We start from the raw sequence: 54,802 nt of genomic DNA on the forward strand, positions 1-54,802 counted from the left end.
GCCGCGCGTGATGATGGGCGCCGACCCCCTGGATGTCCCGGCCGCTCTCTGGACCAAGCGCGTGGTTGATCCGGCCGCTACACGATCCTCCTGGCGCGACTTCGCCCGGGAGTTCCGATCGATCGGCGCGTCCGCGGCTCGGAACACGAACGCCTCAGCTGGGCTCCTCGTACCTGATGTGGTACCTGGAGGCGATGGGATTGATCTTCACCGGATCCAGCTCGCCACCGGTGAGTATCGACGGACCGGCCTCGAAAAGATCTTCCAAGTAGCACTCCCAGCCACCGGGCGAGGAGACCTGCAGAACTCGCGGCGGCGGGTCGGACGCGGGGTGCAGCGCGTGCGGCACTCCGTGCGGCAACAACACGAACGTACCCTCCGGCGCGGTGAACGCGCGGTCGTCGAACTCGACGCCGAGGTCGCCGGTCAGGACGTAGATGCCCTCGTCCGCGATGTCGTGCGTGTGCCGGGGGATGGCACGAGCCACCGTCGTCTCCAGCAGGGAAAACCGGCCCTCGGTGTCCGCGGTCATCGCCTTCACCGCGAATGCCGGTGGCAACGGGACTCGACCGGGCCGTGCGGCGCCCGGTTCGAGCAGGAGGAAACGGTCGTCGGTCATGGGTGTCCTTCGCTCGAGGGGAACCGGATTCGTTCCGGTCCTGGTTGGTCGTCAGCCGTTGACCTCGCCTGCCACCGCGAGCTGGTGCTGTTTGTGCTCCTGTTCGTGGCGCAGATCGGTGGTGTGCTGCCGGACCAGCACGTCCTGCACGGCCCGCTCGACCCCGACGCAGGTCTTGACCCAATCGACCTTCTCCTTGCACCGCACGTCCTGGGTGGCGACGGTGATCTCGTGCGGAGAAGGGCGGCCGGCGGCGAACGCGGGGTCGTTGATCGCGGCGTCCGGCCCGGCGTAGTGGAAACCCGCTGCCGTCATGCACCGCGACCACGCCTCGCCCGCCGCGGTCACCGGTGGTGCGGTCCGGGTGATCTCGTGGCTGCGGCCGCTCAGTGCGAAGCTCACCGGTTCCTGGCCGGGCTTCGCGTCGGTCGCGAGTGTCCGGTCCGCCTCGCCCGCGCACCCCCCGGTAGGCACGTCGTGCCCACCGGCCTTGCCGGCGTGCACGCCGGTGATCACCGAAACGACGTCCGGCGGCGGCTGATCAGCGGGGGTGCCGGCGCCGTGTGCGGCGAAGACCGCCGGGTCACGGTAGCCGTAGGCCGAAGCCTCGCCCGCGTCGACGAGGCCGTACCGCCGCGGCTTGGCCGCGTCCCGCACGGGATCGACCGCGGGGAAGGTGAACGCGAGTCCGTGGTCGGCAAGACAGTGCTCGATCAAGGTGTTGCGCGCCTTGACGACCTCCAGCTCTTCGATCGGTGTCAGCAGCGACCGGTCCAGCGGAAGGTCGAGGCCCTGCACCGCCGACGGGTCGGCGGGCACTTTCCCCAGCGCGGCGTCGAGATCGGCCGTGTCCGAGCCGGAGGGGACAACGGGTGCCGTCGAGCAGCCGGCGAGCGCGGCCATCGTCACGGCTGCGATGACGAACCCGGCCGCTCGGCGGGGCAAACGGTCGGATGTGACCACGGCTGGACCTCCGATGGGCGGTCGGGGTCGCGCCGCGTCGACGCGGCCCCGACCTGTCCGGCTAGAACTGGTCGCGGTTGGCGCAGTCGGAGTAGGCGCCGAAGCTCGCCGGCCACTTGAAGCTCGCGTTGTTGTTCTTCATGGTCGCGTTGAAGTTGCCCGAGGCGTAGGCGCCGAACGTCTGCGACGCGAAGCTGCCGTTGCAACCGCTGTTGTAGTAGACCGTTGCGTAGTAGGCCCAGTTGTTGACGGCCGAGGCGGCGTTGTTCTTCACCTGGACGCCGCGGCCGTTGCTGCCGCCCTCGTTGAACGTCTCGTTGTCGAGGTTGCCGTCGGAATCCACGTAGTCGGCGCGGGCGCCGGCGTAATTGCTGTTGAAGTAGAAGCAGAAGTAGCCGGCATCGCATCCGTGGATCACCGTTGCCGGCTGCGCGGGAGCTGCCTCGGCGCCTGGGGCCGCGGCGGCCATCAGGGTGGTGGCCGCGGCCACACCGATCGCCATTTTCCGGACTTTCGACATCATGTGCCTTCTCCTCAGTGTGTTTGTGCTGTGTCGGGTCGAACCGCTCGAGAGGGATCGAGCAGGTGGCGGTGCAGGAAGGACAACTCGGCCTCGACGGCCTGCTCATGACCGTCCAGGAAGGGTTCGTAGTGGCCGCCGGGCATCCGGACGAGTTCGCCGCGGGGTGCGCGGCGGGCCGCGCGAACGCCTGGTCCGGCGAACACCGACTGATCCTGGTCGCAGACGAGGACCAGCAGCGGGCACCGTACGCGGGCAGTGTCGCGGCCTGGCCGATAGAAGCCGAACCAAAGCGGTGTCCGGGCGGCGATCGCCTGCTGCCACTCCGGGTATCGGTTACCCGGATTGAGTGCCCGGTTGCCGTCGAGGCCGTCCGGCGTGGTCAGGAACGCGGCGGTGCCCGGCTCCCCGGCGAGCGGCACGAGCAGGGGCTGCCTGCCGAGCAGGCTGCCCGCGGCGTCGAGGAGACCTCGGCCGATGAAACGGAGCATCGGGAGTGGTTTCCGGTGACGCATCGTCTTGGGCGCGGCCACTCGGCCGTCGGCCAGCGGCGTCTGCGCGATCGCCGCGGCCAGCCGGGGGTTGCGCGCCGCGACGCGGAAGGCGTGGCCGCCGGAGAGGGAGAAGCCCCAGATCGCCAGCTTCGCGGGGTCGACGTTCGGCAAGGTGGGCGCGAAGTCGATCGCCGCCTGCCAGTCGGCTAGTTGCTCCTTGACGCGGATGACCTGGCGCGGCCGGCCCCCGCTTTCCCCGAGGTGCCGGTAGTCGAGGGCGAGGACGGTGAAGCCCGCCTCGTGGAATCGCGTGGCGAACGGGTCGGTGCCCGGTTCCTTGGTCACCCCGCCGCCCGCCGTCATGATCACGCAGGCGCCGTTGGTTCCCGGATAGTGCCAGGCGACGCACTCGGCGTCATCGCTGACGAAGCGGACCTTTTCACGACCTTCGGACACGCGCACAACGGCCTCCCGGTTGATGCGACTCGGTGGTGGCAAAGTCTTTTCGCGGAACCGTCCGCGACGGACCGTTTCCGGTGTCACCCGGCCGCTTCGAAGTCGGCGACGTGGTCGGTGGCCCATTCGGCGAAGGTGCGCGGTGGGCGGCCCAGCAGCTTCTCGAGTTCCGGCGTCGGCGGGAACTGCGGACGTGTTCGGTGCGCGGCGTAGCGAGTCATCATCGCGGCGACGAACGGCTCCGGCAGCCCGCCGGCCACCATGCCGCGCGCGGCGGGTTCGGCCGGAACTTCGTGGAACCGAAGCGGTCTCCGGAGTGCGACGCCGATTTGCCGGACCATCTCCCTATGGGACAGCGACTCCGGGCCGGTGAGGTCGATGCGCCGGCCGAGCAGTTCGTCGCGGGTGAGGGACTCCGCCAGTGCCGCGGCGAGGTCGCGTTCGTCCAGGGGCGACTCCTCGAAGCCGGCGTACACGTAGCGGACGTCGTTGCCCGCGCGGATTTGGCCGCCCCACGCGGTCAGCGCGTTGCCCGCGAATGAGCTGGGCCGCAGGCTGACCCAGTCGAGACCGCTGGTCGCGACCGCGTCGTCGGCCTCTTTGTTGCGGTCGCCGCGCAAGCGCGACGGCTGTGCGTCGAGCGGGTCGTCCACATTGGCCGCGGCGAGCGCCACGACCCGGCAGACGCCGAGGTCCCGAGCCAGCGCGACGACGTCATGGGCGGCGTCGCCGACGGCGCGTGAGTGGAGGAACAACGCGTCCGCGCCGCGCAACGCGTCCACGAGGGTGCCCGGCCGTTGCGGGTCGCCCTCGACGACCTCGACTCCGGCGGGCAGCCCCGCAGTTCGCGGCGAGCGCGTGACGACGCGAACCTCATGGCTTCCGACGAGTTCGGCGGCCAGGAGGCGTCCGATGAGTCCGGTGGCCCCGGTGAGCACGATCATGGCAAGCCCCTCCCCCGAGCGGGCGGGCCCGTTCAGGGGCACCCGCGTATATGAAACTCATATGATATGAGAAGCGTATCATATGAAGGGAGTGCCAGGCGCGTCGATGCCGGCTGTTGGGCACGCCACCGGCAGTGCGCAGTTCGATCGGGCTGATGGGCGAGGCGCTCAGGCGACAGCCCTCGAACAAGCCGCCGTCAGGTAACCCCGCGATCGCAGTTCGACCCACTTGTCCAACGTGTCGATGACGTTCGGGCCGTGTCGCAGCGTGAGCAGGCACCGGTCGACGCCGGCCTGCGCGAACGCACCCAGCATCCTGACCTCGGGGATCGCGCTGAACAGCGTGACCGGAACGGTTGCCCGTCCCAGATCAGCAGCCAACTTTCACCGCGCTTCGGCCACGAGCACAATGGATCGAACGCGACGTACCTGCCGCGATAGCTCGCCTCGTCCGTCGGCCAGATCTCCCGCATCGCACCAACCCGCTCCGCGAGCACTGCCATCCGTTGACGCGCATCCGTGCCGTGATCGGCCAGTTCCTCACGATTCCACCCGGACCCACACCGAACTCGAAACGCCCGGCCGGCATCCGGTCCATACCGGCCACTTCCTTCGCCGTCACGATCCGGTCCCGGTCGGGCACCAGGCACACCGCGGTGCCGAGCTTCAGGGTGGTGGTTATCGCCGCGAGCGCGACGAATGGATCGTACGTTTCGGCATAGTCCCGGGTCGGGATGTCGTCAGCACGGCGGCTCGCCTCCGGAACATGCGTGTGCTCGGCGTAGAACAGCGATTCGAACCGGGCGTTCCTCGGTGGCCCGGCCGAGTTCGGCGAGGGCCGGTCCGTCGCAGCCGCCGATCACCGCGATCCCGATATCCATGCCGGGCAGGCTATCGGCGTCCTGTGGAGTCTGCCACGCATTTGCCCTGCAGGTGACCTTCGCGGCGCCACCGGTCCCCACCCGGCCGGCACCGTGTCGCTGCACCTGCTGCAGGCCGGACGCGTGGGTGCCCGGCCGGGCCCGGGAGCTGATGGTGGACCTGTGGTAGCCCGCCCACAACGTCGACCGCTGTCCGATCGCGCCGTAGCTGCCGGCTTCGCACTCGTGAGAAGGCCTCCGGCACCATTATCGGACTTACCAAACTCAGTGGCCCGGGCCGACGCCGTCTGCTTGGCCGCGTGGCGCGCGGTTTCGCGCGCCCAGCGCCGTCTACGCCGCCCGCTACCGGCACCTGGCCAGTCGTGCCGACACAAGCTCACCCTGCCCCAGGCGCAAGCTGCGCTCGCCGCAGGCACCCTGCATGCCGTGGTCACCACGGGCTGCCGGTGGGATCCTCAGACCGCAACACACGGCGCCCGGACCACGACACCATCGGCCGTCGCCGCCTGAGCGAGGCAGTCGTCGAACCGCTGACACTCGCCATCGGCATGACCGCACGTTCGCACTGCACTATCGTGCCGCTCGCCGGAGTCCGCTTCGACGTGCTGCGTGCGGCGGCCGGGCACCTGAGGCCCGAACAGCGGCTGGATCGCTACGCCCGCAACGCCTCCAGGTCACGCGCTGCCGTCGCGATCGCGCGCAGATCACCGATCGGATCCGCACCCATTGCGTGCAGGCCCACGTGGTTCGCTCCCGCCGCGATCTCCGCGCGGATGCCTGCCACGATGGCTGTTGCGTCGCCGTGGAGCACGAGCGCGTCGATCAGCCGGTCGCTGAACGGCTCGGTGAGGTCGTGGTCGGTGTAGCCGATTCGCCGGAGGTTGCCGGCGTAGTTGGCGATCCCGAGCATGGGGCGGAGGCCGGCCCGGCCGGTCTCCCGGGCGCGGGGGACGTCGGTGTCCAGCAGCACGCCGTGGCCGGGCACCACCAGCTTGGCCGGTCCCAGCGCCTCCCGGGCGCGGCGGGTGTGTTCGGGTGTCACCTGGAGCGTGAGCGTGCCCGCGGCGCGCTCGGCGGCCAGCCGGAGCATCCTGGGGCCGAGCGCGGCCAGCAGCACGCGCTCGGCGGGGACGCCGGCGGTGGTCAGGGTGTCCAGGTAGCCGGCGATCTTCGCCACCGGCGACGTGTACCCGGTATCGACTTCCCGGTGGCCGGCGCCGATGCCGATGAGCAGCCGATCGGCGTGCTTGGCCGCGATCCGGTGGTAGGAGTCCGCGACGGTTCCCGCGTCGGCTTGCCACACGTTGAGCACGCTGGTGCCCACCACGATCCGGCTGGTGGCGTCGAGCAGGCGCTCCGCCCGGAGGAGATCGGCGGCCGGCGACGCCGCCAGCCAGATCGCGCCGTAGCCGGCTTCCTCCAGCGCGACGGCGTCCGTCGCGGTCGCCTCGGCAGCGGTCAGGTAGGCGCCGAGCGGCCCGAGTTCGATGGTCATGATCACGACTACAGCACCGGACGGTGACGCGAACCAGCGCCAACCGTCACGTGCTGCGATAAGCTGATCTTATCGTCGATTCGGTCCAGGGCGGGGAAGCATGGAGTTGCGGGCGCTGCGTTACTTCGTCGCCGTCGCCGATGAGCTGCACTTCGGGCGGGCCGCCGAGCGGCTGCACGTCGCCCAGCCCGCGGTCAGCCAGCAGATCGCCCGGCTGGAGCGGGAACTCGGGGTCCGGCTGCTCGACCGGTCGCCCCGCCGGGTCCGGCTCACCGCGGCCGGGCAGCGGGTGCTCGACGCGGCGCGCACCACGCTCGCCGCGGCCGGCCAAGTGCGGATAGCGGCGATGCAGGTCCCGACGACGGTGCGCATCGGTACCGCCGCCGGCCTGACCGCCCGTCTGGAACGCGGTATCGACGCGCTGCGCGAGCGGGCGCCGGAGTTCGACGTGGTGCTGGTCGACCTGCCGGTCGAGGCCCGGCTCAACGCTCTCCGGCAGGGTGACCTCGACTTGGCGCTGACGCGCGGCGTGGGCACCGTACCCGGCCTGACGGTGCTGCCGGCCTGGGAGGAGAACTTGCTGGCGGTGGTGTCCAAGCGTCACCCGGCCGCGGACGGCAGTGCCGTCGGCCTGGCCGAGCTGGCCGGCGACACGCTGCGCTTGCCCGCCCGGGAACACGACCCGGCGTTGCACGACGCCGTGGTCCTGGCGCTGCGCGACACCGGCCTGTGCCCGCCGGCAGGCCGGCCGACCGGCACGCTCCAGGACACGATCGTCGAAGTCGGCTCGGACGCCCGAAGCTGGACGGTGCTGCCCGCCGACCAGGTCGCCGAGATCCACTCGACCCGCGTCCGGGCGGTCCCGCTCGACCCGGCGATCACGATCGCCGGTGGTGTCGTCGTCGCCGAAGACGCGGGTGGTGCAGCCGAATGCGCGGTAGCGGCCTTCCGGGACGAGGGGAGCCGGCACCGTCCATAAGGGACCTTCGCAGCGCGGTGGTCGAGCCCAGCCGGGACCAGGGAACCCTGTTGCGGACTGGGTTTGTGTCGTAAGGGGGCTATTTCCGGTTCAGTAGCTCACGGGCGAGCGCGAGCGCTGCCGTAGCCCGCTGCTCCGCTGTCCCGCCGAGTTGCGCGCCGCGCGCTTCGGCCATCACCAGAGCGCTCAGGGCGAGCCGGGCGCGCATGCGGCCGTCGATGTCGGTGGCCGGGGCGAGTGCCCGTGTCAGGGCGTCGAGGTGGTGGAGCAGCTCGGCCGCCGCCGGGCGGCCGGCGAGCGCGTGCTCGTTCACCCGGGCGCAGACGAGCAGGGCACCGTGCTTGCCTCGGAGGAGCGCGGCGAACCGGTCCAGGGCCTCGCTGCGCCGGTGCCACGGCGCCGGCTCCGGTTGCAGGGACTCCGCGAGCTCGGCCAGCTCGGGCAGCACCTCGCCGTACGAGCTCGCCAGCACGTCTTCCTTGCTGCGGAAGTGGTGGTAGACCGCCGGGCGGGTGATGGCGAGCCGGTCCGCGACCTCGGCCAGCGTGGTCCGCTCGTACCCCTGCGTCGTGAACATCTCCAACGCGGTGGCGCGGATGCGCTCGCGGGTGTCGGTACGCCGGCCGTCGGCGCGTTCGCTCATGCCGCCAGCATTCCACCCAGCAAACTGACTTACACGTAAGTCAGGTATCTTCGGTGGCATGGCATCAGATAACGACGTCGTCTCCGAAGGGCTGTCCGGCCGCCGGGTGCTCGTAACCGGCGGCAGCCGGGGACTGGGAGCGGCGATCGTCCGGCGCTTCGCGGCCGCCGGCGCCACCGTCCTGGCCTCCGCCCGCACACCGCCGGAGCCGGGTGAACTGCCCGCGACGTTCTTCGCGGCCGACCTCGCCACCGCCGGAGGAGCCGCGGACCTGGCCCGCCGGGTGCTCGACACCGCGGGCGGCGTCGACGTCCTGGTCGACAACGCCGGAAGCGCCACACCGCCGGCGGACACCCTGGTCCGCAGCGACGAAAGCTGGGAGACCGACCTGGCGCTCAACCTGCTGGGCGCGGTCCGGCTCGACCGGCACCTCGTGCCGGGGATGGTCGAACGCGGGCGCGGCGTGGTCGTGCACGTCTCGTCGATCGCGAGCCGGTTGCCGCAGCCGGGCCAGGTCGCCTACGCGTCGGCGAAAGCCGCGCTCAACACCTACAGCCGCGCCCTGGCCGCCGAACTCGGCCCCCGTGGCGTGCGGGTGGTGAGCGTGCTGCCCGGCTTCATTCCCACGCCGGGGGCGATCGCCCATCATCGCGAGATCGCCGAGAGCCGCGGCGTCAGCCTCGAGCAAGCGCAGCGGGACCTCGCCACCAGCCTCAACGTTCCCATGGCCCGGCCCGGTTCACCCGAAGACGCGGCCGAACTCGTCGTGTTCCTCGCCTCGGACCGCGCCCGCTGGCTGACCGGCGCGCAGTACCGGGTGGACGGCGGGATCGTGCCCGTCGTCTGAGCAGTGCGAGGGCCGGACGGGCCCACGGCCTGCGTCAGCGTGGTGCGGCGCGCCAGCCGTGTTCGAGGATGGCGAACGCGGCTTCGACGGTGCGGGCCGGATCTTCGGCGCGGATCGCGAGTGCCGAGGTTTCCAGCGCGAAGTGGGCCAGTGCGGCGCATCCGGGATCCGTTTCGGGGGCGCCGGTTTCGGCGGCGAGGACGTGACTGAGCGACTTCTCGTGCCGCATCCACATCCGATGCCAGTACTCGCTCAGTGCCGGCGTGCCGCGCACGAGGGTCATGAACTCCGATGCTCCGCCGGCGGCGGCGCCGCGCTCGACGCGGGCCAGCGTGTGGTCCCGCAGCGCGGCGAGCACCGAAGTGCCCCGCGCGCGGTCGCGCACGGCGGCGATCAGGGCCTCCTCGATGTCGGCGTCCCGGTCGAAGACGAGGGATTCCTTGCTGGGGAAGTGTTTCTGCAGGGTCGTGGTGGACACGTCGGCGGCGTCGGCGATCTCGCGGACGCCCACGTTGTCGTAGCCGCGTTCGAGGAACAGCCGCAGGGCCGCGTCGGCCAGCGCCTGGCGGGTGGCCGCCTTCTTGCGCTCCCGCCTGCCCATCCCGGTCGTCATGCCTTGACGATACCACTAGTTGTACGGTGTAGTAAGTTGTACCGTATCACTTTTGGGATCGAGGAGTTCCGATGACGGTTCGTGTTCCTGTTCTGATCAGCGGTGGCGGGATCGCCGGGCTGACCGCCGCCCTGCTGTTGCGGCGCGAAGGGGTGTATCCCGTGCTGGTCGAGAAGCACGCCGGTGTGTCGCCGCAGCCGAAGGCGCGCCGGTTCAACCCGCGCAGCACCGAGGTGTTCCGCCTGCTGGGCCTCGCGGCCGAGGTCGCCGAGGCGAGTGCGCCGCTGGCGTCGTTCACCGAGGTCCTGGCCGGTCCGACCCTGGCCGCGGCCCAGGTACGGGAAATGACCGGCACCATGCGGCAACGGCGGCTGCAGCAGGCGAGGCTCCCCGAGCTGAGCCCGGGACCGAACGTCTTGTGCCCGCAGGTCGTGCTGGAGCCGATCCTGCGCCGGGCCGCCGAAGAACGGGGCGTGTCCGTGCGGCTCGGCACCGAACTGGTGTCCTTCACCCAAGACGACGACGGGGTGACCGCGCTGCTGAAGCCGGCGGACGGCGAGCCGTACGAGCTGAGCGCGGACTACCTGATCGCCGCCGACGGCGCCCGCAGTCCCCTCCGCACGGCACTGGGCATCCCGCGCAGCGGCCACGGTCACCTCGCCGACAACCTCGACCTCTACTTCCGCGCCGATCTCACCGAGCTCGCGCGGGAAAAGCCGTTCAACCTGTGCGAGATCGACAACCCGGTGGCCTCGGGCGCCTTCCTCTCGGTCAACGGCACGGACCGCTGGCTGTTCTCGACGGCCGGCTTCCCCGAGGCGCACACACTCGGCGACGGCGACTGGCACGACCTCCTGCGCATCGTGACCGGCATCCCGGATCTCCAAGTCGAACTGCTCAGCCGGTCGCCGTGGGAGTCGGCGATGCGCGTGGCCGACCGGTTCCGCGACGGCCGCGTGTTCCTCGTGGGCGACGCCGCGCACATGATGCCCCCGATGGCCGCGGCCGGCGCCAACACCGCCATCGCCGACGCGGCCAACCTCGCCTGGAAGCTCGCGGCCGTCCTGGCCGGACAGGCGGCGCCCGCCCTCCTCGACACCTACGACGCCGAACGCCGTCCGGCCGGCTACGCGATCGCCGAAGCCTCCAGCACGGTCCGCGGGCACGTCGGCGACATGCTGGCCGCCTTCACCAAGCCCGACAGCCGGCACGACGACCTGCCGGCCACGATGTTCGGCACCCAGTACACCGAAGGCGCGTTCGTGCCCGACGGCCGCGATCCCGCGCCCGTCGACCACTACGCCCCGGCGGGCCGCCCCGGCACGCGCGTGCCCCACGCCTGGCTCGACGCCCAGACGTCCACTGTGGACCTAGCCGGGCCCGGTTTGACCCTGCTCGCCGGCCCGGACAACGGACGCTGGATCGCCGAAGCGGATCGTCTCGGGTTGCGCTTGGCCACGGTGTCGCACCCGGACTGGCTCGCCGAGGTCTGCCTGCCCGCCGACGGCGCTCTGCTGCTGCGCCCGGACGTCATCGTCGCCTGGCACTCGGCCTGCGGCACGCCACTCGCCGAGGCGGTGACCCGAGTGCTCGGCACCGCGGCCGTCCCCGCATAACGGGCAAATCGGCTCCAGCGGTCAGAAGCTCGGCCCTCAGGGGAGCGGAGAGAGTCAAGGCGAAATCACCCGTCTGCCAAGCCGGAATGGGTGACTAGCCTCTCCGCCTGGCCGCCCGGCGCACCCCGGACTTCAGTCTGCGCCCGAGGAACAACGCCGGCCAAGCCCCCGCGATCCCGGCACCGAGCGGAATCCCGCTCTGCCACGCCGGCGCCCCGAGCGCGACCGGCTGCGGATTGTGGTCGGTGATCCCGCCCCACCGGCTCGGCGGCAGGACGATGATCCGCGCCTTGCCGATGATGTTGTCCACCGGGACCGCACCGTTCACGCCGCCGCCGCCCTGGAACCGGGAGTCCTGGGAGTTGTTGCGGTTGTCGCCCATGACCCACACCGTCCCGGCCGGGACCTTGACCGGCTCGAAGGGCTTCTCCGCCTGGTCGGACGGGTCTTCCCAGTGGACGTACGGCTCGTCGAGCGGCTTGCCGTCCACGACCACGCGGTTCTGGTCGCAGCACTGGACGGTCTGGCCCCCGACGGCGATCACGCGCTTGACGAAGTCCCGCTCGTCCGGCGGCGCGAACCCGACCAGCGAGCCCAGCCCCCGCAGGGCCTGGACGACGACGTTGCTCGACTCCTGCGGGGCGATTTCGTTGTTGACCCACGCCGGCGGCCCCTTGAACACGACCACGTCGCCGGGGGAGGGCTCGGTGAAGTCGTAGGTCACCCGGTCGACGAGGATCCGGTCGCCGGTGCAGCCCGGACACCCGTGGAGAGTGGCCTCCATCGAGCCCGAAGGGATCATGAAGACCTTCGCCAGGAATGTCTGGATCAGGATCGTGAGCACCAGGGCGATCACGAGCAGGATCGGCAGTTCCTTCCAGAACGACCGTTTCTTGGCGGGCTTGGCTCGCCGCCGGCGGGATCCCCCGCGCTCCTCGGAGCGGGACCGTCTCGGCTGGTCCTCTTCGGAGCGATCGGGGTCATCCTCAGGGTTGCGGGACACGGGTTCGGCCACGTCGTCAGGCTACCGGTAACCGGGTGGTGACTCGGGGTGCGGCGGGGGCGAAGGTCGTCGGCTCACCGCGTGGACCTCGGCTACGCCGTGAACATGGTCAGGGACCGGACTCGGTCGAAGCGCCGGGCGGCCAGGTCTTCGTGGCGGATCAGGAAGCGGCCGACGTGGACCTGGTCCTCCAGCTGGAACTGGGCCAGCGGTAGCCACTCGCTCATCAGCCGGACGGTCTCCTCCTCCACGAGCCGGTCGCGGTCCGGCACGTCGTGCGCGATCGAGTCCTCCGCCATGCCGTATTCGGCGTTTTCGCCGATGCCCAGCTCCATCGAATAGCCGCCGAGGTAGAGGTCGGCGGCTGTCGCCACCTGCGGCCAGAGCTCTTCGAACAACGTGCGGAGATCGTCGAGGTGGGCGGTGTCGCCAACCTGCTGCTGGACGACGGCCGACTCGAACTCGAGGTTCTCGGGTTCGTCGAACCAGCCGGGCATCTCCGGCTGGACCAGCGCGACCAGGTCGGTCCGCGGCCGGAGGAAACCTGATTCGTACCAGTCTTCGTCGTGGGGCGGTGGCTGTTCCACCTGCACGGTGGCGGTGCCGGCCGGAACGTGGAGGACCCGGGCGAACTCGTGCTCGTCGTGCGCGTGCAGGGCGTGCTCGTGCGCCAGGAAGAACAGCAGCGACCCGTCCGCCGGGAGATCGAGGCCGTCGGCCCGCGGCAGCTTCGCGCAGTCGAGCGAGGCGATGAACGGAAGCGGCAACCGGCCCAGGCCGCTGTCGTCGGTGTACGGCCATTCCGTGCCGGCCGGCAGGCGGGGCAGCCCCCCGTTCTGCCCGACCACGCCACCGTGCTGCTCGGCCGGCCCGATGCCGTACCGGTTGGCGGTGCACACCCAGATCGCCACCCGGAGGAAGCGGCCGATCCGGTCGGCCGCTTCGGCCGGGACACCGCGCTCGATCGCCGTGCTCCGAAGCTGTTCGAGATGGTTCATGGCCGAGCACTCTCGCACATCCGCCGATGATGATCCATCCGCCCGGGCACCGCGGTCGATGGGTGGCCGGACATGTGGAAGTCTGCGGTTCGGGACTCAGCGACGTTGAGCGTGGGGGGACAGGCATGGAGTCGTCGGAAGCACTGGCGTTGAGACCGTCGGTCCGGGGCCAGTTGCCGGCACTCGGCGTGCTGGCCGGGTTACTGGCGCTCGAAGTCGTCATCGCCGTACAGGGACTGCTGGAGCCGTGGCTGGCCATCGCCTGCCCCGCGGTGTTCGTCGTGGGGCTGGCGATCGGCCTCGTGTCGCTGGTGCGGTCCCGCGGGAAGCCGTGGCAGCTGCGGTGCGGGACGGACGGTGTCGAGGCGCGCGGCTTCGAAGCGGTGCCGTGGTCGGCGCTGGCGGAGGTGCGGATCAGCCGGCCGAGCCGGCTGTACTTCGTGATGCCGCATCGTTCCCGGGTGGTGGCGTTCGTGCCCCGGCCGGGAGTGACGGTACCTGCGGTCGCGGTGTTCGATCCGCTGTCCCGGCGCGGGGCGTCCTCGAACCGGGGTGCGCGGTGGCAGACGAGACGCTACGGCAGCCCCTTCGTCGTGTTCACCCACACCGTGAACGCGACCGCCGAAGAAATCGCCGGGGCGATCCGGACGTTGACCGACGTTCCGGTCGTCACGAGCTGATCGATCTACCGGTCGCGCGGAGGATGTCGGCGACGACCGCGGAGATGTCCGGTTCAGTGGTGGTGTCGACCTCCACCAAGGGGCCGGCGCCGAGCGGGAGGACGGGGTCGCCCCACAGTTCGGTCTCCTGACGCGACAGATCGAGATGGCCCGCGTGCCGATGCGCAGCACGCGCGTAGTAGCGCGTCCGGGCGATCTCGCGGGGCACCACACAACGCACTTCCACCACCCGGCCCGGTAACTGCGCCACCAGGGGCCGGGTGTAGTCGAACCAGGTGCTGTCGAGGACCGCGCCGGGGCAGCGACGCGCCACTCGCAGAGCCGCCAGCACCGCCGCCCGGCCCAGCCGTCGCGACTCGTCCACCGTGCGGGGCCGCCCGAGCTCCTCGGCGAGCGCTTCCTTGATCTCGTCCTTGGCCAGCACCGGCAATCCCAACCGCGGACCGAGCGCGGCCGCCAGCGTGCTCTTGCCCGCCCCCGGCCAACCGCCGACCAGCACGAACAGGAACCTCGTCCGGCCTTGCTCATCCATGGGAGCCTCCTGCCCCTGAAATGCCTTAGTCGATCATGACGGATCCGGGTGGAGGAGTGCTGCCGCGAGCGGTGTGTGGCGGTAGAGCACTTCACGACCGCGTCGTGTGGCGGTGACCAGGCCGGCCTCGCGAAGCACCGTGAGGTGCTCGGAGACCGTTGCCGGAGCGAGGCCGACTCGATCGGCCAGGCTGCTGGTCGTACTCGGGACGAGGGTCTCGGCCAGCACGGAGGCGCGGCCGGCGCCGAGGAGCCGCGCGATGGCGGGTGATCGCGTGGCCGGTTCCCACAGCCGTGCCGCGCCGAGCATCGGGTAAACCAGCGCGGGAGGCACGACGGAGGTGCCGTCGGTGGGCCCGATCCCGAGGTTCGGCCACCCGAAGGCCGTCGGCACGAGAACGAGGCCGCGGCCGCGCAGATCCACCGTGCCGTGCCGGAAGCCCGTGAGGTGCAGCTCTTCGTTCTTCCAGGTCGCTCGCCGGTGCAGGTCGGCGAACAGTCCCGCCAGGCCGCCGTCGGCCAGCTGCCGTGCCCGGGTCGTGATGTCGGCGTCGAGCAGGCCGCGGATCCGGTCCCACAGTGGCTCGACCAGCGCCTGCCAGGCCAGCCGCTGCTGGGTGACCAAGGTGTCCCTGGCGATGACGGGGTCGCCGGTGAGGACGCGGCGGAGATCGTCGCGCAGGGCTCGGCGATCGACACGACGAGCGTGCTCGGCGAGTTCGGCGGCGACGGTGGCGGGATCGGTGGCCCGGACCTGGGCGAGGTCGTCCTCGATGGTGGTGCGCGCGCCGGTCGGGCTCGGCCACAGGAAGTCCGGCCCGTACCCGTTGCTCGGGGCGGCGGCGTCGAGCAGTCCCAGATCGAGCCGGGCGACGACGGGCCGGACATCGCGCAGCCACGGCAGGTACCAGCCGTGGCGCCCCGGCTTCTTGAGCACCAGGAGGGCCGACATCGTTTCCTGCAGCGGCGAGATCGCGAACCGGCACCGGGCGGCGTCCCCGCGGCCGAACCTCAGCACGAGAGTCATTTCGCGAAAAACGCTACCCGAGGATTCGGCCGGCACCGAATCCCGGCGATCCGGGCCCCTTTTCCGCACTCTCGTGCTCATGGCCGAACCATCGCCCGCGGCCCCGGTGTCCGGGACCCGCCTCCTCGCCGCCAACCCCGCGTTCCGGTCGTTGTGCGCGTCGCGGGCGGTGTCGTTCCTCGGTGACGGGATCACCACGACCGCGCTCGTCCTGCTCGTCGCCCCGCGAGACGGTCCCACGGGGGTGGGTTTGCTGTTGTCGGCGAACGCGCTGCCCCGGCTCGGCGGACCGCTGGCCGGAGTCCTCGCCGACCGGGTCCGGACACGCCGGTTGATGATGCGGTGCGAACTGGCCTCGGCGCTGGTGATCGGGCTGACGGCGATCACGCTGCCACCCTTGCCGGTACTGACCGGACTCGTGGCGGTCGCCGGGATCCTGGCGACCATCCGGAACCCGGCCGGCCGCAGCCTGGTCCCGGTCCTGGTCGACGCGGTCGACCGCGCCCCGGCCAACGCCCTCTTGGGGCTGGGCCGAACCCTCACGCTCACCGTCGGGCCGGGCTTGGGAGGCATGCTGGCAGCAGCACCCGGCGGCGCCCGCACCGCGCTGGCCGTCGATGCGGTCACGTTCATCGCTTCCGCCTTGCTGCTGAGGGGACTTCCGGCCATCGCACCGGCCCGGGACCCTGGCGCGCGCACGGGAGTGTGGGCCGAAGCGGGGGAAGGGTTGCGGTATGTGGTGGCGAACCGCCAGATCTCGGTGCTGGTGCTGAGTCTCTTCCTGCTCGTCGCGTTCGCCGCGGTGGACAACGTGGCGCTGGTTTTCCTCACCGGCGACGTGATCCACGCGGGCCCGGCCGGGTACGGCGTCGCGGCCAGTGCGTTCGGCGCCGGAATGGTCCTGGCCTCGCTTGCGTGTACCCGGCTGACCCGCGGACGCAGGCCGATCGCCCTGCTCATCGTCGCCGTGGCGGCCACCGGCGCCGGCACGATCGTCAACGGACTGGCCCCGTTCCTCGTGGTGGTCGTCGCGGCACAGCTGCTGGCGGGCGCCGGCAATGCCGTGGAGAACATCGGGTACGACACGGTCGTGCAGGACTTCGTGCCCCGCCCGTTCCTCGGCCGGGTGTTCGGCACCATCGGCACGGCAGCCCAGCTGGGAGCCGGGGTTGCTTACGGTCTGGGCAGTTTCCTCGTCGGTGTGGTCGGCGTCCGTACCACCTTCGTTCTCGCCGGCACCGGGACGTTGTTGGTTCTGTTTCTCCTGGTGCCGTCGTTGCCGCGTCAGGATGTGCCGTGAACACGCCCGACCGGCCACAGGTGGCCGGTCCGTGACCTGGCCACAGCATGCGACCGAACAGCATCATGAGAACCGGCGGCTGTGGTCGCGATTCTGCAACGTAATGGGTGCTACGCCACGTCAAGAATCAAATACAACGATGGGAGAAAGATCATGGCAAAAACGGTGCGAATTGCCTGGGCGCTCGGTGTTGCGACGACCATTTCCCTGGCAGTGGGAGGTTTCTCGGCTGCGGCGCCGGTGGCGAACGCGCAACCGGGCCGGCAGGTCGAAAACTGTCAGGAATGGCTGGACCGCTATTCGTCCGGCGACGTCGGGTCCAGCATCTGTTACGACAAGGCCCAGCGGGTGGGGGTTCTGTGTTCGGACGGGAACTGGTACTTCGGCCCGTGGGTGCAGCCGAACATCTGGTCGTATCGCGCCTGTCCGCGGTCGGCGCCGCATGCGGAACTGGTCGCGTGGGACACTCCCGACTGAGGGGTGAGGCCGAACAGGGCGAAACCGACCAGCCAGAGTGACCCCTGCGGCGTGGGTTTCCCCGGCGGCTTGCCGGCGGCTGTGCAGTCGCGGCGGTCACCGTCGACGGCGGGCGGCCATTGCCGACCAGCGCGGCCTGCGCGCGGTGGCGGCCGAAGCGTTCACCGGATGGAGCGGCGAACTCGCCGGAAGACTCACGCACGCCGGAATGAGCTCGGCCCAAGCCGCCGAAGGGCCGCTGCGGCCCTGCTCTCCGGCCTTGGCCCCGCTCGTTCTTCCGGCATGGGCTGCAGCAAAGCCGGCGCACCGCCGGCCGGACCGCAGTAGGCTGGCCGGAGCCCGAGCGGCGGTTGGTTCCTGCCCGGCGACGTCGAGGAGCGCGGCACTGAGCCTGTCGGAGTACCTCCGCGAGAACTGGATCGACGTCGTGAACGACGCGATCCTCCACGTCGACCTCACCTGTGCGGCGGTGGCGCTGGCCGTTCTCATCGGCATGACGCTCGGGATGCTCACCTACCGGCGGCGGTGGCTCGGCTCGATCGCGACCACGACGACCGCCGCGTTCCTCACCGTCCCGTCGATCGCGCTGCTCGGCATCCTGATCGGCCCGTTCGGGCTGGGGCTGACGAACGTCCTGGTCGCGTTGGTGCTCTACGCGCTTCTGCCGATCACGCGGAACACCATCGTCGGGCTGCGCGGGGTCGACCCGGCGGTGGTCGACGCGGCCCGCGGGATGGGGTTCGGCCGCGTGCGGCTGCTGTGGCGGGTGCGGCTGCCGCTGGCGTGGCCGGTCATCCTGTCCGGCATCCGGGTGTCGACGCAGGTCACGATCGGGATCGCCGCCATCGGCGCGTACGTCAAGGGCCCCGGCCTGGGCAACGAGATCTTCGACGGCCTCGGCCGGTTCGGGTCGGTGAACTCCTTGAACCAGGTGCTGACCGGAACGTTCGGGATCGTGCTGCTGGCGCTGCTGTTCGACCTGGCCTTCGTCGTCGCCGGCAAGCTGACCGCCCGGCGCCGCCGCCGGGGACACCTCGATGCGGCTCCGGCGGCACCGGCGATCGGCACCGCCGGCGAGACGATCGAGCTGCGGGCCGTCAGCAAGCACTACCCCGGGCAGGCCGCTCCCGCGGTCGAGCACCTCACGCTGCGGATCCCCGCCGGCGAGATCGTCGTGCTGACCGGCCCGTCGGGGTGCGGCAAGACGACGACCATGCGGATGATCAACCGGCTCGTGGAGCCGACGTCGGGGGCCGTCACGGTCGGGGGCACCGACGTGTCGGCGCTGAACACCGACGAACACCGGCGGCACACCGGGTACGTCATCCAGCAGGTCGGGCTCTTCCCGCACCTGCGGGTGGACGCCAACATCGGCGTCGTGCCCCGGCTGCTCCGCTGGCCCCGGCGCCGCATCGCCGGGCGCGTGCGCGAGCTGCTCGACGTCGTCGGCCTGACCCGCGAGCACGGCGACCGGTACCCGCACGAGCTCTCCGGTGGCCAGCAGCAGCGCGTCGGCGTGGCGCGGGCGATGGCCGCGGACCCGCCGGTCATGCTGATGGACGAGCCGTTCGGCTTCACCGACCCGATCACGCGCGCCCGGCTGCAGGACGAGTTCCTCCGGCTGCAGCGGGAAGTGCGCAAGACGATCGTGTTCGTCACCCACGACTTCGACGAGGCGCTCAAACTCGGCGACCGGATCGCCGTGCTGCGGCCGCGTTCGGTCGTCGCGCAGTACGACACGCCGCAGGCCATCCTCGCCGCGCCGGCCGACGACTACGTCGCGGCCTTCACCGGCTCGCAGCGGAACCTCAAGCGGCTCGCGCTGATCCCGGTGACCGATCTCGCTCTGGGGCCGGTGGCGGACGGCCTGCCGGCGATCCCGCGCGAGGCCACCCTGCGGGACGCGCTGGACACGATGGTGCGCACCGGCCGCACCGCGGTCGTCGTGACCGGGGACGGCGGCCGCGCGCTGGGCGTGTGCGACGTGCCCCGGCTGGTCGAGGCGCTGCGGCCCGACGGCGAACCGCCCCCGCCGGTCGTTCCGGAGCCGCCGCCGGAAACGCCGGTGCCGTCACCCACCCGGGCGCGCCGGCGCCGGCTCGGGCTGCTGATCCGGCCGGTGCTGCTCGCCCTCGCCCTGCTGGCGCTCTTCCTGCTCGTGCGCGCGCAGCCGATCGACTCGATCGAACAGCGCTACCTCAACGCCGGCGAGATCTTCGCCGAGCTGGGCGCGCACCTGCGGCTCACGCTGCTCTCGACGGTGTGCACCCTCGCCGTCGCCCTCCCGCTCGGCGTCCTGCTCACCCGCGCCGGCGCCCGGTGGGCCCGGCCGATCGGCCTGGGCCTGGGCAACCTCGGCCAGGCGATCCCGTCGATCGGGCTGGTCGTCCTGCTCGCGCTCTGGATCGGCACGGGCACCGCGACGGCGGTGACGGCACTGGTCGTCTACGCGACCCTGCCCGTGCTGCGCAACACGATGGTCGGGCTGGACGGCGTCGACCCGACGCTCGTCGACGCCGCGCGGGGCATGGGCATGACGAAGACGGCGATCCTGTGGCGGATCGAACTGCCGCTGGCCGTGCCGGTGATCCTCGCCGGCGTCCGGACGGCGCTGGTGCTCACCGTCGCGAGCGCGACGCTGGCGACGTTCATCGACGGCGGTGGTCTCGGCGGCGGCCTCGTCGCCGGGATCGGGCTGTACCGCCCGATCCTGAGCCTGACCTTCGGCATCGTCGTCGCCGCGCTGGCGCTCTTCGCCGACTGGCTGGGCCTGCTCGCCGAGGAGGTCCTGCACCCGCGCGGAACGCAACCCTAGGAGGACGACCCATGCGACGCACGACAGCCGCTGTTCTCACGCTCGTCGCGGTGCTGGCCGCGGGGTGCACGATCGGCAAGGACCAGACCGGCGCCCAGGTGGGCGCGGGATCCATCAAGAAGATCGACGCGCTGAGCGGCGCGCAGATCCGCGTCAGCTCCAAGGAGTTCGACGAGCAGCTGCTGCTCGGCCAGATCGCGCTGGTCGCGTTGCAGGCAGCCGGGGCGAACCCGCAGGACAAGACCAACATCACCGGCTCGAGCAACGTCCGCCAGGCCCTCACCAGCGGCGCGGTCGACCTGTACTGGGAATACACCGGGACCGCCTGGATCAGCTACCTCCACCAGACCCAGCCGATCGCGGACGCGCAGGCGCAGTACGACGCGGTCAAGCGGGCCGACGCCGCCAACGGCGTCACGTGGTGGGCCCGCTCGCCGGCCAACGACACCTACGCCCTGGCCGGCCACCCGGCGGCGATCGCCCGCACCGGGGTCAAGACGCTGTCGGACTACGCGGCGCTGGTGAAGCGGGACCCGGCGGCCGCGTCGACGTGCATCGGCCCGGAGTTCAAGAGCCGCGACGACGGATTCCCGGGCCTGGAGAAGACCTACGGCTTCGACCTGCCCGGCGCGCAGGAGCACCTGCTCAACGACGCGGTCGTCTACCCGACCGTCGGCAAAGGGGAGATCTGCGGCTTCGGCGAAGTCGCCTCCACCGACGGGCGCGTGGCGGGCCAGCACCTCGTGGTGCTGGAGGACGACAAGCACTTCTTCCCGACGTACAACCCGGCCATCTCGATCGCCGCGGGCATCGCGCAGAAGTACCCGCAGCTGGAGCAGGTGTTCACCCCGATCGCGGCCAAGCTCGACACGGCCACGCTCACGGATCTGAACAAGAAGGTGAGCGTGGACGGCCAGAAGCCGGCCACGGTGGCCCGCGACTGGCTCAGGGCGGCAGGCTTCGTCAGCTGAGCCGCGGTTCCGTCACCGGCCGGTGCACTATGCTCACGTAACCAAAGCCCATCAGGTTACGTCAGCATGGTGCGACGTCGGCACCGTTGGAGTCGTTGCCATCCACGAGGAGGGGGAGGGGAAGATGACGCGGCGACGTGAAGTCGAGGTCGGCCGGTTCGGGCTGGAACCGGCACCCGGCGGTCTCCGGCTCGTGCAGAGCCTCGTCAACACGTCGCTGAGTGGTCACCAGGGTGACCCCGAGCAGGACCTGCTCGCCAAACCGGGCACCGCCAACGAATGGCTGTCCCGGGCGCTCGCGGAGTGGTCCGCGGTCACCGGCCAGCACGTCGCCGCCCGAACCGTGCGGCGAGCGGACCTGGAAGCGCTGGGTGCCTTCCGGGAGCAGCTCCGGCAGGCGCTGCGCGCTCACGCGGCCCACATCGAAGCACCCGCACTCCGGGAGCCGGGCGCCGTGTCGACCTTCGACATCGGGGTCACCTTTCACGCGGACGGACAACTCGGCTACGGCACTTCGGCGTCGGGGTGGCAGCAGGTTGCGGGCCTGGCGACGGCGGAACTGCTGCTGGCTCGCGCGGCAGGGACCCTGACGCGGCTCAAGACGTGTTCCGCTCCGGAGTGCGGCGCCTGCTTCTACGACGGATCCCCGAACCGCATCCGGGTCTGGCACAACACGCAGATGTGCGGAAACCTGCCCAACCTGCGAGCTTCCCGGGCCCGGCGAAGCGCAACCTGAGCAACGGCCGGTCTAGGCCTCGATCCGGCGGAGCGCCGAGAGCCACACCGTGGTCGGGTTCACCCGGCCGGGGAAACGGGCGAGCACCTTGTCGTGGAACTCGGCCCGGGAAGGCGTGCCGTCGAGGATCGAGCGCACCACCTCGAGGTACTCGCGCGTCTCGGCGGTGATCGACGGGTCGTCCCCGCGCGTCGCGTCCTTGTGGCCGGCCACCACGGCCGACGGCGACAGCGACTCGACGACGTCGATGGCCGCGAGCCAGGAGTCGAGACCGCCGTCCGCCGACTCGCCGACGAACTGGTGCACGTTGTTGTAGATGACGTCACCCGCGATCACCAGGCCGATGGCCGGGACGTGCAGGATCGTCGTGTCGTCCGTGTCGCTGTGGCCGACCTCGATCGGGTGCAGGGCGTACCCGTCGACGCTCAACCCACCGTCCGGCACCGGTCGGGCCACGACCGGGGTGTCCGAGAGCTTCCCCGGGAAGATGCCCGCGAACAGGGCGGTCGGCTGACCGTCGGGACTCCCTCGGCGCATCCCGGCGATGACGCCCTCGGTCGAGTACACCGGCGTGTCCGGGAAGTGCTCGAGCAGCGTGGTCGTGGCGTACCAGTGGTCGCCGTGGTCGTGCGTGAGGTACACCGCGGACAACCGCCGGCCGAAGCCCTTCACCCACTCGGCGACGTGCTCGCCCTGGGCGATGGTCATCCCGGGATCGACCAGGACCGCCTCGGTGTCACCGTAGACGAGCGTGCTCGACACCGCGGACCAGTGCGGCGCCTCGCCCCTCGGCGACTGCAGGGGCGACGGCGTCGCCAGCGGTTCCATCCCCGAGACGTGCACCTCGTACCGCAGTTCGTGCTGTGCCATCGCAACTCCATCAGGGTTCGCCGACACGCGGGCGACGTGTCACTGAAGACAAACATAGCCAAAGAGCTTTTGGTTATGTCAAGGTCTGTGCTACAACGATGGTGCCGGAGCAGCGGAACACCGGCAGGCGCGGAGGATGCGGGATGGCACGAGTACTGGTAGTCGGCGCGGGCGCGACCGGCGCCTTCTTCGGCGCCCGCCTGGCGGCGGCCGGGAACGAGGTCACCTTCCTGGTCCGGCCCCGGCGACGGGACGTCCTGCGCAGCAGGGGCCTGCGGATCATCGGACCGGAGCACGAGGAGGTGCTGCACCCCCGGCTGATCACCGCGGACGAGGTCGGCGGCAGCCACGACGCGGTGCTGCTGTCGGTCAAGGCGGCCGGCCTGGCGGCCGCGATGGACGACCTGGCACCGGCCGTCGGCGAGCGGACCGCCGTCATCCCGTTCCTCAACGGCATCGCGCACCTGGACGCGCTCAACCGGCGGTTCGGCCCCGAGCGCGTGCTCGGCGGGGTGGTGAAGGTGGTGACAGTGGTCGACGGCAACGGCGACATCCGCCGGCTCGCGCCGCCGGCGTCGATGGTGATCGGTGAGCAGAGCGGTCAGGACACCGAGCGGTTGCGGCTGCTGGCCGGCGCCTTCGCCCCGGCCGCGTTCGACTTCGCCACGTCCGGGCGCATCGTGGACGACATGTGGCACAAGTGGGTCTTCATCGCCGCCGTCACGGCGGTCACTGTCCTCATGCGAGGCTCGGTGGGCGAGATCGCCGCGGTGCCGGGCGGTCCGGAGTTCGCCGCCGCCGTGGTGGCCGAGGCGGCCGCCGTCTCGGCGGCAGCCGGGCACCCGCTGGCCGGGGACGCGCTCGCCGAGCTGCGTGCGGTGGTGACCCAGCCGGGGTCGCCGTACGTCCCGTCGATGTACCGGGACCTGTCCGCCGGCCGGCCCACCGAGGTCGAGCACGTCTTCGGCGACCTGGTGGCGCGGGCGGACGCGCTCGGGATCGGCGTCCCGCTGCTCGAGCTGGCCACGCTGAACCTGCGGGTGCACCAGAACCGGGCGCAGGGCACCGGCGTGTGATTCGAGGAGGAAGTGGCGATGACGACGTACCTGGGTAGCGGAGACGAGCGGACGCACGACCGGGAGTACTTCCCGGAGTGGCTGCGCAACCTGGCCGACGACGTGACGATGGAGGCGTCGGTGATGAACGGGATCGTGCGCGGCCCGCAGGCGGTGCGCGACATTCTGAGGTTCGCCCGCACGCTGTACGGCTACCAGGAGTTCATCTTCAAGGGCGAGTACGGCGAGAACGGGTTCGCCGAGGACTACGCGGCACGGTTCGCCGACGACCGGCCGATCGGCAACGTCGTGGTGGTCCGGCGCAACCCGGCCGGACAGACCAGCGGGATCGTGATCAGCCACCGGCCGCTGGCGTCGGTGATCCTGTGGTCGCGGCTGATGCACGAGCACTTCAAGGACACCGCATACGGCCGGTACTTCCTGTCCGCGGACGAGGCCAAGGTCGCCGCCGAGCTGCCCTGACGGCCACGCGCCGCCGCGGCGTCAGTTCTCGCGGCGGGCGTAGTCGCCGATCCCGTGGCCGGTCATCTCCCGCGCCGTGTCCAGCCATTCGCTGAAGGCCTTGCGCCGCTGGGTTTTCGGGCCCTGGAGCGGTCCGGCGCGATCGCCGGCTACCGGGCCCACCTCGACGCGATAGCGCTCGGCCTCGGGTTCGACTGCCTGGTCTTCGTCACCATGCGCGAGTCCGATCGCGGCACCCGTGGCCGCGTTCGAGCAGGCCGTCGAGGCGATCGAGCACGTGGTCCAGGCGCAACGGCTGTTCGGCGACCCGGACTACCTGTTGCGCGTCGTCGCGCAGGACTTGGCCGCGTTCCAGCGGCTCTACGACGACCGCCTCGCCACCCTGCCCGGCGTCCAGCGCCTGAGCACGACCCTGGTCATGAAGAGCGTCGTCGGCGACCGCCCGCTGCCGATGTGACCTCTGGGCCAAGAGGGCGTTCACCCGTCCGGATGTCGGCAGCGGGGAACGCGGCGGAACACGCGCAGGCGAGGTGATACCGCGTCGCGGCGGCGCGCGATCGATCGGGTGATCACGGTGTCGGCGGGGGGTGATCGGCGCCGGCGGGATGGCATCATGGTTGCGCTCAGCGTCGAGCGCCCGGACTCCGACAGACACACTGAGAGGGCTACTGCGGAGTGATCAGGATTTGCCGCGGCCGCGACGGAAGCGGCGCGAAACGCATCGTCTTCAGCCTGCCCACCGACGAGCCGCCCGGCCGCGTCAGCGTGGTGGGTTCGTTCAACGACTGGACCCCCGGCCTGCACGACCTGCAACCCCGCACCATCGGACGCCGCTCCGTCAGTGTCGAGGTGGCCGCCGGCGTCGCCGTCCAGTTCCGCTACCTCGGGGAAAACGGCTACTGGTTCGACGACCCCGACGATCCGGACGTGCTCGGCCGGATCGCCGACCCACCGACGTAGCAGCCGCCGGCGGGATCACGGCTCGGCACTCGTGGCCAAGCTGGTCCGGTAGGCGAACACGACCGCTTGGACGCGGTCCCGCAGGTCCAGTTTGGTCAGGATGTTGGAGACGTAGGTCTTCACCGTTTCGAAGCCCAGCCCCGATTACTCGGCGATCTCCGTGTTCGCCAAGCCGGCCGCGATCAACCGCAGCACCTCGCGCTCCCGGGGTGACAGGACGGCCAGCGCCCGGCCGTCCGGCTCGGTGGCGGCCGGCCGGATGCGGGCGGCGAAGCGCCCGATCAGGTTCCGGGTCACGGCGACGGGCACCTGGGACGGGCGGCTGTGCGGTGAGGTGCTGGTGACCCTCACCGCCGCCGGGGACCGGATCGCCGGCGACTTGTCCGATTCGGACGTCTGGGTCGCGGTCTACGACACGTACCTCGACGGGTAGCCGATCCTCCGCGAACCGGTGCGCAACCCGGACGTCAAGATGAGCGCGAAGGTCCGAGCAACCACGGGGCGATCCTGAAGAAGGACGCGCCGCAGCTCAGTAGGCTCGTCTTCGCGGTGAGACTCCCCGGTCGAGGCGAGTGGGGTACGCCGGTCGTGGACACGGTTGTGCGGGCGTGTCGCGTAGGCTGAGCGCGGCGCGCCGGGAAGTCTGGTCGGCATCCGGATTCGGATCGGAGGACCGGCTGATGCGCGGGGTGGAAACCGTCCTGTTCCTGGTGATCGTGGCGACCGTGGTGGCTACGTTCGCCCGGCGGCTGCGGGTGCCCGCGCCGTCGTTGCTGGTCGTCGTCGGCGTGGTGGTCGGGCTGCTGCCCGGCGTTCCCGCGGTGCAGGTGACCCCGGACGTGATCAGCCTGGTCGTGCTGCCCCCGCTGCTGTTCGCCGCCGGGGAGGAGCTGCCGTGGCGGGACCTGCGCGCGGTCGGACGGCCGGTCGCGGTGCTGTCGGTCGGGCTGGTGCTGCTGTCGGCCGCGGCGGTGATCGGGATCGCGGTCGCGGTCACGCCGCTGCCGGTGGGGATGGCCTTCGTGCTGGGTGCGGTGCTGGCCAGCACCGACCCGGTCGCGGTGACGGCGCTCGCGCGGCGGCTCGCGCTGCCGCCGCGGGTGCAGGCGCTGATCCAGGCCGAAAGCCTGTTCAACGACGCCACCAGCCTGCTGCTGTTCCGGGTGGCGCTGTTCCTGGCCGTCGCCGGCGGGGCCGCGTCCTGGGGCCGGACGGTGGGGGAATTCGCCGTGCTCGCCGGTGGCGGGGTGGCGGTCGGGGTGCTGACGGCCCTCGGTGCGTTCCTGATCCGGCGGCGCACCGAAGACCCGGTCCTGGAGACGGTGATCTCCCTGGTCACGCCCTATGCCGGGTACGTCGTCGCCGAGTCGGTCGGCGGGTCGGGCGTGACGGCGGTCGTGGTGGCGAGCGTGATTCTCGGGACCCAGGCCGAGCGGCTGACGACGGCGCGGATCCGGCTGCAGGTCGGCGCGGTGTACCAGACCGTGGTGTTCCTGCTGGAGAGCGTCGTGTTCGGCCTGATCGGCCTGCAGCTGCCCGCCCTGGTGCGCCGGGTGGCCGGCGGCGGCCCGTGGTGGCTGCTGCAGGCGCTGGCCATCGCGGCGACGCTGGTGCTCGCGCGGCTGCTGCTGGTGTTCGTGCTCTCGGCACTGCGGCAACGGCGGCAGGACGGCCGCATCTCCTGGCAGGTGCCCGCCGTCGTGTCCTGGGCGGGCGCGCGGGGCGTGGTGCCGCTGGCGGCGGCACTGTCCCTGCCGGTGGCCACGATGGACGGTTCCGAGCTGCCCGCGCGCGACCTCGTGCTGCTGCTGACGACGGCCGTGATCGTGCTGACCCTCGTGGTCCAGGGCTTCACCCTCGCCCCGCTGGTCCGCCGGGCCGGGATCGCCCTCGACCCCGCCGACCTGCGCACCGAGTACGGCACCGCGCGTCGCAAGCTGGCCGAGGCCGGGCTGTCCCACCTGGACCACCTGGCCGAGACCGAGTCCGCGCCGGCGTTCGTCGTCGACCAGCTGCGGGCCGGCTGGCAGGCCCGGCTCGACCACATCCGCGGCGACACCGGCGAGGAGGCCGCGGACTGGGTGCGCGGAATCGACTTCCGCGCCCTGAAGCGCGAGCTGATCGACATCGAGACGGCCGAGCTCACTCGCCTGTTCGAGGCGGGCGAGATCACCGATGGCACCCGCAGGCGCATCCAGCGGCTGCTCGACCTGGAGCACGCGGGACTGGAGGACTGAGCGGGTTCACCGCGGCGGCGGCACCCGGCGGGCGGCGGGATCGTCGTCGTGGGTTTCGAGCCACCGGCCGGCGACGCGGAGGAGGACGGCCACCAGCGCGAAGCCGCCCATCAGCAGCAGCGCCCACCACAGATCGCTCATCGGATGAGGATGGACCCGGTGAGCCCGGCCTGACGAGGTCCCCGACGGGACCTTGACGGCGTCTTGACCCCGGATCTGGTGCAGGTGGGGCGGCTTCGCCGGCCTCCGGTCTGGACCGGCGAAGCCTGATCCCGGGGCTCCTGCGCGCCGAAACTCCGGAACTGGACACCTGACTACCCAGCTGTCCGAAAAAATCACACCGATCGGGGGATCCCTCGCTAGGCCGGATGGAGATGGTTGACTTTGCCGCTGCCGGGGTATCGCCGGAGAGCCGACGTCTTCAGCAGTGAGGGCGCGGAGCCGGGAAGGGTGGGTTCGTCATGCCCGAGGCCAGGAGCGACCCGGACCCGGCGCCGCCGTCGTGGTCGATGGATCTGCGCGGGACGAGCACGCCGGCGCTGGTCGAGGTCCGTCGCTGGGCGTCTCGGGCGCTGGCCCGGGTCGATGACGCCCATCTGGGGGACGTGCTCCTGGTGGCCACGGAGCTGGTGACCAACGCCTACGACCACGGCGACGGCCCGCTGCAGGTCCGGATGAGTCACACCCCGAGCTCGTGCCGGGTACGGATCGAAGTCGACGACAGCTGCCCGGACCATCCCGTGCTCGCCACGCCGTCGCTCGAACGCCCCGGCGGCCGCGGCATGCACATCGTGGCCAAGCTCGCCCGCACCTGGGGAGTGCGCGAGCACCCGGGCGGCAGCAAGACGGTGTGGGCCGAAGTGTCCTGCGACGGGATCGACGCGGTCCCGTGCGCGGCGATGGCCGGTTCCTGAGGCGGCTCTCCGCCCCGAGCGCGACCCGGACCGTGGTGACCGCCGCGAGCGATCCCGCCGTGGCCTCCCGGCCCACGCTGCCCGGACCGGTGTACCTGGGTCCGCCTGCCGGTCGCGTTCGGCTCGGCCGTCGCGCCCGCGTCCGGAGGTCAGGCGCCGAGGCGGCTGTAGAGCCGGCTGGCCAGGGACCCGGCCAGGCGGTTCAACGCCGCGTGCGGATCGAGCTGCGCGAACTGCCCGAGCAGCTCCGCCGCCGCGTACGCCTCGGCCTCCGACACCACCGCCACGCACCGCTCCCGCCGTCCTCGCTCCAGCAACCGCGTCAGCGCCTCGGCGTACTCGGAGAGGTCGGCGACCTCGGCCAAGCCGTAGCGCTGCTCGAGCGGCTCCTGGACGACCTCGTCACTCACGGTCATCTCCCTCTTTCCGATTGTCAGCGCGACACGCCCCAGAAAATCTATGTCGGCCGGAGTAGACATTCAACGGCGGGTGTGTGTAGTGTTCTTCTCGTACCGAGAGAGACAACGTCAAGCAGGCGCGGGAGAGGACGTAACTACCCGCGAGGTGAGACAAGACGGTCAGGCAGTGCGGAGCCGATCACGGAACAAGGTTTCGGCTGGTGACCGGGAGCAGTGACCCGGCGGCCGGGTTGTGAAGAAGGATCGACCAGGTAGTACCGGCCGCTGGGTGCAGTAAGTAGTGCAGGACGCGGGCGGAGCACGTGCACCCGTGAAGATCAGCAGTACCCGTAGTTGTTGTGTTGCAAGTGCAGTGGCAGGACCGGTCAGGTGGCCGGAGCCGATCGGTGAACGGGGCTCCGGGCAGTGACCAGCGGCGTCAGCGTGCTGGGACCGATCAGTGGAAGGGTTCCAGCGGTGGCGTTCGCAGCAAGTGAAGTGGCAGTACCGGCAAGAACAGCAGTATCCAGTAAGTGGAAAACACAGGAGAGAAGGGATCGGGAGCATCATTGGATCGCCCGCAGCGGCAAGGTAGCAGGGCCGCGCGGGTGCCGTAGTTCCATCGAGTTCGGAGGTGGTGCTCGGTCACGTATGAGCGATCCCCGCGAGTTCCGGTTTTCGGCCGGTCGCGGGTGCAGGAAGCCGGCGGTCGCGCCGGTGGACAATGGTGAAACCCAACCCTTTGAGGACCCCGGGTGCCGCGCGCGGCACCCGGGGTCCTTTGTGATGCGGAGGTGGAATGATTCCTGACCAAGCAGGACCGGCCGCGCCGGATGCGGCCGACAAGTTCGACGACGAGCACTACCCGGCCTACACCATGGGGCGGGCCGCGGACATGCTCGGCACGACGCAAGGTTTTCTGCGCAGCCTCGACGAAGCGGGGCTGATCACACCGCAGCGCTCCGCCGGCGGGCACCGCCGCTACTCGCGCCAGCAGCTGCGCCTGGCGGCCCGGGTGCGGGAACTGGTCGACCGGGGCACCGCGATCGACGCCGCCTGTCGCATCGTCAGTCTCGAAGACCAGCTCCACGAAGCGCAGCGCCTCAACTCCGAACTCCGCACCCGCGACTGATCTTTCGTCCCCGCCTGGCCTCGAAGCGGGAGTGACGGTCTGCGACCTGACCTCCCGCTACCTCAAACGTCCAGCCCGTCTCGTCGCCTCCGCGCGGGTCCGAAGGGGACACAGGGGCTCCTGCCTCGACTGGCGTATTGACGTGCCCACGCTGTTCGTCGATAGTGGTGACTCCCACCCGAAAATCGAACGGGAGCCGCAAGCCGCCTGAACTGTTAGCGCTAACATTCGTCATCGATGAACAAGGGAGTTCATGGTGCTTGCGCTGCCCGTGTTTCGCCGACTGCGCCGCCGAGTGACTGTCTCTTCGGCCGTGGTCGCGCTCGTCTTGCCCGGTCTGGTCGCCGCCGGCGGCACTTCGCAGGCCGCCGGGCAAGGACCCTGCGACATCTACGCCGCGGGCGGCACGCCGTGCGTCGCGGCGCACAGCACCACCCGCGCGTTGTTCACTGCCTACAACGGATCGCTCTACCAGGTGCAGCGGGCTTCGGACAACGCGGTGCGGGACATCGGGGTGCTGTCCGCCGGCGGCATCGCCGACGCGGCGGCGCAGGACACCTTCTGCGCGGGCACCACGTGCACCATCACCCGCGTCTACGACCAGACCGGCGCCGGGGGCAACACGCTGGTCTACCAGGGACCCGGGGGAACCGGCGGCGCGGACACCGCGGCGGTCGCGACCACCGAGGCCCTGACCGTCGGGGGCCGCAAGGCGTACGCGCTGTACATCAACCCCGGCAACAGTTACTTCGCCGGCGGCTCGGGTGTCCCGACCGGCAGCTCGCCCGAGGGCGAATACCTCGTCACCAGCGGCACGCACGTCAGCAACGGCTGCTGCTTCGACTACGGCAACACCGAAACCGACCACCGCGCCGACGGCAACGGCGCCATGGACGCGATCAACTTCGGCACGGAATGCTGGTTCGGCGGCTGTGCCGGAACCGGGCCGTGGGTGCAGGCGGACCTGGAGAACGGCCTGTTCTCCGGCGGCAGCACGACGTGGAACCCCGGCCAGGTCGCCCAGCCGAGCCACTTCGTCACCGCGATGCTGAAGAACAACGGTACGACGCAGATGGCCCTTCAAGGCGCCAACGCGCAATCCGGCGGCCTGACCAAGTTCTACGGCGGCGCGCTGCCCGGTGGCTACAACCCGATGCACAAGCAGGGGGCCATCATCCTCGGCAGCGGCGGCGACTGCTGCCAGACCAACCGGAACGCCAGCGCGGGCACCTTCTACGAAGGCGCCGTGGTCAAGGGCTACCCCTCCGACGCCACCGATGCCGCGGTCCAGGCCAACATCGCCGCGGCGGGCTACGCCACCGGCACCACCCCCTTCACGCCCGGGGCGAAGGTCTCGCTGCAGGCCACCACTTCCTGCTGCACAGGCGACTTCCTGCGCCACGACACCGGTGACGACAAGGTCGTGATCGCGCCGGTGACCGCGAGCAGCACGGCGACGGACAAGGGGGCCGCCACCTGGATCGTCCGGCCCGGCCTGGCCGACGGCAGCTGCATTTCCTTCGAGGCGGCCGACGCGGCGGGCAGCTACCTCCGGCACTACGCGTTCCAGCTCCACCTCCAGCCGAAGGACGGGACCGGCCAGTTCGCCGCCGACGCCACGTTCTGCCCCACACCGGGGAACAGCGGCGCCGGGTATTCGTTCCAGTCGGCCAACTTCCCGGCGAAGTACCTGCGCCACTACAGCTCGACGGCCTACATCGCGAGCGACGGCGGCACCAGCGCCTGGGACACCACGTCGTTGTGGCGTGAGGACAGCAGCTGGCTCGCCGCGTCGCCCTGGGGCTGATCCCCCTCGACCACGGGCACGGCTTCCCCGCAGCGTCGCAGGGGGGCCGTGCTCGTTTCCAGCCGGTTCAGCGCGCGCCCGGGCGCCCGGGCCGACATCATGGGCCCATGACCCGTCCGGGACCCGGTACCGTGTGGCGCCGCCTGGTGCAGTTCCTGCTGGACGAGCTACTCGTCTTCGTGCCGATGCTGCTGCTCGCGATCGCGGTGGTGTGGCTGTTCCACCCGCACGGCACCGGCCTGCGGCCGTTCCTCGAGGTCGTGGTCTACACCATGCTGGGACTGGACTTCCTCGGCCTGGTGTTCGTCATGGTGTGGTGGCCCTACCGGCACGGTGGCCAGACGCCGGCGATGCGCTGGCTGCGGCTGCGGGTCGAGACGGCGGACGGCGCTCACCCGTCGCTGGGCGCGTTCGCGCTGCGGGAGCTGCTGATGCTCGTCGACGGCTTCGCGTGGGGGCTGGCCGGGCTCGTCGTGATGATGTGCACCCCGCGGCGGCAGCGGTTCGGCGACATCGTCGCGCGCACGGTGGTCGTGCGCGTGCCGCGATCAGCGCACCACGCCGCTTTCCCAGGCCCAGATGGCGATCTCGGTGCGGTTGCGGGCGCCGAGCTTGCGCTTGGCCGCGCCGATGTGCGTCTTGACGGTGGGCAGCGACACCACCAGTGAGCGGCAGATCTCGTCGTTCGTCTCGCCGCGGGCGACCGCCTTCACGACGTCGAGCTCGCGCGGGGTGAGCGGGTTTCCGGTCTCTGCGGTGCGTTGCGGAGCGCGGCGCGCGAAGTGGGCGAGCAGCTTCGTCGTGATGGCAGGGGAGACGAGCGCTTCGCCGTGGGCGGCGGCGTGCACCGCTTCGATCAGCAGGTTCGGCCCGGCGTCCTTGAGCAGGAACCCGCAGGCGCCGGCGCGCAAGGCCGCGTGCACGTTCTCGTCGAGCCCGAACGTCGTCACCATCACCACGTGCAGCGGGTCCGGGACGTCCGGGCCGGCCAGCAGCTCGGTCGCCCGCAGCCCGTCCACGACGGGCATCCGGATGTCCATCAGCGTGACGTCCGGGCGCAGCTCCCGGGCCAGGCGCACGGCCTGGTCGCCGTCGGCGGCCTCGCCGACCACCTCCAGGTCGGGTTCGCCTTCGAGGATCAGCCGGAACCCCGCGCGGACCATCGCCTGGTCGTCGGCGATCAGCACTCGCGTCGGCACCCGGCCCGTCCTTCCCCCTCGGCCCTTCCTGCGCTCAGCCCGGTTCGAGGGGCAGCTGCGCGACGACGCGCCAGCGCTGCCCGTCCGCCGGTCCCGCCTGCACCGTACCGCCCACCGCCGCGACCCGCTCCGCCATCCCGAGCAGGCCATAGCCGCCGCTGCGGCGGGCGGGCCGGTCGGCACCGTCGTTGACCACCTCGATCCGCAGTTCGCCCGGGGGCTCCTGGCGCACGAGCACCCGGACCTCGCGGGCGTCGGGGGAGTGCCGGCGGACGTTGGTCAGCGACTCGGTGAGCAGCCGGTGCGCGGTGGTCACCACCTCCGGCGCGACCGCGACCGCGGCGAGGTCGGCGCCCAGCTCGAGGTGGACGCGGTCGTCGTCGGGGACCGCGCTGTCCACGACACCGGGCAGGTCGGCGGGCGGGACGAAGAGGTCCTCGTCCCCGGTGCGCAGCGCGCCGACGAGCCGACGCATCGACGAAAGGGCCGTCGCCCCCGCTGCCTCGAGCTCGGCGAACGTCGCGGTGTCGCCGCCGGTGCGCTCGGCGACCCGGTGCGCGGCCTGGACCCGCACGACGATCCCGGTGATCTGGTGGGCCACCAGGTCGTGCAGCTCCCGCGCCAGCCGCAGCCGTTCGGTGGCGCGGACTTCGAGGACCGCCACGCGGTGGCGGACGTCGGCGTCGCGCAGGACGAGGCCGCCGGCCAGCGCCCCGCCCCAGACCACCGCCGCGCCGGCCGAATAGAGGGCGGCCGGCCCGTCGGTGCCGTAGCGCAGGATCGGGCCGAGGGTGACCGCCGCGCCGCCGAGCACCGCCTGCGCGGCGGCCGACCGCGGCGAGAGCCGGTGGCAGCAGGCGCCGACGAGCAGCCCGACGGCGAGGGTCTCGGCCGCGCCGGGCTGGGGCGGCAGCCGCGAGCCCGCCGCGGCGACGCCGGCGGTGATCGCGGTGCCCAGCAGGGAAAGCCCGGCGACGCCGGTGGCGAGGACGGCGACGTGGCCGGGGAACCGTCGCCGCAGCACGGCCAGCAGCGCCACGACCGGGCCGACGCACGGCGCGAACTCGATCGCGAAGATGGCCAGTCCGCCCTGCGCCGGCCCGGCCCGGGCCGCGAAGACCGAGTCCAGCACGACGAGTGCGCCGAGGACGACCGCCTCGGCCACCAGCGGGCCACGGCGGCCGGTCCACGGGATCCGCGAGATCAACGCGGGCCGTCCGGAGTCATGCGCCGATCGTGCCGCACTTCGCGCGCTGACGCCGCTCTCGCGCCGCGATCTCGTACCCGGGTATGAGGTTTCCGGCCGCATCTCGTGCTGCCGGCTGATCGCCGCGGCGCCGGATCCCGTGAGACTCGAAGCCATGGTCGAGAACCGAGGGACGCCGATGCGGGAAGAAAACTTCATGACCGGGCCACGCGCCACGGGCGAGCGGGTCGAGGGCCTGCCCGGCTGGTATTTCGTGCTCATCGGGCTGCTCGTCGCGAGCACGGACCTGAGCCAGCAGTTCAGCGATCGCCACAGCTGGGTGGCGCTGCTGCCGGTCGCGCTGGTCGCGGTGCACCTGACCCTGTGGTTCACCCTGCTGAACCGCCGGCGCAAGTACCTGCGCGCGATCTGGCGCAGCAGGCAGGCGCTGGTCCTCGTCGGGGTCCTGTTCGCGCTGAGGCTGCTGCTGCAGGTGGGGCTGGCGAAGCTCACCGACGAGGCCGCACCGCTGCACAGCTACCGGCACCTGGTCATCGGCCTGGTCATGCTGGTGGTGACGACCGCGGGCGCGTGGTTCGACCAGCGGCTCGTGCTGCGGGTGGTCAATAAGAATGCGGCCGGCCGGACGTCGTGATCCAGCTGCACGCAGTCCTCACCCGGCTGCGCCCGCAGCGGTGATTCCCTTCGAGGCGGCTCGGCCGTCACCCGACTTCTCTGTGCAGGAACACGATGGCGCCGCCGGTGCTCATCAGGCCGGCGAGGATGGCAGCCGGGGTATTGCCGCCGGCGAGGTAGGTGAGGACTCCGACGGCGACCCCGCAGGTCAGGCCGAGCAGGAGCACCACGGCGGCGCGGACGCTGAGCAGCGGCGTGGGCGGTTTCGGCATCGGGGACTCCTGCCAGTCGGCCCGGCAGTTGCGTCTGAGCCGCGGCTGGTCGGCGCAACGCCTCGCCGACGAGTGCAAGCTCGCCGGCTTTCCGGCGTTGACGCGATCTGCTCGGCTCGGCCGCCGCGGCCGAGAGATTCCTCCGCGAGCAGTTCACGAACATCGTCATGGAGTCGGGCGAGACCCGGCTGCTGTGGCAGGTGCTGCAGGCGGAGATGCCGGACCTGCCTGCCGAGCTGCTGTCCGCGCCGAGCTCACGAGCGGCCATGGCGGAAATCGTCGATCGGTGTGCCCAGGTGACAGGTGGGCTCGGCGCGCTGGCGCAGGCCGTGGAATTGCTGCGGCCCGGAAGCGACGAGTCGGCTCGGTTGCGGGAACTGGCCGGACAGCTCACGCCGAGCGCCGGCGACATCGACGCCCTGCGCGGCATCGTCGGGGACGTTGTCGTTCCCGACCTCGCCGAGCTGGCCCGCGAGGCCACCGGTGGCCCTCTCGAGTGGGCAGGCGAGGACGTCGTCGACACCTACTTGGAGTTGTTCGAGCTGTCGGCCGACAAACGGTCGTTGACCCCGCTGATCTTCCTCGAACTGGTCGCCGGCCGGACACCGGCTGTCCAGGACGCCCTGCGGGAGTGGACCAACCGGCAGGCGGCTCTGCTGGAAGTGCGGTACGAACTCACCCGGTTCCGGAACGAGCGGTTTCCCCGCCCTGCCGTCCGCGAGACGTTGACGCTGATGATCAGCATCAGCGAGGCCGAGGACGACGAAGACCAGTACCTGCTCGCCGCGTGGCGGCAGCGCGACCCGCACGAGTGGCCGCCACCGCGTGGGCCGGTCGTCCGAGCGAGCCGTGCGAACCTCGAAGCTGCCGTCGATGCCATCGTCATCGACGCCGAAACCGCGTGGGCCGCCCATGCCGGCGATATCCGAGTGGAATTCCTACTGCCACACTCGTTGCTTCATCTCCCCATCGCCGAGTGGCGGACCGAGCTCGCCTCCGCCGCGCCGATACCACTGACCCTGCAGTATCCCGTCATCGTCCGCTCGCTCGAACGGATGCGGTCGCCCCACTGGCACCGTGCGTGGCGTATGCGTGCGAAGCGACTCTCGCTGTCGAACTCGGCGGACAACCTTTTCCTGCTGCCGCGCGAAAGAGCGGACCCGTTGCGCGACTTCGCGGTGCTCTCCGACGAAAGGTGGACGGCGGTCGCGATCGACACGCCGCCGGCCGGCGGCCCCGCTGCCTTGTCCGACGAGCTCGCTTCTGTCCTCCGTACGGGGATACCCGTTGTCGTGTGGCACCGGGACGGCACTGCCGAGGCCGCCGCGGAGGCGGTGCGAGAACTGATGGGCGACACGCCGCTGAACGAGCTTCCGCAGCGGGTGGCCGAGGCTCGCCGTGACGCGCTCCGGGATCCGGCAAATGCTCCGGCACACGATCTGGTGGTGCTCTGGGACGATCCTGTTCGTGTCGTTTCAGCCACGGAGCTCGACTTGACCGGCACCGAAGTGGAGCACTGAGCGTTGCCGGCCACGGTGTCCTGAACTTCGGCGAACGAGCGGCCCGGCTACTCAGCCGTGCTGACCTGTACGGCCAGCGTGGCGCTCGCCGTCCCGGCCAGACCGGCGAGCTCGAGGATGCGCAGCGGAGGTGACCCGGCGCGACAGCGGACGGTCAGGGAAATCCCCCGGCGCTTCGCCAGCCCGGCCGAGTCCAGCAGCAGGGCGATGCCGCAGCTGCTGAGGTAGGTCACCCCGGCGATGTCGATGTCGATGCCGGCGGCTGCTGTGGTGTCGAGGTGGTGCAGGACGGCGGGCCGGAGGTCGTCGATCGTGGTGAGGTCGAGGTCGCCGGACACCCGCAGGACCAGGCGGCCGGGGGTGGTGTGGTCGACGGCCAAGGCCGCCGGTGCCGGCTCGGGGACGGTGATCGGTGCGGGTGCCGGCTCGGTGCCGGGTGTGGTGGTGGTGATCGTGAACCGGACGGTGGTGCCGTGGTCGTCGTGATCGAGGCTGAACCGCTCGGACAGCGCGGTGATGATCGCGATGCCGCGGCCGCGGTGGCCGTTGTCGGCGGGCTCGGGGCGCCAGGTGCCGTTGTCGTGGACGACGACGTCGAGCTGGCCGGCCGCGGTCCGGGTCACGGTGCAGGTCGCTTCGCCGCGAGCGCCGGGGAAGGCGTGCTCGACGGAGTTGGCCACGGCTTCGCCGACAGCCAGGTTCAGGTCGTCGTGCAGCTCGCGGGACAGCCCCACCTGAGCCGACCAGCGGGCCAGGTCGTCGCGGACCGTGCGCAGCAGAGTGGTGTCGGCGGTCGTGCGCCGGTGCAGCGGCGGTGGCATGAGCCGGACCGCGAGGAGCGCGACGTCGTCGTCCTGCCCGGTGTCGAGGAGGCTGCCGGTGATCGCGGCGACCTGGCGGTCCGGCGCCGAGGCGTGGAACCGGCCGGCGGCCTCGCAGAGCCGCCGCAAGCCGTCGTCGATCAGCTCTTCGCGGCGTTCGACGAGCCCGTCGGTGTAGAGGATCACCGACGCGCCGGGGGAGAGGGTCGTCGTCTGCTGCTCGTAGCGGGCCGAGCCGGCAGCGCCGAGGACGCTGCCGCTCCCGGTCAGCAACCGCGGGGCACCGGCCTCGACCACGAGCGGGGGCAGGTGACCGGCGGTGGCCCACGTCAGGTCGCCGGTGTCCCAGTCGATGGTCAAGCACGCACAGGTGGTGCCGGCCGCGCCGTCGGTGCGGGCGGCGAAGGCGGCGAGCCGGTCGAGTGCCGCGGCCGGGCCGTGCCCGTCGAGCAGGCTGCCGGCCAGCGCCGTCCGCAGCTGCCCCATGACCGCGGCGGCCTGAGGCCCCTTGCCGACGACGTCGCCGACCGACAGCGCGACCCGGGAACCGCCGAGCGGGATGACTTCGTACCAGTCTCCGCCGGTCTGGGCGTGGACGGTCGCCGGCTGGTACCGCGCAGCCGCGGCGAGGCCGGGGAGCGCGGGCAGCTCGCGGGGCAGGAGGCTGCGCTGCAGAGTCTCGGCGATCTCGTGCTCGCGTTGCAGGAGCAGGTCGCGTTCGGCCTCGCGGCGGCGGCGTTCGGTGACGTCGCGGCCGATGGCCTGCACGCCCGAGGGGGTGGCCTGGATGCTCAGCTCGAGTGCCATTCCGGTGCCGTCGGCGCGGCGGACCTGGTGGATTTCGCTGACCTCCAGGACGGTGCCGGGGTCGGCGATCACCTGCCGCCAGCGTTGGTCACCGCCTTCGTCGAGCAGCTTCGTGATGGGCGTGCCGAGCAGCTCCTCGCGGGTGTAGCCGAGCAGCTCGCAGGCCGCCGGGTTGATCTCGACGAACCGCAGGTCGCGGTCGAGCACCCAGATGGCGTCGGTCGCGCGTTCCACCAGCAGCCGGTGGCGCTGCTCGCTGTCGCGCAGGGCACGCAGGGCGTGGGTGCGCTGGATGGACTCCCAGCACCGGTTGACGACGAGCTCGACCAGTTCGACCTCGGCCGCCGTCCAGTGCCGGACGGTGGCCTGGTGGACGGCCATCGCGGCGGCGAACCGGCCACCACGCAGCAGCGGCACGCAGATCACCGCGCGGATCCCGGTGACGCGGTAGGCGTCGAGGTCGGCGGGGTCCAGCCGGTCGTCGTGGCGGCTGTCGTCGACGACCCAGGACCGGCCGGCCCGCATCGCCGTGACACAGCCGTCGCCGAAGGCGGACATGGCGAAGCGGCCGGGCAGCGGGGGCAGGCCGGTGGCGTGGTCGCCGCTCATCAGGAAGTGGTCCTGGTCCTCTTCGGCCTCGGCGTAGGCGCAGCGGTCGGCTTCGAGGTATTCGCCGAGGCTCTGGGCGGCGTAGACCATGATCTGCTCGGCGTCGTCGAACTGCTGCAGCCCTCGCTCGAACTCGGCGAGGAAACGCTGCCGCCCGGTTTCCGAGCGCCGTTCGGAGACGTCCAGCAGAACGCCGTGGACCGCGCCGTCCGGGGAGACCTGGCCGAGTTCCCGCACCCACACCTGCCGGCCGTCCACCGTGAGCGCACGGTAGGTGAGTTCGTACTCGCCACCCCGCGCCCACCGCTGCGCCCGGGTCCGCGCGCAGCGGTCGCGGTCGTCGGCGTGGACCACCGACAGCGCGAAAGCCGGATCCGACAGCCACGCGGCGGGCGGGTACCCCAGCAGCGCCTCGCAACCGGCGGAGACGAACGAGTACGCGCCACTGCCGGCGTCGGCTGCCCACACCACAACAGGCAGCCGGCCGGCCGTCTCCGGCAGGTCTGTGCTCATCGGTTCGAACTCTCCGCGGAGGAATGCCGGTCGACGACCCGATCCGGCGGCCAGCCACAGAGGGTACCGGCCGTTGCGGAATTGCGCTCCCGCGTGACCGGCGAGCCCGGGATTCCGCGGGGAGGGTGGTCCCGAACCGCCCCCGCGCTCAGTCCACCTGCACGGGACCACCGTGGGAGACGAGGCCGCCGAGGGCCGGGACCGCCGCACCGATCAGGAGCGCCGGGCCGGCGTCGGCGGGGCGGCGGTTCGCGGCGAGGCTCTGGTCTGAACCCGGCCGCCAACCTGGGCCGGCGACGCTCGGGGCCGTGGGCCTCCGTGCCGATGGCTTGACCCCAGTCTGCTGCCACGGGCGCGAGCGCGCCAGGGCCCTGAGCCCTTGTCCATCGCGCGTTCGGGTGACGATGTTCCCGGCGGGAGTGAGATCCCGGTTCGAGGAGGTGACCTGCAGCGGCCGCCGCACCGCCCGGTGGCCGGCGCTCAAGCGCCCGGCGTGACGATCCGGCTGGTCTCGGTGAGCGACTGTCTGTCCACTTCGGACTTATCCGGTCCGGAGCTCAGCCGCTCGAGCGACCGGGATGCTCGCGCGGGTGCGGTTCCGCGATGCCGTCGACGGGTTCGAGCCCGAGAACGGCGAGCAGCAACGCGCAGTCCTCCGCGTCGATCGCCGCCGACGCCACCGCCCGGGCGCCGTGGTAGCGCTGGTCGCGAGTGAGGTCGAAGCCGGTCTCTTCCAAGGGGCGTGCCGGGACGCGCCTCATCGGCCTGGCGACGGGTCGGGGTGACTCAAGCCTCGCGAAGCCGCAGTGGTCATCGGGTTCTCCGGCGGTATCGGCTGCTGCGGGTGGCGCCGCCGGGGACCGGGGCGGGACGCGCGCCTGGGGCTGACGCGGCGTCAGCGCAGCCGGACTCTCCAGGGTAGCACCGCGGAAGTCTCCGGACAGTCGTCCGATCGGCTTCGCCTGGGGCAGGGGCGACTTCGCGCGGTAGGGTGCGGGAGAACGCACCCGCGGTGGCGGAGCTGATCCGGACCTTGTCTTTTTCCGAGTCGGTGTGGTGTGAGGAACACCGGCTCGGAGGAGAACAGATGCGGCGGCGGGTGGCCGGTGGCTGAAATCGACGTGCTGCGGGAGAGCGTGCTGGCCGCGCTCTCCGGCGGTCAGTCCGGCGACGGGGTCGAAATGGTCGGCCGGGTGTGCCGTGCGTGCGTCCGGCTGCTTCCGGTGGACGGCGCCGCGGTGTCGGTGATGGCCGATGCCGGACATCGAGAGGCCGTCTACACCAGTGACACGGTGAGTGCGGCGCTGGCCGAACTCCAGTTCGCCCTCGGGGAAGGGCCGTGTTTCGAGGCCTACACCCACGGCGGCCCGGTCCTGGTCGCCGATCTCGGCGCCGGGCTGCCCACCAGCCGGCCGGTGTTCGCCGCGCAGGCCGCCGAGTATCCCGTGGCGGCGTTGTTCACCTTCCCGCTGCACATCGGCGTCGTGCGGGTGGCGACGTTGGACACCTACCGCTCGACGCCGGGCTCGCTGGCCGCCGACGAGCTCGCGGTCGCCCTGCAGGTCGCGGACCTCGCCGCGCCGGCCCTGTCCGGGCTGCTCGGCGGCGACCGGTGGCTCGACGGGGACAGGCGGTGGATGGCGGGGGCCGGGATGCGGCACCGCGAGGTGCACCAGGCCACCGGGATGCTCATCGCGCACCTGGACGTGCCGGCCGCGGAGGCGCTGGCCCGGATGCGCGCGTACGCGTTAGGGCACGGCCGCGCGTTGCGGGACGTCGCCGCCGACATCGTCGCCTGCCGGCTCGAATTGGACCGGAAGGCATGGTGAGGACCACCATGAAGACATCCGACGAGCAACCAGGAGATGGTGGCGATGGCCGACCGTGAACGACAGGTGACCCGGACGTTCGTCGCGCTGGCCGACACCCTCGTCGACGACTACGACGTCGCCGACCTCCTGCACACGCTGGTGCTGCGCTGCGTGGAGCTGCTCGACGTCGCCGCGGCCGGCCTCACGCTGGTCGACGAGCGCGGGAGTGTTCAGGTGCTCGCGTCCTCCACCGAGCAGGCCCGGCTGCTGGAGCTCTTCCAGCTCAGCACCGACGAGGGCCCGTGCGTGGAATGCTTCGCGACCCGGGCCCCGGTCCTGGTCGCCGACGTCGCCGCCGAGGCCACGCGGTGGCCGCGGTTCGCGGCCGAGGCCTCCCGGCAGGGGTTCGCGTCGGTGCACGCGCTGCCGATGCGGCTGCGCAAGCAGATCGTCGGCGCGCTGAACCTGTTCGGCACCCGGCCCGGTGAGCTCGGCGCCGACGATGTCCACCTGGCGCAGGGGCTGGCCGACACGGCGACGATCGGCATCCTCCAGGAGCGGGCGATCCGGCATGGCGAGGCGGTGTCCGAGCAGCTGCAGACGGCCCTGAACAGCCGGGTGACCATCGAGCAGGCGAAGGGAGTCCTCGCGGTGACCGGCCGGCTCAGCATGGACGACGCCTTCACCGCGTTGCGCGGCTACGCCCGCAGCCACAACCTCCTGCTCGGCGAAGTCGCCCGCGGGCTCGCCGAGCGGCGGCTCGACCCCGCACTCGTGCTGGCCCGGCACGACCGCAAGCTCTGACCGGCGTCATCGGGTCGTGAGGTACGGCCCCGGATCGCTGCCGGCGCGAGCACCGTCGGCGAGCCAGTGGAGGAAGCCGCTCCGGTCGCGGCGTTCGATCTCGTCGAGGTAGTCCTGCCGGCGTTGAACCAGCTGACGGCGGGCCGGTACGTCCTGGGTGACCAGCAGCCGGCAGTAGCTGCGCCGCCAGGCCGTACACAGTTCGTCCGTGCTCAGCGCGGCAACCGGGCGAGCCGGCGGAGGCTGGGCGACGACCTCACCCGTCCCGGGCCCGGACCGGGCGGGTTTGCGCCGCAGGTCGGCCACCAGCGCGACCGAGGCGAGCGCGACCACCACGGATGCGGTCGGCCACCCGCCCAGCGCGGCCAGCATTCCGGAGATGGTGAAGCACAGCGCGAAGAAGATTCCCGCAGCGAGGGCGCCTGCCCGCAGACCGGCGGCGCGCGGCCGGGCCGGCGCCGCGCGCCGGACGTGCGGAACGACGACGGCGGCGAGCGTGCCGGCTGCCAGTCCCAGCAGGCACAGGCCGGCAAGCACGCCGGCGGGTGTGTGCAGCACGCCGATCGTCGCGAAAACGCAGACGGCGAGCGTGGCCGTGGCCCGGATCGTGCGTGCGGGCATGGTCGGCCTCCGCGTTCGGGGCGAGTGCCGGGCCGTTCGCCGGCGCCGCCGTCGGGGATCAGGAACGCCGAGGTCTGGGGCGGTTTCGACGTTAGCCGACGCCGCGGGCCGCGCCAATGCCTGCCGGCCGAACCACTCGGTCGGCGCTGCCGGCCCGCGAGACCGCCGCGTACGCTGGGTCACCGCCCCGGACCCCGGCGAGTGCCCGTCGACCGCCGACCGAATCGGGGTGTGCCGTGGAATCACCGCTGGACGACCTCCATGACGAGTACCCGGTGGGCTGGGTCCTCACCTACCGGCGCCGGGGGACGGCCGCCGGCCGGCCGTTCGGCGCTTGCGCGGTCGGGATGGTTCTCGGCCCGCCGGTGCGGGATGCGTGCACCGGCCTCGAATCCATTCCGCTCGCCTCGCCCGGCGACGGCCGGACGGTCTGGGTGCCGGACCGGGACGTGATCGGCATCGACCCCCGCCGGCCCCCGGGCGGCGGTACCGCGCCCGCACTCCGCTGACGTCTGTCCGCAAAGGACGTTCGCGAGCAGGCGACCCGCCCGGCTGAGGTGCTGTGCTCCCGTGAACCTGCACACGCATCGGAAAGAGCTCTGCGTGGTTGATGAAATCGTTGTGACGTAAAGGTTTCCCTTCGACCGTTCGGTGGAGTGACGATGCGTGCGGGCTCGGTAACCTGTCGGTGGAATCGTGTCTCGTCCCGGACCCCGGCGGTGCACCCCACCTGGCGAATGTTCGGGAGGTCGCAGCATGGGCGTGCGGCTGCAATGGGTGTTCGGTCCGGTGGCTTCGGCCGCCGGCCTCCGGCGGGCACCCCGGGAAGAGCACCCCGCGAGCGCCGGGCAACCACCGCGTCCAGGGCTGGGCAGTGCGCTGGCTCTGACCGGTTTCCTCGCCGCGACCAGGATCGCGGAGACCGCCACCGGCGTCGTGCTGTCCGCGGCCGAGGTGCTGGGCGGGCCGAACACCTCGTCGAAGCACGCGGATGCCGCGCCCGGTGGAGAGTGAGCGGCGACCGTGGCCGTCCCACCAGCCGGGCACCCCGGCGTCCGGATCGGTGCGCTCGACGTCGACCGGCTCGAGGCCGCCACCGGGGCGTTCCGGGCGCTGGACTACCGGTACGGCGGCGGATCCTGCCGCGACGCGCTGCAGCTGCTGCTGCCGTACGCGGACCTGATGCTGTCGGGGGTCGTCCCGGAAAGGCTCGCGGCCCGGTTGTGGACCGCGGTCGCCGATCTGCACAACCTCGCCGGTTGGGCGAGCTTCGACGCGGGCCGGCCGAGGGCGGCGCTGGGTGCCTTCGGGCGGGCGCTGGAGCTGGCGGGGCTCGCCGGCAATGACGAGCTGGTGGCGAATGTCCGCTATCGGATCGGCCGGCTGTACCTGCACTACGACGCCGTCGAGGAGGCGGCGAGCCAGTTCGAACACGGGCAGGTCGCGGCGGGCCGCACGAACTCCATGCTCGCCCGCGCGATCCTGTCGGCCAACCTGGCGTGGGCACAGGCGAAGCGGGGCGACGTGGCGGCAGTGCCGGCGTTGCTCCACGCGGCCAGGGACGCGTTCGCCTCCGCCGGACCGGCGCCGTCGCCGTGGTCGGCGTTCTTCGGCGAGCTCGATCTGGCGGCGATGATCGGGACCGTGCACGTCGAACTGGCCCAGCGCGTGGATGTCCGGTACAGCGGTTCGGCGATCGAGGCGCTCACCACCGCGGTGGACGGCTACGGACCGGCGATGACGCGGAGCCGGTCGTTGACGCAGATCTGGCTCGCGACCGGGTACGCCCTGGTGGGCGACCTCGGCCGAGCAGCGCGGATCGGCGGGGAGGCGATCGAGGCCGCCACCGGACTGCGTTCGGAGCGGACGAAGCAACGGATGTCGCCGCTCGCCGCGGCCGCCGCCCGGTATCCCGGCGACACCGATGCGCACGACATCCTCGACCGGATCGAGCGTCTGCGCGACGTGGCAGGCACTGACGAGAGCGCCCACCGCGAGACCTTGGGCTGCGCGCGGCGCGCTCACCGGCCACCGTAGTTCCGCAGGAACAGGGCCTCCGCCAACGCCATGGCCGCGATCTCCTCCGGAGCGACGCTCTCGTTGGGCGCGTGGATGCGCGCCTGCGGTTCCTCGACGCCGATCAGCAAGATCTCGGCGTCCGGGTACGTCTCGGCCAGCACCGTGCACAACGGGATCGACCCGCCCTGGCCCAGCCGGCTCACCGGACGGCCGTAGGCGGCCTGCATCGCCTCGGCCATCGCGCGGTGGGCCGGGCCGCCGGTGGCGGCGTCGAACGGCTCGCCGATCCCCTCCACGTCCACCGAAACCTCCACGCCCCAGGGGGCGGCGGCCAGCAGGTGCTCGGTCAGCGCGCACGCTGCCGCGTGCGGGTCGGTGCCGGGCGGGATCCGCAGGTTCAGGCGGGCCCGGGCGCACGGGGCGATGGCCGTCGTGGAGCCGATCACCGGCGGGCAGTCGATGCCGAGCACGGTCAGCGCCGGGCGCGCCCACAACGTGTCCGCTACCTCGCCGTCGCCGAGCAGGACCGCGTCGGACGGCAGGCCGGCGTCCGCCCGGAACCGCGCGGCCGGGTACGGGGCGCCGGCCCAGCGGCCGTCGCCGGGCAACCCGTGCACGGTGGTGTTGCCCTTCTCGTCGCGGAGGGTCGCGAGCACCGCGGCGAGCGCGGCCAACGCGTCCGGGGCCGGGCCGCCGAACATGCCGGAGTGCAGCTCGGACGGCAGGGCTTCGACGTGGACGACGACGTTCACCATGCCGCGGAGGCTGACCGTGACGGCGGGGTGGCCGACCGCGGCGTTCCCGGTGTCGCCCACCAGGATCGCGTCGGCGCGCAGCAGCCCGGGGTGTTCGGCGACGAACGCCTCCAGCCCGCCCGTGCCCTGTTCCTCCGACCCCTCCACGACCACCTTGAGGTCGACCGGCACGTCGTCGCCGAGCGCCCGCAGCGCCGTGAGGTGCATGAGGATGTTGCCCTTGCAGTCGGCCGCGCCGCGGCCGTACCAGCGTCCGTCCACTTCGGTCAGGCGGAACGGCGGTGTCCGCCACTCGTCGTCGGCCAACGGCGGCTGGACGTCGTAATGGGCGTACAGCAGCACCGTCGGGGCGTCCTCGCGGCCGCACGGCCGGGTCCCGACGACGGCCTGGCTGCCGTCCGGCGTGCCGGCGAGGCCGGTGTCGAACCCGGCCTCGGCGAACGCGCCGGCGACCCAGGCCGCCGCCCGGTGGCACTCCTCGGGCGGGAACTGCCGCGAGTCGGCGACCGAGCGCATCGCGACGAGGCCGGCGAGTTCACGGCGGGCCCGCGGCATCAGCGCCGCGATCCGGTCCCGGAGGTCCGAACGCGTCATGACGGGCTCACCTCCGGCTGCCGCCACGACGGCTTTCGCAAGCGGTAGAACAGGAACGGCACCAGCAGACCGAGGCCGAGCGCGCCGCCCGCGACGATCCCGACGTACAGCCACGGGCTGCCCGAGCCGAACTGCGACGGCGGGACGAACCCGACCAGCAGCGCGGCCAGCGACGCGCAGAACCCGACACCGCAGAGGCCGAGCAGCATCGGCGCGCGGAAGCCGCGCGGCTGCTCCGGGTACTTGCGCCGCAGCCGGACCGCCGCGACGAACAGCAGCAGGTACACGATCAGGTACACCTGGGTGGTGATCACCGAGAAGATCCAGTACGCGCTCGACACGTCCGGGATGAACGCGTAGAGCAGGGCGATGGCCGTGGTGATCGCGCCCTGGGTGACGAGGATGTTCTGCTGCACGCCCCGGCGGTTGAGCCGCTGCAGGAACGGCGGCAGGTAGCCCTCCTGCCGGGCGATCAGCAGCAGGCCCTTCGACGGGCCGGCCAGCCAGGTCAGCATTCCGCCGAGCGAGGCCAGGACGAGCAGGATGCCGATCACCGGCGTCAGCCACTGGAGGCCGAACCCGGCGAAGACGGCGTCGAACGCCTGCATCACCCCCGCTGTGAGCGAAAGCCGGTCCGCCGGGACGATCCAGCTGATCGCCAGCGCGGGCAGGATGAAGATCAGCAGCACCAGCCCCATCGCCAGGAACATGGCGCGCGGGAACTCCTTGCCCGGCTTGCGCAGCGACGACACGTGCACCGCGTTCATCTCCATGCCGGAGTAGGACAGGAAGTTGTTGACGATCAGCACGAGGCTCGCCAGCCCGGCCCACGCGGGCAGCAGGTGGCTCGCCGACATCGGCGCCGCGGACGGGTGGCCCTGCCCGAGGAACACGAGCCCGAGGACCACCAGCAGCGCGCCCGGCAGCAGGGTCCCGACGACGAGGCCGCCGCCGGCCAGCCCGGCCACGCCCTTGGTGCCCCGGGAGGAGACCCAGACCCCCGACCAGTACGCCACGACGATGACCGCGGCCGTCCACCACCCGCTGGTCGCCAGGTCCGGGTCGAACACGTACGCCAGCGTGCTCGCGACGTACCCGAGCAGGCTCGGGTAGTAGAAGATCGTCATGGCGAACTGGCACCAGACGGCCAGGAACCCCATCGGCTTGGAGATCCCGAGCGCCACCCAGTTGTAGACCCCGCCCGGCCAGCCGGAGGCCAGCTCGGCCGAGACCAGGGAGGTCGGCAGCAGGAACACGATCGCCGGGACGACGTAGAGGAAGACGGCCGCGAGCCCGTACACGGCCATCGTCGGCGACGGGCGCAGGCTCGCGACCGATCCGGTCGTCATGAGCGCGAGCGCCACCCAGGAGATCCACGCGGCCGCCGGCGGCCGCACACGACCCGCCCGCTCGGCGGGCGGTGGCTCGGCCGGTTCCTGGGACCGGTTCGGTCGGTTGGTCGTGGACATGGCAGTCGGCCTCCCGGGGCTCGCCTCGACGGGTGCTTCATCGTGTGCTTCGGCGGCTTCGCCCGGGTCACCCGTGGCGGACGAGACCGGCTCGTCAGCCGAGGGCGGCGTCGAGGGAGACCGCGGCGTCGATGAGGGCCAGGTGCGTGAACGCCTGCGGGAAGTTGCCGAGCTGCTCGCCGGTCGGCGAGATCTCTTCGGCGTACAGGCCGACGTGGTTGGCGTAGGTCAGCATCTTTTCGAACGCCATCCGGGCTTCCTCCAGCCGATCCGCCTTCGCCAGCGCCTCCACGTAGGCGAAGCTGCACAGGGAGAACGTCCCCTCGGAACCGGCGATCCCGTCCGGGGACGCGGCCGGGTCGTAGCGGTACACCAGGCTGTCGGTGACCAGGCCGGCCTGGATCGCGTCGAGCGTCGAGAGCCACAGCGGGTCCTTGGCCGGCAGGAAACCGGTGCGGGGCATGCGCAGGAGGGCCGCGTCCAGCTCGTCGCCGGTGTCGTGCTGGACGAAGGCGTTGCGCGCCCGGTGCCAGCCACGCGCGAGGATCTGGCCGTGGATGCTGTCGCGCTGCCAGGTCCAGTCCTCGACCGGGGCGGGACGGCCGTGCGCGGCGGCCAGGCGGATGCCGCGGTCGAACGCGACCCAGCTCATCAGCCGGCCGTAGGTGAAGCGCTTGCGGCCGCCCCGGGTCTCCCAGATGCCTTCTTCGGGCTGGTCCCAGTGTTCGCCGAGCCAGTCGAGGGCGGCGCGCAGCGCGGTCCAGCCCTGCTGGGGGAGCTCGAACCCGGCGCGGTCGGCGGCGAAGATGCTGTCGAGGGCCTCGCCGTAGATGTCGAGCTGGAGCTGCCCGGCCGCGTCGTTGCCGATCCGGACCGGGCTCGACCCGCGGTACCCCGACCAGTGCGCCAGGCTTTCCTCACGCAGGTCCGAAGTACCGTCCACGCGGTAGAGCACCGCGAGCGGGCCGCCGGTCCCGCCGCCGCCTTCGCGGATGCGGTCGCCGAGCCAGCTGCCGAACCGGGCCGCCTCGTCCGCGAACCCGAGTGACAGCAACGCCGAAACCGAGAACGACGCGTCCCGGACCCAGGTGTAGCGGTAGTCCCAGTTGCGCTCGCCGCCGAGCTGCTCGGGCAGCCCGAGGGTGGGTGCGGCGACCAGCCCGCCGGTCGGCGCGTAGGTCAGCAGCTTGAGGGTGATCGCCGACCGGGCCACGATCTCCCGCCAGCGGCCGCGGTAGGTGGACCGGCCCAGCCACCCGCGCCACCAGTCCACAGTGGACCGGAAGAGCTCCTCGAACTCGGCGACGCGGATCTCGCGCGGCGGCCCCGCGGCGTCGGTCTCGAGCACGACCCCGCGGACCTGGCCGGCCGCCAGTGCGAGGCTCAGGTGCACGTCACCGCCTTCGAGGCGGACTTCGGCGAGGTGCTCGTCGCCCGGCTCGCGGACCGCGTGCAGCGCCAGGGAAGTCTCGGGCGTGACGAACACGGCGCCGTTCGCGGCGAGCATCGCCTGGTGCGGGCGGCGGCCGTAGTCGAACCGGGGCGCGACCACCACGTCGAACGTCATCCGGCCGCGGACGCAGCGCACGAGCCGGGCGATCCGGTGCCGGGTGGTGGCGTTGCCCTCGCACGGCGGCATGAAGTCGACCACCTCGCCGATGCCGTCCGGGCCGGAGAAGCGCGTGATCAGCACGGCGGTGTCCGGGTGGTACATCTGCGAGCTCGCGCACGCGCCGGCCGGGCGGATGCGGAACCGGCCGCCGCGCTCGTCGTCGAGCAGGGCACCGAAGACCGACGGCGCATCGAACCGCGGGGCGCAGAACCAGTCGATCGACCCGTCGGTGGTCACCAGCGCGGCGGTCTGCAGGTCACCGATCAGGCCGTGCTCGGCGATCGTGGTCTCGGTCATCGTTCCTCCATAAGGCACCGGGGACGTCTTCGGCTGCACCGTCGCCGGAGCGGGATCGCGCTGCCTCATCCCCGCGGGGTGAGGTGGCCCGGGGGCGCCGCACGCCACTGTGTGCGCCACCCGAGCAGGAAGGCCCGCCGATGATCGTGCTGCCCCTGGCCCTCGCCCAGTTCGTCGCGAGCTACGCGGCCACCACCATGACCGTGGCCGTCAGCGCCATCGCCGCCGATCTCGGCACCACCGTGATCGGCGTGCAGACGGCGATCACGGTCTTCACCCTCACCATGGCGTCGCTCATGGTGCCCGGCAGCAAGCTCAGCGACCTGCTGGGCCGCAAACGGTGCTTCCTGGCCGGGCTGGCCGTCTACGGCGCCGGCGCGCTGCTCGCCTCGGCCGCGCGCGGGCCGGGCCTGCTGATCCTCGGGTACTCGCTGCTGGAGGGGATCGGGTCGGCCCTGATGATCCCGCCGATCTACATCCTGGTCACCGTGACCAGCCGCGACCTCACGGCTCGCGCGCGGGCCTTCGGCATCGTCAGCGGCGCGGGGGCGCTGGGCGCCGCCGCCGGGCCGCTCGTCGGCGGCCTGGTCACGACGTGGCTCGGCTGGCGCGCGTCCTTCCTCCTGCAGGTGCTCCTGGTCGCCGTGATCGTCGTGCTCGCCCTGCGGATCACCGAACCGCCGGCGCCGCCGCGCGGGAAGCGGTTCGACGTCGCCGGCGCGATCCTTTCGGCGGCCGGGCTGTTCTTCGTCGTCTTCGGCGTCCTGCAGGCGGGCACCTACGGCTGGCTGGCCTCCCGGGCGGACTTCGCCGTCGCCGGGACGGTGCTGCTGCCCGCCGGCGGGCTGTCACCGGTGTGGGTGTTCGCCGGGATCGGCGCCGCCTTCCTGTTCGTGTTCTTCGCCCACATCCGCGCGCGGGAACGGAAGGGCCGGGAGCCGCTCGTGCCGTCCGGGCTCTTCCGCGACCGCGGCACCGGCCTCGGCCTGCTGACCCAGCACGTGCAGTGGCTCGTCCTGCAGGGTTCGTTCTTCGTGGTGGCGGTGTTCCTGCAGCAGGTCCGCGGGTACGGTGCCATCGAAACCGGGCTGATGCTGACCCCCGCGACGATCGGCATCCTCGGGGCCTCGGCGGCCGCCGGGCGGCTGGCGCGCCGGCACTCCCAGCGTGGTCTCGTCCGCACCGGCTTCCTCGTCACCATCGCCGGCCTGGTCCTCGTGCTGCTGCTGGTCCGGGCCGGCTCCGGGGTGGCGAGCGCGGTGCCCGGCCTGTTCCTGCTCGGTGCCGGCGTCGGGATCATGCTGACGGCCTCGGTGAACCTGGTGCAGTCCCGGTTCCCGGACTCCGCGCAGAGCGACATTTCGGGAGTGTCGCGCAGCCTGTCGAACCTCGGCTCGTCGGTGGGGACGGCGCTGGCCGGGTCCGTCCTGGCCGGGACGCCGCACCTCGGCGGGCGCTCCTTCGCGCTGGCGCTCACCACCCTCGGCGCCGCGGCGGTGGCCGGCCTGGTCGCCGCCCTGCTGCTGCCCGAGTGAACCGTCGCGGGCGGCCGAACGCCGGACCGCGGTGACGATCACCCGCAGCACCACGCCCAGCACCACGAGGTCCGCGAGCATCTGGAGGGTCACCAGCACCCGGGCGCCGGTGGAGAGCGGGGCGATGTCGCCGAAGCCCACGGTGCTGAACACGGTGACCGCGAAGTACAGGGCGTCGGTCCGCGTCAGCGCCGTGCCGAACGAGCCCGCGCCGGCGTGGGCGAGCACGTAGTAGCCGTCGGCGAACAGCAGCAGGAAGAGCGGGAGCACGAGGGCCAGCGCCTGGACGCCCTGCCAGGCCGGGAACGGCGAGCGCAGGATCATCCGCACCTCGCCGGCGACCAGCAGCACGACGAGCACGAGCCCGGCGGCGAACAGGACCGCGGTCCAGGGCCGCAGGGCCTGGTCGACCGGGAGCAGGTAGTAGAGGCAGACCAGCGCGGTGACCGTGAGCAGCGGCCGGAGCACCGCGAGGTGGACGAACCGCCACCGGCGCGTCAACGCGCCAGCGCCTTCCGCTTGAGCGCCTGGAATTCCGCGTCGTCGATGACGCCGTCCTCGAGCAGCCGCCGGGCTTCGGCGATCTGCGTCGCGCCGGTACTGTCCGAAGTGGACACATAGACCGCTTCGCGGGACCGCTGCCGCTCGACGATGTGCCGTCCCTGGGTGATCAGGTAGAGCAGGACGCCGAGGAAGGGCAGCACGATGAGCAGCACCGTCCAGCCCGCCTTGGCCCAGCCGGACACGTCGGCGCGGCGGAACAGGTCGCCGAAGGCCAGGAACAACAACCAGAACCAGGCGATCCAGCAGAAGAACACCAGCATCGTCCACATCAGGTTCAGGAACGGATATTCCGCGCTCGCCAGGGCCATGACATCTCCTCGTCCGGGTTCGGGGCCGGGCACGCTCGAACGTGCCCGGCCCACTGGACCGGATCGCGGGTGTGCCCGCCTCACCCGCCGCGGGTGGGGCGAACCCGGGCCGGGCCGCTCAGACCGTGAAGTCGGCGGCTTCGGTGTCGAGCAGCCCCCGTTCCTGCGCGACCGCCACGGCTTCGCGCCTGCTGCGGACGCCGAGCTTCGCGTAGACGCCGCGGACGTGGGTCTTGACGGTGTTCGGCGAGACGGTCAGGTCCTGCGCGATCTCGTCGATCGACCGCTGCGTGGGCAGCAGGCGCAGGACGCTGCGTTCGCGTTCGGTCAGCGGGGCCGGCATGGGCGGGGTGCGCAGCCGGCGCCGGACGGCGAGGATCTCGCCCGCGAAGCGTTCGCCTGCCCCGAGTGCGCCCAGCCGGCTGGTCAGGAACCCGATCAGCTCGGGCGGTGCGAAGACGAACGGGAACCGGACCCCGGTGGGTTCGGCGGCCCGCACCGCTTCGTCCAGCAGACGCGCCGCCCGGTCCCGTGCCCCGGCCGCCAGCGCGGCCTGGACGCCGATCAGGGACGCCTCGATCGTGGCCCACGCCAATTCCATGGGGGCTTCCTCGTCCAGCAGGGAGCGCAGCACGGAACTCGCCGCGTGGTGCCGCCCGAGCCGCAGCTGGGTCCGGGCGCGCATGAGCAGCAGTTCGCCCGAACCGGTGAGCTTCGGCAGCGCCCAGCGCACGGTCTCCCTGGCCTGGCCCGCCGCCCCGAGCCGGAGAGCCGCCCGCTGCTCCAGCACGGCGCACAGGGCCGCGTAGCCGGCGGGGCAGGCCCGTGCAGTGCCGAGGCGGTTGCGGGCCCGCCGCATCCGCCGCAGCCCGGCGTGCCAGGCGCCGAGCTCGAACTCGGCGGCCCCGCGCAGCGTTTCCGCGAACAGCCGCAGTTCCCTGGCCGCCCGGGCGGGGGCGTCACCGAGGAGCTGCCCGATCCGTTTCGCGTGCCGGACGCAGTCGGCGGGCTCGCCGCACAGCAAGGCCCCGTACGCCAGCAGCGCACCGGCCTGAGCGCCCTGGAGCGACCGCGGCGGATCCTGGCGCGGCAGGCGCGCCTCGGCCCGGCGGGCCAGCGTCTCCATCGCCCGGTAGTCGCCGTCGTGGCAGGCCAGCCCGGCGAGCATGGTGAGGCACTGGGCGACGGTGAAGTCCTGGTGGACCTGCTCTGCGGCGCCGAGGACCCGCAGCAGCGCTTCCCGGGCCGGCCCACGTTCGTCGCGGGCGACGAGAACGCCGGCGCGGTGCAGGGTCGCGAGGCCGCCGAGCCCGGCGGCGGTGGCCAGCTCCTCGTCGACCTGGGCGGCCACCCGGGAGGCCTGGGCCGGCGTGTGGTCCAGCTGGGCGAGCCACGAGCTCGTCAGCTGCCGCAGGACGATGAGCTCCGGTGCCGGCCGGTCCGGCCACGACGCCTCCGCCCTGGCCAGCTGCAGGCCCGCCGCCGACGTCTCGGCCGCCTCCAGGTAGAGCGCGGCCGAGATCAGCGCGGCCGGCGGCCCGGCCGCGATCCGGCGATCCTCCAGCAGTGTCAGGGCCAGCCGCAGGACCTGGTGCTCACCGGCGAGGAAGAGCGTGACCGCGTGCTCGCCCAGCAGGGCCCCGACCCGGTCCGGACGGCCCGAACGGACGCTGTGCAGCAGCGCCTGCGCGGGCTGGTCGTGTTCGGCGAACCAGCGGGCGGCCTTCGCGTGCAGGGCCCGGGTCCGGTCCGGCGCCCGCCGCCGGAGCTCGGCGTGCAGGTAGGTGCGCAGCATCGGCAGCACGCGGTGGTGCGGCGGGGTGCCGCCGGACCAGACCACCTGCGCGGCCGGCTCGCCGAGCTCGCGGAGCATCGCCTCAGCGTCGACGCGGCCGGAGAGCACCGGTGCCAGCCCCGCGGGGACCTCGTCGCTGATGCTGATCGTCCGCAGCAGCTCCCACTGCGCCGGGGTGAGGGCGGCGAGGACCTCGTCGGTCAGGTAGCCGAGCACGGTGCTGTCCCGCCCGGTCGAGAAGTCCCGCAGGCTGCCGAGCCGGGCCGCGGACGCCGCGGCGAGCCGCAGCCCGGCAGGCCAGCCCCCGGTTCCGGCGACCAGCTCGGCGACCTGCTCCCGTGAGATCGCCGAACCGGCCCCGGCGAACAGGGCGTCCGCCTCTTCGGCGGTGAACCGCAGCCGGGCCGCGCCGAGCTCGACGAGCCGGTCGGCGAGCCGCGCCCGGCCGAGCGGCAGCGGCGGTTCCCGCCGGCTCGCGACCGCCAGGCACAGGGCCGCCGGCTGGTGGCGGACCAGCGCCCGCAGCCCCTGCCACGGACCGGGGGCGGTGATCTCCTGGGCACCGTCGAGGACGAGCACGACGGGTTCTGCTAGCGCGTCGAGCGCGTCGGCGATCTCGGCCAGGAAGCCGAGGTCGGTGCTCGGCACCTCGGGGACCGCCAGCCGCCGCAGCGGGTTGCCGTCCGGGATCCGGCCGGAGCGGCCGAGCGCTTCGAGGACCGCCGACCAGAACAGCCGGTCGTCGTTGTCGTCGGCGTCGGCGGACAGCCAGGCGACCGCGCCGCTGTCCTGGCGCCGGGCCCATTCGGCGAGCAGCGTGGTCTTGCCGAACCCGGCCGGGGCGCCGACGAAGATCATGGCGGCTTGCCCCGCTCCGTCGAGGACCGTGCGCAGACGCGGCCGGGACACGAAGTCCACCGGCGGGCTCGGAACGGTGATCTTGGTTCTCGGTACCCGTCTTCGGGATGGGACGTCGTGGCATTGCCGCATGTCCGTTCTCCTTCGTGAGCGGTTCGGGGATAATCCCGGCGGATCCTGCCACGCAATTGGTTCGGCTCACCCGCTGTGGGCGAAGAGAACAACGGCTGCGGGCACAATCGTGTGCCGGGTGAAAAGTCGTGGAGATTATCGGCGAAAATGGTGCCGTCGATTCGCCGTTTCCCAGTTCTGCTGGCTCGGGCCGGGCGAGGTCGTGGTGCTCGACGTGGTGCGGACCGGCCGGATCGGCGCCGGGTCGGTGCTGCTCGGGCTGGTCGTCGCGTTGTCCGCCCTGACCCCGGTGACGGAGCTGCGGACGGGCGTCCGCGCCGGTGCCGACCTGGTCGCCCGGCTGATCTTCCTGCCGGCGCACGGCTGGTCGGCGGTGATGCTGCTGCTCGACGTGGGGGTCGTCGCCCGCGCGTGGTTCTCGGCCGGGCGTACTCGGCGAAACGGGGGAACCCGGTGAGCCGGACGGGTGCCGCCGGCCTCGCGACGGGCGCGAATTACGTCTTCCGGGGCGGCGGTGCCATTCCGGAGCGGGCCGCCGAAGGGGTCGGGGATTTCCGTGGTGTGCTCGTCGTTCCGGTGCCGCCGGATACGATAGTTTTCG

Annotated in this window: 57 protein-coding genes and 2 pseudogenes (1 of these 59 cut by a window edge); 28 read left to right on the plus strand and 31 right to left on the minus strand. The window is 71.9% G+C overall.

Features of this window, described 5'->3' with window-relative positions:
• Positions 1–154 precede the first annotated feature (154 nt).
• The 8 genes from AB0M93_RS02020 to AB0M93_RS02055 form a co-directional block, all read right to left on the minus strand.
• On the minus strand, positions 155–619 hold the full coding sequence (locus tag AB0M93_RS02020; protein WP_364267256.1) for a cupin domain-containing protein: 465 nt from the start codon (positions 617–619) through the stop codon (positions 155–157).
• Between the two features lie 51 nt (positions 620–670).
• Positions 671–1,582, minus strand: coding sequence for a hypothetical protein (locus AB0M93_RS02025; protein WP_364267259.1), 912 nt, complete (start codon positions 1,580–1,582; stop codon positions 671–673).
• Positions 1,583–1,643: 61 nt separating this feature from the next.
• Positions 1,644–2,084, minus strand: a complete 441-nt coding sequence (locus AB0M93_RS02030; protein WP_364267262.1) for a peptidase inhibitor family I36 protein — start codon at positions 2,082–2,084, stop codon at positions 1,644–1,646.
• A 32-nt stretch (positions 2,085–2,116) separates the two neighbouring features.
• Positions 2,117–3,052 carry an alpha/beta hydrolase gene (locus AB0M93_RS02035; protein WP_364267265.1) on the minus strand — a complete coding sequence of 312 codons (936 nt, stop codon included), beginning with the start codon at positions 3,050–3,052 and terminating at the stop codon, positions 2,117–2,119.
• An 83-nt stretch (positions 3,053–3,135) separates the two neighbouring features.
• Entirely contained in the window at positions 3,136–3,996 is an 861-nt protein-coding gene (locus AB0M93_RS02040) for an NAD(P)H-binding protein (RefSeq protein WP_364267268.1), read from the minus strand.
• Positions 3,997–4,164: 168 nt separating this feature from the next.
• Positions 4,165–4,377, minus strand: a complete 213-nt coding sequence (locus AB0M93_RS02045; protein WP_364267271.1) for a hypothetical protein — start codon at positions 4,375–4,377, stop codon at positions 4,165–4,167.
• On the minus strand, positions 4,367–4,786 hold the full coding sequence (locus AB0M93_RS02050) for an LLM class flavin-dependent oxidoreductase (protein ID WP_364268899.1): 420 nt from the start codon (positions 4,784–4,786) through the stop codon (positions 4,367–4,369). Before AB0M93_RS02050 ends, AB0M93_RS02045 begins: the two co-directional genes overlap by 11 nt.
• A gap of 743 nt (positions 4,787–5,529) precedes the next feature.
• Positions 5,530–6,372 (minus strand): TIGR03620 family F420-dependent LLM class oxidoreductase, encoded by an 843-nt coding sequence (locus AB0M93_RS02055; RefSeq protein ID WP_364267274.1) that lies wholly within the window; start codon positions 6,370–6,372, stop codon positions 5,530–5,532.
• Positions 6,373–6,472: 100 nt separating this feature from the next.
• On the opposite strand from AB0M93_RS02055, the gene AB0M93_RS02060 reads away from it, so the two are divergent.
• Complete coding sequence (locus tag AB0M93_RS02060) at positions 6,473–7,351, plus strand: LysR family transcriptional regulator (RefSeq protein WP_364267277.1); 879 nt, start codon at positions 6,473–6,475, stop codon at positions 7,349–7,351.
• Between the two features lie 79 nt (positions 7,352–7,430).
• Here the strand turns inward: AB0M93_RS02060 and AB0M93_RS02065 are convergent, their stop codons facing one another.
• Positions 7,431–7,994 (minus strand): helix-turn-helix domain-containing protein, encoded by a 564-nt coding sequence (locus AB0M93_RS02065; RefSeq protein WP_364267280.1) that lies wholly within the window; start codon positions 7,992–7,994, stop codon positions 7,431–7,433.
• A 58-nt stretch (positions 7,995–8,052) separates the two neighbouring features.
• On the opposite strand from AB0M93_RS02065, the gene AB0M93_RS02070 reads away from it, so the two are divergent.
• Positions 8,053–8,841: an SDR family oxidoreductase gene (locus tag AB0M93_RS02070; RefSeq protein WP_364267283.1), complete on the plus strand. Its 789-nt coding sequence runs from the start codon at positions 8,053–8,055 to the stop codon at positions 8,839–8,841.
• 34 nt (positions 8,842–8,875) lie between these two features.
• On the opposite strand, the gene AB0M93_RS02075 is transcribed toward AB0M93_RS02070, so the two are convergent.
• Positions 8,876–9,454, minus strand: coding sequence for a helix-turn-helix domain-containing protein (locus AB0M93_RS02075; RefSeq protein ID WP_364267286.1), 579 nt, complete (start codon positions 9,452–9,454; stop codon positions 8,876–8,878).
• Positions 9,455–9,525: 71 nt separating this feature from the next.
• Here AB0M93_RS02075 and AB0M93_RS02080 point away from each other — a divergent pair, with 71 nt between their 5' ends.
• On the plus strand, positions 9,526–11,070 hold the full coding sequence (locus tag AB0M93_RS02080; RefSeq protein WP_364267289.1) for an FAD-dependent monooxygenase: 1,545 nt from the start codon (positions 9,526–9,528) through the stop codon (positions 11,068–11,070).
• A 94-nt stretch (positions 11,071–11,164) separates the two neighbouring features.
• Here the strand turns inward: AB0M93_RS02080 and lepB are convergent, their stop codons facing one another.
• Entirely contained in the window at positions 11,165–12,085 is a 921-nt protein-coding gene (gene lepB / locus AB0M93_RS02085) for a signal peptidase I (RefSeq protein WP_364267292.1), read from the minus strand.
• Between the two features lie 80 nt (positions 12,086–12,165).
• Positions 12,166–13,071 (minus strand): DUF1963 domain-containing protein, encoded by a 906-nt coding sequence (locus AB0M93_RS02090; protein WP_364267295.1) that lies wholly within the window; start codon positions 13,069–13,071, stop codon positions 12,166–12,168.
• Between the two features lie 125 nt (positions 13,072–13,196).
• Between AB0M93_RS02090 and AB0M93_RS02095 the strand changes: the two genes are divergently transcribed.
• On the plus strand, positions 13,197–13,751 hold the full coding sequence (locus AB0M93_RS02095; protein ID WP_364267298.1) for a hypothetical protein: 555 nt from the start codon (positions 13,197–13,199) through the stop codon (positions 13,749–13,751).
• On the opposite strand, the gene AB0M93_RS02100 is transcribed toward AB0M93_RS02095, so the two are convergent.
• Both AB0M93_RS02100 and AB0M93_RS02105 read right to left on the minus strand, forming a co-directional pair.
• A complete protein-coding gene (locus AB0M93_RS02100; protein ID WP_364267301.1) occupies positions 13,741–14,283 on the minus strand; it encodes an AAA family ATPase in 543 nt (180 codons plus the stop codon). The two genes, AB0M93_RS02095 and AB0M93_RS02100, sit on opposite strands and share 11 nt — an antisense overlap.
• A gap of 33 nt (positions 14,284–14,316) precedes the next feature.
• On the minus strand, positions 14,317–15,309 hold the full coding sequence (locus AB0M93_RS02105) for a DUF5937 family protein (protein WP_364267304.1): 993 nt from the start codon (positions 15,307–15,309) through the stop codon (positions 14,317–14,319).
• A gap of 79 nt (positions 15,310–15,388) precedes the next feature.
• Between AB0M93_RS02105 and AB0M93_RS02110 the strand changes: the two genes are divergently transcribed.
• The 5 genes from AB0M93_RS02110 (at position 15,389) to AB0M93_RS02130 (ending at position 21,608) form a co-directional block, all read left to right on the plus strand.
• Complete coding sequence (locus AB0M93_RS02110) at positions 15,389–16,609, plus strand: MFS transporter (protein WP_364267307.1); 1,221 nt, start codon at positions 15,389–15,391, stop codon at positions 16,607–16,609.
• A gap of 153 nt (positions 16,610–16,762) precedes the next feature.
• A complete protein-coding gene (locus AB0M93_RS02115; protein WP_364267310.1) occupies positions 16,763–17,086 on the plus strand; it encodes a hypothetical protein in 324 nt (107 codons plus the stop codon).
• 427 nt (positions 17,087–17,513) lie between these two features.
• A complete protein-coding gene (locus tag AB0M93_RS02120) occupies positions 17,514–19,901 on the plus strand; it encodes an ABC transporter permease subunit (RefSeq protein WP_364267313.1) in 2,388 nt (795 codons plus the stop codon).
• Between the two features lie 11 nt (positions 19,902–19,912).
• On the plus strand, positions 19,913–20,872 hold the full coding sequence (locus AB0M93_RS02125; protein WP_364267316.1) for a glycine betaine ABC transporter substrate-binding protein: 960 nt from the start codon (positions 19,913–19,915) through the stop codon (positions 20,870–20,872).
• A 124-nt stretch (positions 20,873–20,996) separates the two neighbouring features.
• Positions 20,997–21,608, plus strand: coding sequence for a CGNR zinc finger domain-containing protein (locus tag AB0M93_RS02130; RefSeq protein WP_364267319.1), 612 nt, complete (start codon positions 20,997–20,999; stop codon positions 21,606–21,608).
• Positions 21,609–21,620: 12 nt separating this feature from the next.
• Here the strand turns inward: AB0M93_RS02130 and AB0M93_RS02135 are convergent, their stop codons facing one another.
• Positions 21,621–22,478, minus strand: coding sequence for an MBL fold metallo-hydrolase (locus AB0M93_RS02135; RefSeq protein ID WP_364267322.1), 858 nt, complete (start codon positions 22,476–22,478; stop codon positions 21,621–21,623).
• A gap of 143 nt (positions 22,479–22,621) precedes the next feature.
• On the opposite strand from AB0M93_RS02135, the gene AB0M93_RS02140 reads away from it, so the two are divergent.
• A complete protein-coding gene (locus tag AB0M93_RS02140; RefSeq protein WP_364267325.1) occupies positions 22,622–23,554 on the plus strand; it encodes a 2-dehydropantoate 2-reductase in 933 nt (310 codons plus the stop codon).
• 18 nt (positions 23,555–23,572) lie between these two features.
• Complete coding sequence (locus AB0M93_RS02145; RefSeq protein WP_364267328.1) at positions 23,573–24,016, plus strand: hypothetical protein; 444 nt, start codon at positions 23,573–23,575, stop codon at positions 24,014–24,016.
• A 21-nt stretch (positions 24,017–24,037) separates the two neighbouring features.
• Here the strand turns inward: AB0M93_RS02145 and AB0M93_RS02150 are convergent, their stop codons facing one another.
• Positions 24,038–24,178, minus strand: coding sequence for a hypothetical protein (locus AB0M93_RS02150; protein ID WP_364267331.1), 141 nt, complete (start codon positions 24,176–24,178; stop codon positions 24,038–24,040).
• 76 nt (positions 24,179–24,254) lie between these two features.
• On the opposite strand from AB0M93_RS02150, the gene AB0M93_RS02155 reads away from it, so the two are divergent.
• Both AB0M93_RS02155 and AB0M93_RS02160 read left to right on the plus strand, forming a co-directional pair.
• Entirely contained in the window at positions 24,255–24,473 is a 219-nt protein-coding gene (locus tag AB0M93_RS02155) for an Lrp/AsnC ligand binding domain-containing protein (RefSeq protein ID WP_364267334.1), read from the plus strand.
• 218 nt (positions 24,474–24,691) lie between these two features.
• On the plus strand, positions 24,692–24,976 hold the full coding sequence (locus AB0M93_RS02160; RefSeq protein WP_364267336.1) for an isoamylase: 285 nt from the start codon (positions 24,692–24,694) through the stop codon (positions 24,974–24,976).
• A 15-nt stretch (positions 24,977–24,991) separates the two neighbouring features.
• Here the strand turns inward: AB0M93_RS02160 and AB0M93_RS02165 are convergent.
• A pseudogene (locus tag AB0M93_RS02165) lies at positions 24,992–25,273 on the minus strand (LuxR C-terminal-related transcriptional regulator); the annotation flags it as partial.
• Positions 25,274–25,656: 383 nt separating this feature from the next.
• Here AB0M93_RS02165 and AB0M93_RS02170 point away from each other — a divergent pair.
• A complete protein-coding gene (locus tag AB0M93_RS02170; RefSeq protein ID WP_364267339.1) occupies positions 25,657–27,213 on the plus strand; it encodes a Na+/H+ antiporter in 1,557 nt (518 codons plus the stop codon).
• 6 nt (positions 27,214–27,219) lie between these two features.
• On the opposite strand, the gene AB0M93_RS02175 is transcribed toward AB0M93_RS02170, so the two are convergent.
• Entirely contained in the window at positions 27,220–27,354 is a 135-nt protein-coding gene (locus AB0M93_RS02175; protein WP_364267342.1) for a hypothetical protein, read from the minus strand.
• Positions 27,355–27,674: 320 nt separating this feature from the next.
• Here AB0M93_RS02175 and AB0M93_RS02180 point away from each other — a divergent pair, with 320 nt between their 5' ends.
• Complete coding sequence (locus tag AB0M93_RS02180) at positions 27,675–28,127, plus strand: ATP-binding protein (protein WP_364267345.1); 453 nt, start codon at positions 27,675–27,677, stop codon at positions 28,125–28,127.
• Positions 28,128–28,276: 149 nt separating this feature from the next.
• Here AB0M93_RS02180 and AB0M93_RS02185 read toward each other — a convergent pair whose 3' ends face one another.
• Complete coding sequence (locus AB0M93_RS02185; protein WP_364267348.1) at positions 28,277–28,537, minus strand: hypothetical protein; 261 nt, start codon at positions 28,535–28,537, stop codon at positions 28,277–28,279.
• 787 nt (positions 28,538–29,324) lie between these two features.
• Between AB0M93_RS02185 and AB0M93_RS02190 the strand changes: the two genes are divergently transcribed.
• The 3 genes from AB0M93_RS02190 to AB0M93_RS02200 all read left to right on the plus strand — a co-directional run bounded on the left by AB0M93_RS02190 (position 29,325) and on the right by AB0M93_RS02200 (position 32,132).
• Positions 29,325–29,657: a helix-turn-helix domain-containing protein gene (locus AB0M93_RS02190; protein WP_364267351.1), complete on the plus strand. Its 333-nt coding sequence runs from the start codon at positions 29,325–29,327 to the stop codon at positions 29,655–29,657.
• Positions 29,658–29,910: 253 nt separating this feature from the next.
• A complete protein-coding gene (locus AB0M93_RS02195) occupies positions 29,911–31,464 on the plus strand; it encodes an alpha-L-arabinofuranosidase B (RefSeq protein WP_364267354.1) in 1,554 nt (517 codons plus the stop codon).
• Positions 31,465–31,571: 107 nt separating this feature from the next.
• Positions 31,572–32,132 carry an RDD family protein gene (locus tag AB0M93_RS02200; RefSeq protein ID WP_364267357.1) on the plus strand — a complete coding sequence of 187 codons (561 nt, stop codon included), beginning with the start codon at positions 31,572–31,574 and terminating at the stop codon, positions 32,130–32,132.
• On the opposite strand, the gene AB0M93_RS02205 is transcribed toward AB0M93_RS02200, so the two are convergent.
• Both AB0M93_RS02205 and AB0M93_RS02210 read right to left on the minus strand, forming a co-directional pair.
• On the minus strand, positions 32,013–32,663 hold the full coding sequence (locus AB0M93_RS02205) for a response regulator transcription factor (RefSeq protein ID WP_364267360.1): 651 nt from the start codon (positions 32,661–32,663) through the stop codon (positions 32,013–32,015). The genes AB0M93_RS02200 and AB0M93_RS02205 overlap by 120 nt on opposite strands.
• A gap of 34 nt (positions 32,664–32,697) precedes the next feature.
• Positions 32,698–33,870, minus strand: coding sequence for a histidine kinase (locus AB0M93_RS02210; RefSeq protein WP_364267363.1), 1,173 nt, complete (start codon positions 33,868–33,870; stop codon positions 32,698–32,700).
• Between the two features lie 154 nt (positions 33,871–34,024).
• On the opposite strand from AB0M93_RS02210, the gene AB0M93_RS02215 reads away from it, so the two are divergent.
• Positions 34,025–34,504, plus strand: coding sequence for a hypothetical protein (locus AB0M93_RS02215; protein ID WP_364267366.1), 480 nt, complete (start codon positions 34,025–34,027; stop codon positions 34,502–34,504).
• A gap of 67 nt (positions 34,505–34,571) precedes the next feature.
• Here the strand turns inward: AB0M93_RS02215 and AB0M93_RS02220 are convergent, their stop codons facing one another.
• Entirely contained in the window at positions 34,572–34,757 is a 186-nt protein-coding gene (locus AB0M93_RS02220) for a hypothetical protein (RefSeq protein ID WP_364267369.1), read from the minus strand.
• Positions 34,758–34,924: 167 nt separating this feature from the next.
• Here AB0M93_RS02220 and AB0M93_RS02225 point away from each other — a divergent pair, with 167 nt between their 5' ends.
• Positions 34,925–36,277 carry a hypothetical protein gene (locus AB0M93_RS02225; protein ID WP_364267372.1) on the plus strand — a complete coding sequence of 451 codons (1,353 nt, stop codon included), beginning with the start codon at positions 34,925–34,927 and terminating at the stop codon, positions 36,275–36,277.
• Positions 36,278–36,324: 47 nt separating this feature from the next.
• On the opposite strand, the gene AB0M93_RS02230 is transcribed toward AB0M93_RS02225, so the two are convergent.
• The gene (locus tag AB0M93_RS02230; protein WP_364267375.1) at positions 36,325–39,027 is read right to left on the minus strand and encodes a SpoIIE family protein phosphatase; all 2,703 of its coding nucleotides are present in this window, start codon (positions 39,025–39,027) and stop codon (positions 36,325–36,327) included.
• A 557-nt stretch (positions 39,028–39,584) separates the two neighbouring features.
• Positions 39,585–39,764 carry a hypothetical protein gene (locus AB0M93_RS02235; protein WP_364267378.1) on the minus strand — a complete coding sequence of 60 codons (180 nt, stop codon included), beginning with the start codon at positions 39,762–39,764 and terminating at the stop codon, positions 39,585–39,587.
• A gap of 369 nt (positions 39,765–40,133) precedes the next feature.
• Here AB0M93_RS02235 and AB0M93_RS02240 point away from each other — a divergent pair, with 369 nt between their 5' ends.
• A complete protein-coding gene (locus tag AB0M93_RS02240; RefSeq protein ID WP_364267381.1) occupies positions 40,134–40,856 on the plus strand; it encodes a GAF and ANTAR domain-containing protein in 723 nt (240 codons plus the stop codon).
• A 45-nt stretch (positions 40,857–40,901) separates the two neighbouring features.
• The gene (locus tag AB0M93_RS02245; protein WP_364267384.1) at positions 40,902–41,642 is read left to right on the plus strand and encodes a GAF and ANTAR domain-containing protein; all 741 of its coding nucleotides are present in this window, start codon (positions 40,902–40,904) and stop codon (positions 41,640–41,642) included.
• Positions 41,643–41,648: 6 nt separating this feature from the next.
• On the opposite strand, the gene AB0M93_RS02250 is transcribed toward AB0M93_RS02245, so the two are convergent.
• Positions 41,649–42,263 (minus strand): hypothetical protein, encoded by a 615-nt coding sequence (locus tag AB0M93_RS02250; protein ID WP_364267387.1) that lies wholly within the window; start codon positions 42,261–42,263, stop codon positions 41,649–41,651.
• A 236-nt stretch (positions 42,264–42,499) separates the two neighbouring features.
• On the opposite strand from AB0M93_RS02250, the gene AB0M93_RS02255 reads away from it, so the two are divergent.
• The 3 genes from AB0M93_RS02255 to AB0M93_RS02265 all read left to right on the plus strand — a co-directional run bounded on the left by AB0M93_RS02255 (position 42,500) and on the right by AB0M93_RS02265 (position 44,300).
• The gene (locus AB0M93_RS02255; RefSeq protein WP_364267390.1) at positions 42,500–42,772 is read left to right on the plus strand and encodes a hypothetical protein; all 273 of its coding nucleotides are present in this window, start codon (positions 42,500–42,502) and stop codon (positions 42,770–42,772) included.
• A gap of 247 nt (positions 42,773–43,019) precedes the next feature.
• Positions 43,020–43,277 carry a hypothetical protein gene (locus tag AB0M93_RS02260; RefSeq protein ID WP_364267393.1) on the plus strand — a complete coding sequence of 86 codons (258 nt, stop codon included), beginning with the start codon at positions 43,020–43,022 and terminating at the stop codon, positions 43,275–43,277.
• A gap of 9 nt (positions 43,278–43,286) precedes the next feature.
• The gene (locus AB0M93_RS02265) at positions 43,287–44,300 is read left to right on the plus strand and encodes a hypothetical protein (RefSeq protein WP_364267396.1); all 1,014 of its coding nucleotides are present in this window, start codon (positions 43,287–43,289) and stop codon (positions 44,298–44,300) included.
• Here the strand turns inward: AB0M93_RS02265 and AB0M93_RS02270 are convergent.
• From AB0M93_RS02270 to AB0M93_RS02280, 3 genes are all read right to left on the minus strand, one after another.
• A complete protein-coding gene (locus AB0M93_RS02270; protein ID WP_364267399.1) occupies positions 44,285–45,631 on the minus strand; it encodes a dipeptidase in 1,347 nt (448 codons plus the stop codon). The two genes, AB0M93_RS02265 and AB0M93_RS02270, sit on opposite strands and share 16 nt — an antisense overlap.
• Positions 45,628–47,100, minus strand: a complete 1,473-nt coding sequence (locus tag AB0M93_RS02275) for an APC family permease (protein ID WP_364267401.1) — start codon at positions 47,098–47,100, stop codon at positions 45,628–45,630. Before AB0M93_RS02275 ends, AB0M93_RS02270 begins: the two co-directional genes overlap by 4 nt.
• Before the next feature lie 94 nt (positions 47,101–47,194).
• Positions 47,195–49,009 (minus strand): glycoside hydrolase family 15 protein, encoded by a 1,815-nt coding sequence (locus AB0M93_RS02280; protein ID WP_364267403.1) that lies wholly within the window; start codon positions 49,007–49,009, stop codon positions 47,195–47,197.
• 140 nt (positions 49,010–49,149) lie between these two features.
• Between AB0M93_RS02280 and AB0M93_RS02285 the strand changes: the two genes are divergently transcribed.
• Complete coding sequence (locus AB0M93_RS02285; RefSeq protein ID WP_364267406.1) at positions 49,150–50,544, plus strand: MFS transporter; 1,395 nt, start codon at positions 49,150–49,152, stop codon at positions 50,542–50,544.
• Positions 50,545–50,625: 81 nt separating this feature from the next.
• Here the strand turns inward: AB0M93_RS02285 and AB0M93_RS02290 are convergent.
• From AB0M93_RS02290 to AB0M93_RS02300, 3 genes and pseudogenes are all read right to left on the minus strand, one after another.
• A pseudogene (locus tag AB0M93_RS02290) lies at positions 50,626–50,868 on the minus strand (potassium channel family protein); the annotation flags it as partial.
• A gap of 173 nt (positions 50,869–51,041) precedes the next feature.
• Entirely contained in the window at positions 51,042–51,416 is a 375-nt protein-coding gene (locus AB0M93_RS02295) for an SHOCT domain-containing protein (protein ID WP_364267409.1), read from the minus strand.
• Positions 51,417–51,534: 118 nt separating this feature from the next.
• On the minus strand, positions 51,535–54,201 hold the full coding sequence (locus AB0M93_RS02300; RefSeq protein ID WP_364267412.1) for a LuxR C-terminal-related transcriptional regulator: 2,667 nt from the start codon (positions 54,199–54,201) through the stop codon (positions 51,535–51,537).
• 205 nt (positions 54,202–54,406) lie between these two features.
• Between AB0M93_RS02300 and AB0M93_RS02305 the strand changes: the two genes are divergently transcribed.
• The gene (locus tag AB0M93_RS02305; RefSeq protein ID WP_364267415.1) at positions 54,407–54,658 is read left to right on the plus strand and encodes a hypothetical protein; all 252 of its coding nucleotides are present in this window, start codon (positions 54,407–54,409) and stop codon (positions 54,656–54,658) included.
• A protein-coding gene (locus tag AB0M93_RS02310) for a hypothetical protein (protein WP_364267418.1) crosses the window boundary here: on the plus strand, positions 54,655–54,802 show its 5' portion. It continues 125 nt past the right edge of the window; 148 of the gene's 273 nt are visible here — the first part of the coding sequence; the start codon lies at positions 54,655–54,657; its stop codon lies beyond the right edge, outside the window. Before AB0M93_RS02305 ends, AB0M93_RS02310 begins: the two co-directional genes overlap by 4 nt.

Source organism: Amycolatopsis sp. NPDC051102, from assembly GCF_040682815.1.
In the GTDB taxonomy this organism is placed as follows: domain Bacteria; phylum Actinomycetota; class Actinomycetes; order Mycobacteriales; family Pseudonocardiaceae; genus Amycolatopsis.

Coding starts and splice junctions, on each gene's coding strand:
- AB0M93_RS02020 (WP_364267256.1), bottom strand. CDS start 619: ATGACCGACGACCGTTTCCTCCTGCTCGAACCGGGCGCCGCACGGCCC.
- AB0M93_RS02030 (WP_364267262.1), bottom strand. CDS start 2,084: ATGGCGATCGGTGTGGCCGCGGCCACCACCCTGATGGCCGCCGCGGCC.
- AB0M93_RS02040 (WP_364267268.1), bottom strand. CDS start 3,996: ATGATCGTGCTCACCGGGGCCACCGGACTCATCGGACGCCTCCTGGCC.
- AB0M93_RS02055 (WP_364267274.1), bottom strand. CDS start 6,372: ATGACCATCGAACTCGGGCCGCTCGGCGCCTACCTGACCGCTGCCGAG.
- AB0M93_RS02060 (WP_364267277.1), top strand. CDS start 6,473: ATGGAGTTGCGGGCGCTGCGTTACTTCGTCGCCGTCGCCGATGAGCTG.
- AB0M93_RS02065 (WP_364267280.1), bottom strand. CDS start 7,994: ATGAGCGAACGCGCCGACGGCCGGCGTACCGACACCCGCGAGCGCATC.
- AB0M93_RS02070 (WP_364267283.1), top strand. CDS start 8,053: ATGGCATCAGATAACGACGTCGTCTCCGAAGGGCTGTCCGGCCGCCGG.
- AB0M93_RS02075 (WP_364267286.1), bottom strand. CDS start 9,454: ATGACGACCGGGATGGGCAGGCGGGAGCGCAAGAAGGCGGCCACCCGC.
- AB0M93_RS02080 (WP_364267289.1), top strand. CDS start 9,526: ATGACGGTTCGTGTTCCTGTTCTGATCAGCGGTGGCGGGATCGCCGGG.
- AB0M93_RS02090 (WP_364267295.1), bottom strand. CDS start 13,071: ATGAACCATCTCGAACAGCTTCGGAGCACGGCGATCGAGCGCGGTGTC.
- AB0M93_RS02095 (WP_364267298.1), top strand. CDS start 13,197: ATGGAGTCGTCGGAAGCACTGGCGTTGAGACCGTCGGTCCGGGGCCAG.
- AB0M93_RS02100 (WP_364267301.1), bottom strand. CDS start 14,283: ATGGATGAGCAAGGCCGGACGAGGTTCCTGTTCGTGCTGGTCGGCGGT.
- AB0M93_RS02105 (WP_364267304.1), bottom strand. CDS start 15,309: ATGACTCTCGTGCTGAGGTTCGGCCGCGGGGACGCCGCCCGGTGCCGG.
- AB0M93_RS02110 (WP_364267307.1), top strand. CDS start 15,389: ATGGCCGAACCATCGCCCGCGGCCCCGGTGTCCGGGACCCGCCTCCTC.
- AB0M93_RS02115 (WP_364267310.1), top strand. CDS start 16,763: ATGGCAAAAACGGTGCGAATTGCCTGGGCGCTCGGTGTTGCGACGACC.
- AB0M93_RS02125 (WP_364267316.1), top strand. CDS start 19,913: ATGCGACGCACGACAGCCGCTGTTCTCACGCTCGTCGCGGTGCTGGCC.
- AB0M93_RS02130 (WP_364267319.1), top strand. CDS start 20,997: ATGACGCGGCGACGTGAAGTCGAGGTCGGCCGGTTCGGGCTGGAACCG.
- AB0M93_RS02135 (WP_364267322.1), bottom strand. CDS start 22,478: ATGGCACAGCACGAACTGCGGTACGAGGTGCACGTCTCGGGGATGGAA.
- AB0M93_RS02140 (WP_364267325.1), top strand. CDS start 22,622: ATGGCACGAGTACTGGTAGTCGGCGCGGGCGCGACCGGCGCCTTCTTC.
- AB0M93_RS02145 (WP_364267328.1), top strand. CDS start 23,573: ATGACGACGTACCTGGGTAGCGGAGACGAGCGGACGCACGACCGGGAG.
- AB0M93_RS02170 (WP_364267339.1), top strand. CDS start 25,657: ATGCGCGGGGTGGAAACCGTCCTGTTCCTGGTGATCGTGGCGACCGTG.
- AB0M93_RS02175 (WP_364267342.1), bottom strand. CDS start 27,354: ATGAGCGATCTGTGGTGGGCGCTGCTGCTGATGGGCGGCTTCGCGCTG.
- AB0M93_RS02180 (WP_364267345.1), top strand. CDS start 27,675: ATGCCCGAGGCCAGGAGCGACCCGGACCCGGCGCCGCCGTCGTGGTCG.
- AB0M93_RS02190 (WP_364267351.1), top strand. CDS start 29,325: ATGATTCCTGACCAAGCAGGACCGGCCGCGCCGGATGCGGCCGACAAG.
- AB0M93_RS02195 (WP_364267354.1), top strand. CDS start 29,911: ATGGTGCTTGCGCTGCCCGTGTTTCGCCGACTGCGCCGCCGAGTGACT.
- AB0M93_RS02200 (WP_364267357.1), top strand. CDS start 31,572: ATGACCCGTCCGGGACCCGGTACCGTGTGGCGCCGCCTGGTGCAGTTC.
- AB0M93_RS02215 (WP_364267366.1), top strand. CDS start 34,025: ATGGTCGAGAACCGAGGGACGCCGATGCGGGAAGAAAACTTCATGACC.
- AB0M93_RS02220 (WP_364267369.1), bottom strand. CDS start 34,757: ATGCCGAAACCGCCCACGCCGCTGCTCAGCGTCCGCGCCGCCGTGGTG.
- AB0M93_RS02225 (WP_364267372.1), top strand. CDS start 34,925: ATGGAGTCGGGCGAGACCCGGCTGCTGTGGCAGGTGCTGCAGGCGGAG.
- AB0M93_RS02230 (WP_364267375.1), bottom strand. CDS start 39,027: ATGAGCACAGACCTGCCGGAGACGGCCGGCCGGCTGCCTGTTGTGGTG.
- AB0M93_RS02245 (WP_364267384.1), top strand. CDS start 40,902: ATGGCCGACCGTGAACGACAGGTGACCCGGACGTTCGTCGCGCTGGCC.
- AB0M93_RS02250 (WP_364267387.1), bottom strand. CDS start 42,263: ATGCCCGCACGCACGATCCGGGCCACGGCCACGCTCGCCGTCTGCGTT.
- AB0M93_RS02260 (WP_364267393.1), top strand. CDS start 43,020: ATGGGCGTGCGGCTGCAATGGGTGTTCGGTCCGGTGGCTTCGGCCGCC.
- AB0M93_RS02270 (WP_364267399.1), bottom strand. CDS start 45,631: ATGACGCGTTCGGACCTCCGGGACCGGATCGCGGCGCTGATGCCGCGG.
- AB0M93_RS02275 (WP_364267401.1), bottom strand. CDS start 47,100: ATGTCCACGACCAACCGACCGAACCGGTCCCAGGAACCGGCCGAGCCA.
- AB0M93_RS02280 (WP_364267403.1), bottom strand. CDS start 49,009: ATGACCGAGACCACGATCGCCGAGCACGGCCTGATCGGTGACCTGCAG.
- AB0M93_RS02285 (WP_364267406.1), top strand. CDS start 49,150: ATGATCGTGCTGCCCCTGGCCCTCGCCCAGTTCGTCGCGAGCTACGCG.
- AB0M93_RS02295 (WP_364267409.1), bottom strand. CDS start 51,416: ATGGCCCTGGCGAGCGCGGAATATCCGTTCCTGAACCTGATGTGGACG.
- AB0M93_RS02300 (WP_364267412.1), bottom strand. CDS start 54,201: ATGCGGCAATGCCACGACGTCCCATCCCGAAGACGGGTACCGAGAACC.